A 57,671-nucleotide genomic window follows, 5' to 3' on the forward strand; every position below is an offset into this window, starting at 1 on the left:
AACGATACTCTTGGGCATAAGCTGAAATTCATCTATGATGCGGTTTAGGTGCTTCTGCATCATCGGCTCCTGTGGCTGGAAGGTTTGTTTAAAGTTCTTCCAATTTCGCCGCAGGGGCTTATTTTTTCAATGTTTCATAAAGTTGGGTCGTCCTTGACTTAACAGAAAAACAATCTCGCCGTGTACCATTATCGCGAACGGGTAGAGCATGCAGATCTGGCAAGCTTTGAAGTATTAATAGGCAGTTATGCTCAGGACAAGTCAAAAGTTTACTATGGAGGCAAGACCATTGAAGAAGCTGATCGAAACAGCTTCCAGGCAATAACCGCTGGTTGGGCGAAGGACGGAAATCACGCCTATTTCGATGGTCAGATTGTCGACGGAGCAGACCCTCAATCTCTCACATTAGACGCGAAAAATCCTAAATACGCTAAGGATTCGACTAAGGTTTTCTACCAGGGCAAGATGATTCCCGGAATGGATCCGCTGGGTTTCACGTGCCTCGACAGTAGCTTTTGCAAGAATGGCAACCAGGTTCTTTTCATGAACCAGGTGGTATCCGATGTTGATGCTGCCTCGTTTGCCGTGGATTCATGTGCGGACGAATTCCCTAAACCGCCCAAACAAATGCTTTGCTCCGAACCGAGGAAAACTCATATGCCAGGTGCATGACAAGAATCGGAGTTTCTCTCTTGAGCATTAATCAAAAAAAAAGTTTAATTTTTCTTAACCATTCTGCGAAAAAACATGGTTGTTGTAAAGCTGCCGCGACCATGTTTAAGCACCGCTCCATCCTTCATTCATCATTTACAAATTCTCCTTTAGATTTTGCACCCACCCCTATGTGTCGATAAAGATAAAACGCTAATGTGCAAATTTATACTTTTCACGAACGATTTGTCATTTGTCCCGTGGTGGGATCAATGAAAACCCACTCGATGCTGACGGACTGCGATTGACCGCAGATTCCGGTTAGGGAAAGGTTTCGGATGATTGCAGCGAAAGACTACATGGGGTCATTGAAATGGGTAGCTGGACATTTGCTGTGCGCGACCTTTTACCTATCGCCACTGATCGGAAGTGTTGCGATTCATGCTTCCCCCTACACGTCCGATTATGGCCAGAAATTCGACAAGTCTGACCTTGTGGTTATAGGGAAGACAAAGTCAATTCAGTATCGGGACTTGTCGCAAGGTTCAAACGTTAATGTGTCGACAGACATTACGGTTGAGATCAGTCGTGTCATTAAAGGCGAAATCAAATCAAAAGAAATTACGCTGACTTTCAAGGGTGGCTGGCATGATTCGAAGATGGTCATGATCGCTGGTTCAGCAGCTATGCAGTTTGAGGTTGGTGACGAGGACCTGCTTTTCATTTCAAAAAACAAGATCATGCCTGTGGAAGAGAACGGGAAGCTCCCCATCGTTGAGGGTGAAGTTTTCGACAGCCGTGGGCATCAGTTTTCAGTTGTCGAAGGGAAGCTTAGGACATTCAAGTCGGCGAAGAAGTTAAAAGACACCATTAAGACAAAAAACCCAAAAAACGGCGTGGAGCTCGTACTGGGGTACCAGACGACTCAAGTGGAGGTGCACTCACCGAAGTCTCCCCCCGGGGGAGCACAGGAGAAGCCGTCGGCTTTGGGCCTAGACTCATTCATCAAGGAAATCACCAAAGGCGGGAGCAAATGATTAAGTCAAATCTTCTGTTTATTATGGGGATACTGCTCTCTCTTTTGAACTTTGCTCAAAATGGATTCGCATACACAGTCCAAAGATGCTCAAAACCTTCTGCTGGTATATCTAATAAGATCGTCGCGCTTGAACGGAACTACCTGGAGTATCACTTCCCTGATAATCCTCATTTTCAGGACACCGCCAAGATAGTTGAAATGAAAGCTCAGTTTGCCATCGCAGTTCAGAGATGGAACGACGCGTTTCCCAATTTCCAGTTCCTTGAGACAGTCTCTGCGGGGACGCCGGTGTATCTAACGCTTAACGGCGAAGATGAAGATGATGATAATGATGGAGTACCTGATGTTGAGGATGCTGATGATGATAATGTTGGCAGAAGCAATGTCATGTCAAGTGTGAATGAGAACTGCCAACTCCAGGTTTTATCCATTAATATCGTGTATAAGAGTGCAACGTTTGACTCGACCGATGATGTGTATGGCTCTGGTATTGCTATTATTCTGCACGAGCTGGGCCATGCCTTGGGACTGATGCATACCTGGGACTCCTACAGTATCATGGGAACGCACTATACGCATTTCAATACTCATCTCACCGGCGGGGCTTCGGGCAGCCTCAAAGGGATACATTACATGCCCGGTATAGATGCCACTGCAGGGGCTGCTTCCCTGTACGGCCGAACCCCGGGAACCGAGGTCGGTGTAACTTTCATGGACTTTAGCGGATTATTCAGCAACACTGGCGGCTCGGCGGGCGGTTACGCAATCCACATGCGCGTGCCTCAGAGTGCTCCAATTTATTACATTGACCAAGCTTATGGAGTGTTCGACCAATATAATGCGGACGGCAATCACAATTTCAATGCGAATTTCCTATATGAAAACTACAGTGATTCGCCCAAAAGTGTGTGGCTGGATTTTTATTTGTCTGACAATGAAGCCATATCTGAACAAGACCGGTATTTGGCATCGGCCTCGTTTGAGATGGGTCCGGGCTGGACGAAGGTTCCTGTTGACGTTCAACTTCCGAACGATCTTAGCACTGGCCGCGGTTATTATCTCGGAGTTAAAATATCTGTGAGTGAGCCGGAGCTAACAGATAAAAACAATACCAGCTTTATACCGATCTATATCAGGAATGGAAGGCCTCTTGCGTATCCCATGTTTATGACGGGCAAGTTCGGCCAGGCAACCGCGATTCCTGTGCCTACAGCCAGCATCCCTCAGTCTTTCGCTGTCGTGAGGGCGCCTGCAGAAGGTAGCACGTATTTCAATCCCTTCTTACCCGTACCGTTCACTTATACCCCTCGAACCGGCTTCCACGGTTCCGATATGTTTGAGTATCACGTATGGAACAAGTATGGAGTCAGCTACGACCAGTTCTACTATGTTCATGTTCCAGCACCGATTGCAGAAGTCACAGCCATTTATCAGAAAGTCTATGGTAGAAATCCATCGGGCGCAGAATTGGACAGTACCCTGACCTCCATAAAAGACGAAAGACTCACTCTCACGAAAGCTGAAGAGAAGGTCATTAACACACTATATCTGGAAGTGCTCGGACGCCCGGCGACTAACGAAGAAATAGCTCAAGGCCTGGCCTATAAGGGAACCGAACCATTGATTGTTTCCGTGAGCATGAAGCCGAAGGCAAGTTGTGGCAGCATTCCGGATGGAAGCTCCGCACAACGCCTCAAATACCAGAGCGGTTCCGTACCCTATGATCAGCGTTGTGTTTCCGAAACGCAGACAGCTGTCTGTAGCAAAGGAGTACTAGGCCCATGGTCGGGAACATTCACTTACGATAATTGCACAGTTGCGGCTCCGTTAGCCTGTGGAGCCACCCCCCACAATGGGATCGAATCAAGAGTCATGTATCAAACGGCAAGCGTCGCAGCTGGTGCCACCTGCGTGACAGAGACCCAAACAAAAACTTGCTCCAATGGGCAGTTTGGCTCTTTCACAGGCACTTATACGAACGCGAGCTGCGCAGAGACCCGGTACAAGTATTCTTTTGTTTCGGTTTCAGGCACCTGCCAGATGGAAACTCAAATCCGCACTGCAACTGGCGGCGCTTATGGAGTGTGGTCAGGAACATACACCCTGGATTCATGTGTGGAATCGCGGACCCGTTACCAAGCAGCAACTGTACCCGCTGGTTCCAGCTGCGTGAGCCAGGTTCAGACAAGAACATTTTCAAGCGGGAATATCTCGGCCTGGACCGGCACATACGTGAATGCGAGCTGTACAGTGCAATCAACTCTGGATTCTGATGGCGATGGTGTTGCCGATGGCAGCGACCGCTGCCCTGGCGAAAACGATGCTTTGATTGCTTCGAAGTGGGTCGATAAGGATCTTGATGGTTTCTGGGTGAAGCTTATCAATCAGTGTCCATCAGCACCTGGGCTTGCTGCCGCCAAAAGCCTATTAAAGACGAGCGGTGATCCCTATGCAATCGATGACAATGATAGCCTGCTGGCGAAAAACTATGACAAAACAATGATCACAATCACTGACACTGCCGCCGTGGATTTTGACCTGGATGGAGTCCTTAACGAAAATCACAGCGTTTACCTAATCGCCAACCCTTATCAATGGCTGGATTTTGCTTCGAAATGCTCGAGCAATACGGGTGTCTTATCAGCGTGTTCAAAGAAGCTGAAATTGGTTCAGGATATTGATATGTCGTCTATTAGCATGGCCGAGCCCGGCCACGCTGAGATCAAGGCAGCCTGCGACATGAATTCTGATGGTGATACAATCGATGCGTCGGATAAAAAATGTCTTGAACTCTCGAGCACAAAATACTTGGCAAGCGCTCCAGAAAATAGCACATGGTTTACGGGTATGATCGATGGTTCAGGATATAGGTTCAGCAATCTGCGTGTTAACCTGCCAGCGACAGATGAAGTCGGAGCTCTGGTCCGCTCTCCATGGGGGGCTGTGATCCGCGATATCCACCTTGACAAAATCTCCGTCAACGGACGTAACAAGGTTGGAGCTGTTGCTGGGTGGTTTGACGGTGGCGTGCTCAAAGGGATCTCAACCCGTGGCCATGTGAAAGGTCGAGCCCACGTTGGCGGTGTGGCAGGCGAAGTGAACGCCAGCGACAGCTCCGGTTATCCCCTTCGGAAGGTTTCCGTTCTGTTGAATCTGGCGACCGTCCAATCCACATACAATGATCTCTGTGGGGTGGGTGGTGTATTTGGTGTGGCAGGCGGCGAATATCCAGGCATCAGCATGGATCAATTGGCAAACCACGGAGAGGTCCAGGCAGGATCTTGCGTCTGGGTTGCCGGTATGGTCGGCCTCCAGGGCAATGGGGCCAAGATCTCTGACTCGTATAACATTGGCCGCATCACAGGTCGCTTGGCGGTCGGAGGTATTTCCGGTTTGGAGACCAATACAGCCAAGGGGGTGAACAATGTCTATTCAACCGGTTCGATCGTTGGTGGCACCTCAGCTGGCTTTATCGTCGGAGAGCATCAATCGACCCTGGCATTGACCGGATTCTACCTGAGCACGGCGACGATCTCGGGTGGCAATGATGGAGTTGGGGTGGGCGCCAACTCCAATACCGTTGCGAAAACCGCAGCTCAGTTGAAGGCGCTGGCTACGTTTCCTACCGCGACCTGGTCCATATCCACCGCAGGAACGTCGACCTTATGGTATATTGAACCAGGCAGCAGCTATCCTGGTCTCAGCGCACTGAAGAGTCTCTACGAACCCTGCCCGGCGACCAGCGCACTTCCCGGCAAGTGCCCTTGATTGAACCCTGGGGCCTCGTATGAGGCCCTCGTTTTTCTGAGGTGGTCGATGAATTTTTGCAGCTTAATCCCTGCGCTTTTTTTATTTGCGGCCTGTGGCAAAGGTAGCGATGAAACATCGACGCCGGTTTTTTTTTTACAGAACATCTTCTGAAAGATTCGATCGTTCTTAGTGTCACGCGTCGGGATCCCAGATCCTGGCCGGTACCTACGGAGGTCTTTACATTTCGACTGAAAAAGGGCAAACCTGGAGCCATCGAACATCTGCAGTCGGCTTGGCCGCTACAAATGTCCTGAATGTTTTTGCCCCGCTTCCTTGCGGATTTAGTTTCGTGGAGATTCCTGGTATCCAGGATCGCAGGGCTCTCATCCGCCTTAATCTTGATGTGTCGAAAGATTGGACTCATCGAAGGCATAAACGCAGGGCACGCCTGAAAGCGGATCCCTGCGGGTTCTTCGATAAGCGATCAATTAGGCGACGTTTCCAATTCGGATATCGGGCATGCCAATCACGCCGCTTTTTTCCATGGTCTCTTTAAGTTTGGGATCGGCGACGAATTTCTGCGCCGCATCCACGGATGGAGCAAAGAAACCGACGTGAACGAGATTTGGCTTCTTTGCATCCCGAGCCAGAAAAGCCTGCTTAAAGCCAGCGGCATCGCGAGCTGTTTGATTGGCATCAAAGCCTTTTTTCCAAGTTCCAAATTCCTTGACTTCGTGTGACACGAAAACGATGACTTTCAAGATGCGACTCCTCTTTCTGGTAAAATAAAGTCCTTCGAAAAACCAGGTCTGCATAGCAGTCTCCTGGCTTCGGTGTTCAGAAGCAGACTTCGGTCTTTTAGTGGGATAAATGAAATCAGGCGGATAAATCATATAAACTAGCTAATATCATACGTTTAATTTTCCTTTTGGGAAGACGGAATGGTGCAAAATGTTTCGATGTGCTTGGCCTTCATCCTCCTCAGCCGGGAGCTTTGTATGTATGCATTGACTTTATGGAAAGGTAGTAAAATTAGAGGCGTTCAAGGAAGTAAGAATATGACCTCGGACAAGGAAAATTAACCTTAATGATCAAAATGCTTCCGCCGATTTTAGGCACTTGGGGAGTGAATGCTTTTATATCAATCGCCTTTCGCGGCCCTGTCGTCCAGTGCAGCTTTGAAAGTGCCTCGGAGCCACTTGTGCTCAGACATCAATCCCTCGAGCTGGCGAATATGACGAGATCCACAAAATACCAGAATTTTTTGCAACAGAACGTGGCCGGTCGAGAGGACAAAACGATGGGTCATGCTTTTAAAACCTCAAGACTCAGACGGGTGTGCCCATGAAAAAGGTCCAGAACCACCAAGCCGCGACAAAGAGAATGCCGCCCAAAATCAAAAGACCATAGGGTTGACGGGCATGGTGCGCAAGACCGGATCCGGAATGTTTGGGTTCACGTTTGGGTTCTGTGGTAGCTGACTTAAGTGCCTCGATGGGAAAGTGTGGGTCCGCCAACGGCATAAGGGAGGGCCGTTGGATGGCTCTGGACTTTGCATGGGTTATGCCACCACGCAATCGCACACAAAACGACGCATGACACACACTCCTGTCAGCCCTTGGCCTGCATCGCGCGCTGCAGGATTTTCAAAGCCCGATTCATTTCCCGCTCATCATGCGCGGCGAATCCCAAACGCAGATGACGCGCTTCGTGCTGCCTGCCCGGCGCCAGATAGAGGTGCTCGCTGGAGAGCAAAAGTCCTTCCCGCCGTGCCCTTTCCGCGATCACCTGTGGATTTCTTTTGAGATCCAACCACAAGTTCATGCCGCCTTTGGGCGCCACGAACGACGTCTCCTGACGAAAAAATGAGAGATTTTCCAGTTGCTCGACCAAATGATCCCGACGGCCTTGATAAGTACGCCGCAGTCGGCGCAGATGGCGCCCGAAGCCACCGTCCTGAATCCAGAGAGCCACCGCACGCGACGCCAAAGTCTCATTCACGCGTGAGGTATAGGCCTTCATTTGCAAAAACCAGGGTAGAGCCGCGGGAGGAACGGCCATGAAACCCAGCCGGGCCCCTGGAAAAATCAGCTTCGACAGCGTCGAAACATAAATAACCAATTGCTCAGGATCCTCCGCCGCCATCGGCAGCGGTGGAAAGGAATCAAAATGAACGTCGTGATCGTAGTCATCTTCCAAAAGCGGCACCCTATGCTCGCGCAGAACGGCCATGACGCGGGCTCTGCGGGCGGGAGTCAGAGTCACTGTGGTCGGATACTGATGCAGTGGCGTGAGGTACAAAAGATCAATGCGCCTCGTCTCCAGCTGCCGTTCCAAATCCTCGGGAATCACTCCTTCCCCATCCAGACGAATCGGCACCAGCTCGGCTCCAAAATGCCTAAAACATTGCCACGCGGGTTGATAACCTTTTTCCTCGACGGCCACCGCACTGCCTGGCTTTAAAAGAAGACTGGCCGTGATAAAAATGGCTTCCTGGGACCCTTGGGTCAGAATCAATTCCTGCTGCCCCAGCTGCCTTTGCTGTCGCACCACATCACTCAGCAGGGACAGCAGCAGGGGATCACCACGTGCCCCCTGATAATCCAGATGCGAGGACAGCTGCCGCAGCGCGCGTGAAAAACAGGATTTGAGTTCAGCCACCGGAAACAATCGGAGATCCGGGACGCTGCTCTGCAGATTATAGGGGAACTCGCCCACATTCTCCTGCCCCGCCCGCCCCAGCTGGTTCAGCTCCCCGTCCCGCTTATCCAGTTTTTCAAATAAAATGCCACGACGCGTCGGTGGGATAACCATCGGCGCGTTCGCCCATTCGTTTGGAAAATCTTCCGCCACAAAATAACCAATCCGCTCTTCGGCGCGAATCCAGCCTTCCGCCATCAGCTCTTCATAGGCGATGCGCACGGTATGTCGATTCACCTGCAATTGATCGGCGAGACTACGGGCTGACGGTAGAGGCTCACCCGCGCGCAAAATCCCCCGTTGAATCGCCTCCCGTAATGCGCGAGCCACCTGGCGATAGAGGGATTCCGGACCTTCATTCAGAGAAATATTTAATAAATTCATTAACTTATTCTGGTATAGAGGGAAAATGCAATCTGGTCGTTTGCACTATACCAGGACTCAGGCACAGTGAAAAGCCTAGGAGGACCGAACCATGCAGCACTATCCCATCTATCAGCCTCAGTCACCGCGGATGATTCAGCAATTTCTGGAAAAACGCCCCTATTGTGTTCTGATCACGCACGAGGAACGAGGGCCGCCGACCACGGGTTTTTTCAATCCCTTGGTCGAAGGCGAGAGCATCTACCTGCATCTGCATCGGCAGGATCCACAGTTGAAACAGCTTCAACTGCACCCGGATGCGACGCTGGTGTTCAACGACTATCATGGTTATGTTCCGTCCTATGCGAAAGACCCTGAGGATGCGAGCTTTGCCACTATGTTTTATCGCTTCGCTGAAATCAGGGCACGAGGCCTCGTGATCGACAGCATGGAAGAGAGCGCCGCCGTACTTGAACGTATGATGCAACGCTATCAACCGGAAGGCGGCTATCGATCGCTGATCGAGCATCAGGAATTTTACGCGCGATCGTTGCCCATGATCCGTGTCATTCATTTCAAGGTGGAAAGCGTGCAAGCCAAGTGGAAGCTGGGACAGAACCGCACAGCTATCGAGCAGCTTTACGCCCACAGTTTTATGCACACGTGATGACGGTCAAAACATTTAACCGCGCACATTCATGACGTCGAGTTGGTTTTTGCCTGCAGCTCTGTATGAAACACGCTTCATGGCTAGGTTCGCCTCTTGCAGATTTTCGCAATGATCTATGCTTTTTAGCTCTGGCACGCATTGTGAAGTAGTCAGGTCGAGTTCACGACGTGAATTCACACTCACCAGAACCAGGAGGCAGTTATGAATTGGGATCAGGTTGAAGGCCAATGGAAAAATATCAAAGGTACCATTCGTGAAAAATGGGCAAAATTCACCGATGATGACATTGAACTGATCGCCGGCAAGAAGGATCGCATGGTCGGCAAACTCCAGGAACGTTATGGACTGGCTAAAGAAAACGCCGAAGCCGAACTGGACCAGTACATCGCGTCCATGGACAGCGAACGTCGATCGTCCATGTCCTAAATATTTGAGTGGCTGTCAGCAAACTCACAAGAGCCATTGGCTTGGAACGGAACTGGGACTTATTTTTGACCCAGTTCCCTCGAAGCCAATGGCATTGCTGTTTTTACAGACTCACGCCGGTCCAGCCGCGCAGCCAGTTCAGGTGATAAGCAACATTGGTGTAAACGCTCGATCCGCCGCAGCCGGCCTGCCCGCGCGAGGTCGCACCGATCACCTGCAGACTCGATCCACTCGTCACATAAGCCGGTCCACCGGAATCACCGTAGCATGATCCTGTTCCACCTTTATAAACTGTGATCTCATTGCTGGTCTTGGACGTGACGCCGACACTGGTGTAATACAGTCGACCGCTGCCACCCGATTGGGTTTGGCCGAATCCTGCGAGAGCCAGGCTGCTGCCCTGGGCAACGGTTCCCTTGTAAATCGCCACCGGTTTGTAGCCAGCAGGTGCTGCTGAACTCAATTCAATGACGGAAATATCGGAGGGAACCGCCTTGTTGAAGCTGCCTGTGTAGCCTGGACTCACTTCGTAGTCGGCGGCCTTCACGTACTGGAATTCAGAACTGCTGCGACCAAACCCGATGTAAAGTGTCCCGCCGAAATTGGACAGGCAGTGTCCGGCTGAAACCACAAAATTCTTGTGGATCAGCGTTCCTGTACAAAACACCTGACCATTGCTTGAAACCAAAGCCACTGTCGATTGCTCGATGACGCCGCCGTCCGGAGCCAGCGTGCCGTTGATAATTTTCGATTCACTGGTTGCGGGTTCACCCGTACCGCAAGCCGAAAGTGCCAACATCGCCAAAGGCAGGCTCAAAATTTGAATAGAACGCATCTTCTCACTCCTGTCTGAAAACAAGAAAAAAATTAATTTGACCAAACAGCCAAGGGTTTCGCATGTGCGATGAGAAATGACAAGCATGCTGGGTTTCTGAAATATGCAATTGACAGGCACTACAGAGGATCGCTAAGTAACCTATGACAGTGCCATTCAAGTAGGTGAAATTTTAAAGGAAGGTTAATTTTGTATACAATGGCAAAACGCAGGTCTCATTTCATTTTTAGAAATGATGAGGATGGGAGCGAGAAAATAATGTGGGCTTGTTCTGCGTGCATTTTGTGCAAATTGCAATCCCGTAGGCTGACTGCGATTGGAGACGCATTGAGATTACGAAGGAAGGGCAGCGGCAACAGCCGGCGATTCGAATGACCTTTGGTCTCCACGTTTTCACGCTTGACCTTACGACACCAGAATCCTGGGCGAAGATTCGAATATCTTCGCCGGCTGTTTTCGCCATTCAACAGGAAGTCTCAAATCAATCGACTCAGTGCGTGAGCCTGCTGCGTCCAGAAAATGCTCGGTAGATGGCGAGCAAAATCATAGCGCCGATGACAGATGCAATGAACCCGGCTGCTTCGCTGTTTCCGTAAAGGCCCATGGCCCGTCCGAGGAAGTTAGCCGTGAGTGCACCACCGATACCCAGAAGGATAGTGATGATGAAGCCACCAGGATCACGACCTGGCATCAAGAATTTAGCAATCAAACCGACAAAAAAACCAATGATGATCGTCACGATGAGTCCCATGAAATAACCTCCTATGGACATGACAGTGCTACAGGACATGACTCTGCAACAGGCATTGCAAGAGCCAGACCACGTGACGACAAACCTGAAAAAAGGATCAGGAAAACGCTCGATTTCATGCTTCGAAACAGAGCGTAACGCTCGGTATCAATAGGGTTCAGCTCACTGTTGAGCCTGCTTCATTGGTGTCGCAACCCGGTTCATTGCGGAGTATCGTATGCCCGGTAACTGCCTGTTTCCAACTTCACACGTTCATGATTCAAGATAGTATTGACTCCAGGAGATGATGCACCTGAACTACGGGTCACTTCGTCCGTGATACCCTTATCTTGGTTAACAGACCCTAAGAAATCTCCCGCAACCCCTCTGATGTCATTGCCAGAATTACAGCGCAACCACATGAGTCCATAAGCTCCGCGGCTGGTCTTGTATGGTGTTGAGTTTTGGTGCTTCTTCATGCGCACCGACGCTCTGCAGTTTTTCCGCGACGATGTCCTGCGCCACCATCACAGCGACTCATCGCTCGCGGCGGGCGGCCGGTTTAAGGTAAAATCCCTATAAATGTGCCAACGCTTACCAGAGGGCAGGCCAGAACCCAGACGTATGTCTTCATAAGGAGTTAGCTGTGGATGGATGGATGCCCCTCAGCCGTGCCAATTTTGTCTTAAATTTTATTGCCTTGGCCATGGCTGCCGTGATCCCGGTGATGCTGGTCAGTTGGTATCAGGTCCGGCAACACCGGAACTATGGACTGCATCGGCGACTCCAGATCATCCTGGGTGTGGTGCTAGGCTTGGCCATTCTGGTCTTTGAACTGGATATGCGCCTGAATGGGTGGCGTCAGTACGCTGAAGCTTCCCCGTACTACACCACCTTCGTCATGCCCTCGCTTATCTTTCACCTGTGCTTTGCGATCCCTACGTTTTTCCTGTGGATTTTCACACTGTCCCTGGCCCTCAAGCAACGCATCCACATCCAGAATGGCAACCATCGATCCCGACATCGCTTTTGGGGCCGCCTCTCAGCTCTGGCCATGATCGGCACGACTTTGTCGGGCTGGTTGTTCTTTTGGCTAGCGTTTGTGGCATAATAGAAGGAAATTACAGCTGAGTCCTACCCCAACGTTGGCGTGCGCGACGGTTTGGGTTATGTTTCTTGCAAAAATGGCTCTGTCTAAATATACTTTCTGGGTCGACGAGTCGAAAAGCTCGCGTCTCGATTGAGCTTTTACCCGCGACTCATATGTCTACTATTCCAATCCGAAGAGTTTGACGTTCCTTCGGTCGAGGTCAACCGAACTTTGGAGCATTCAGTCGGTCGAAGTCTACCGAACTACGCAGCAGTCAGTCGAAGTCACCAGGAATTGGAATTTTCCAAGTCCTTTTCACCTTTTAAGGAGGCTTTGTCATGGCATCGAATAAGCCCTTGGACGGACTAGAGTCCAGGGCCATCGCAACATTGAGAATGGTGACCCCGGGTGGGATCCCCCTGCAGCTGTCGCAGGACGCCATGCTCTTTCTGATGGAAAAAGTTCAGGCCGGTGAACGCAACCTGGCGCGCAGCATCATCAGTCGCTGCTTGAATGTGAACGACGTTGTCGCGGAGTATTGTCTGCGTCATCTCGAAGAAAAATTGCGAGATGAGCCAGCGTACGTTGATCGCGTCATCACCCAGCTGAACGTGCTGCCAGCCGCGCAGCCCAGCGATCAGCTCAAGTTTCTGCACTATGCCTTCGGCGTGCACGGCATCGTCTCCAAGGCGATACTCGATCACATCCGCACCGCTGCACCAGCTCCCTGAGCGAATTCCAAGCTACCATTCGGTTTCTTTTCCCTCAGGGGCTCCCCCGGAGCCTTTATTTCCTTCCCTCGATTGATTAAGTTAGCCAGCGCAAACATTTGTACCTGAAAAATGTGCGGAAGGAGTCTGTGCTATGAAACTATGGCAAAAGCTGGCGCTCGCCTGTAGCCTGCTCACGCCCTGGGCCGGCCTGCATGCGGCTGGCCCCAATTGGAATCGCCCTATCCATGACGAAGTGTTTTATTTCGTGGTGATGGATCGCTTCAATGACGGAGATCCGGCCAACAACAAGGCCTTTGATCGACTGCCGGTCCAGGACAAAGACACGAAGGAAGATATCGTACGGCACGGCTATCAGCCGGAGCTTGAGAATTTTTATCATGGCGGTGATTTCAAAGGGATCATCCAAAAGCTCGACTATCTCCAGGGCCTCGGCGTGACAGCCATCTGGCTTTCCCCGATCCTGAAGAACCGGGCCACCCAGGTGGGTGATGGTCCGATCGGCGCCAGTTCCGGCTATCATGGCTACTGGACGCTCGATTTCACCACCGTCGATCCCCATTGGGGCACCGAAGAGGATTTCCAGAGTCTGGTCGACGAAGCCCACAAGCGCGGGATGAAACTCTTTATCGATGTCATCACCAACCACACGGCCGATGTCATCAGCTATCGGGAATGCTGGGACTGCCCCTACCGTTCGCGCGACGATTATCCTTACGTGGCCACCAAAAATGGCAAGAAGCTGAATGAAGGCTTCGTCGACGGCGATTTCAGTGCCGAGAATTTCGCTCGATTCAAGGATCCAAACTATGCCTACACCCCTTATATCTTTGATCCCAAAATTAAAAAGAAACCCGACTGGCTGAACGACGTCACACTGTATCACAACCGTGGAAACTCGACATTTTCTGGCGAAAACTCCGAGATGGGGGACTTCTACGGCCTCGATGACCTGATGACGGAAAATCCCAAGGTCGTGCAGGGCATGATTGAAATCTATGCGGACCTGATCAAAAAATACAAGTTCGACGGTTTCCGTATCGATACGGTGAAACACGTGAACATTGAATTCTGGGAACAGTTTATTCCCGCCGTTCGCAAGGCTGCCCATGATGCCGGTGTTCCGCACTTTTATATGTTCGGTGAAGTCTTTTCTTCGGAACCCGCGGTGCTGAGCCGTTATACGCGCCTGGGCAAGTTTGATTCGGTGCTGGATTTCGGCATGCAGAGCGCAGTCAAGGACGTGTTCGCCGACGAGCATGGCGTCGAACGTCTCCATGAATATCTGGCTCAGGATGATATTCATCGTTTGGCCAGCGCGCCGCAGAAGATGATGAACTTCGTCAGTAACCACGATATCGGCCGACTCGCTTACTTCATGAAAGAGCATTTCAAAAATGCTTCCGACGATGAGCTCCTGAAACGCCTGACCCTGGCTCACGCATTCATGTACTTTGCGCGGGGTGTGCCCATCATTTATTACGGGGATGAGCAAGGCTTTGTGGGCAAAGGCGGTGATAAAGGGGCGCGCGAGGATATGTTCGCCTCCAAGACGAAAGCTTATCGGGACATCAAACACGTCGGGGCGCCCTTGAACCCGGACAAGGACAGCTTTGATGTCAATCATCCCTTTTACAAAACCCTGGCTGGTTTCGCCCAGATTTATAAAGCCCATCCTTTGCTGCGCTCGGGCGAATATGTTCCGGTTCGAGATTTTGGCCCGGATGTGCTGGCCTTCCGCCGCTCGCAATTCGACAGTAATGAGGATTACCTTTTGGTGTTCAACGTTAAGAATACCGAGCGCACCATTCCCTGGACTCGAACCGGCTATAGCCTGGTGCACCCGGCCGGCACGCTTGGTGGACAACTGAGCCTGCCGCCGTTATCGTTTGCGATTCTCAAAGGTTCCAAAATCAAGGACAAGGCTCGCATAGCCCTGACCCCACAGTTTTCCAACCTGGAAGAAGGGCAAAGGGTGGCTGATCTCTTCTTTGGCGAAGTGAAGGTGCCCGAGGAAGGTGAATACAAGGTCGTGTTTTCGGCAAAATCATCCAAGGACAAGGATTTCAAACCGCTTTACACGGATTTTAATGCCCCCTATCGCGCTTACATCGAAGGCAGCCACTATCCCAATGGAACCGACCTCGTTTTGAAAGCCGATGTGACCGCCCGCAGTGGGGCCAAGGCCAGTGTGCAGCGTAAACTGATCGTCGATGCCCGCGCTCCTTTGGTGACCGTTCATTATGAAAACGGCAATAACCGCAACCGGGTTTATACGCTGAGCCATCGCGGCAACATCGCCGTGCCGCAGACCTTCGACAAGGGCCAATTCACCTTTGCCTGGCCCTTGCAGGAAGCCAAGGAAACCCTTATTTTTGAAGGTTTGAGTGATCCCAAGGATGATGAATCGGTGACCTTTGACCGTCCCGTTCTTTTAAGCTTCAAGGATCACATCAATCCCTATATTCAAGCCGGCCCGCAGGGTGCGCCGGTGGTCACAGTCTATATCAACAATAAGCATGAGATCAGCTTTGACGCCATGAAACCTGCACCCGAGCAAAAGCCGACCACGTTGCCAAGCAACCGCAAGGTCGAGGCGCCTTTAGGCAAAAAAGCCCTCTTTGTGCGTGGCAGTATGAACAGTTGGAATCCGGATAACGAACTCGAATATGAAGGCAACTATACCTACCGCACCCAAATTAAATTGGGCAGCGGCGGCGCCGAGTTCAAATTCGCTGATGAAGGCTGGAGCGCTGATAAAAACTTTGGAGCGCCGGTCGAGGAACAGGGCCTGACCAGCTCGGGTGGCAGCAGTAACCTCAGCTTTCAGGTGCCCAAAGGTCAGGACGGGAAATATGTTTTTGACCTGATTCATATCCCGGCCAAGGATCTTGCCAGTGAAAAGCCACTGACCTTTTTCCGCGTGGAAAAAGCGCGTTAAAGAGAAGGCAGGGTCACGACCTGGTCCCAGGCAGGGACCAGGAATTTTACGTTGCCAAGGCCTCGGTCAGCTCCGCGACCAGTTGTTTCAAAGAAGGCAGGGCCTGACCGCAGGCATGCGGATCACTCAGATTTTTGGGCAAGGGCCAGGTGCCCGACAAGGCCGCAACCTGTTTCATTCGCAAAAATTGCTTATAGTTCCCAACTTCCAATCCACCCGCGACGCTGAAGCGAAAATCCGCAAAGGGTGCGGCCAAGGCTTGCAGATAGGCTGGCCCCAGCGGAGCCGCTGGAAAAAACTTAACCGCCCGGTACGAGGTGCGCGCGATCTGCATCAGATCAGACGGACTCGCCACGCCGGGCAGATAGGGCATCCGGAGTTCCTGAGCCAGGTCCAGGAGCGAAGCTTCCGTGCCCGGGCTGACTGCGAAACCTGCACCGGCATCCTGGGCCTTTTTCAAATCATCGGGATGCAGAACGGTCCCGACACCTACCGTTAACTGCGGCCAGTGTTTGCGGAGGGAACGCACACCATCCCAGGCGTAGGGACTGCGCAGCAGGATTTCAACGGCCTGCAGGTGACAGTGCTCCAGGAGTTCACCCAGACCCTGCCAATCTTCAGAGGCGTTTAAGGTTACTGAAATCATCAGACGGTTTTGCGTTAAGATATTCAGCATGCGGTCCGCGGCATTCATGGTTTTATTGCCCCTCATCAAAAACGGAAGCCGCCCCGACCAAACCAGGTTGCGGGGCGATGATCACGTACGTGGGAATCGCTTCGAGATAGTTGCGAAAGCGCCCCTTGCTGACAAAACGCTCGCGGAACGAGGAATGTTCCGCCAGGAATTCCTTGAACCGGGGCACAATTCCCCCGGCAATATAAACACCACCCTGAGCCCCTATTTGCAGCGCATAATCTCCCGCCACGCTCCCCAGGACGGCACAGAAACGTTCCAGGGACAGGCGGCTCATGTCATCGGTGCCTTCCAGCGCGGCGGTGGTTATGTCCGATGGATTTTGGAACGTACCTTTGGACTTATACCAATCGCAAAGTCCTTCATAAATCGACACGAGGCCGCTGCCCGACAGCAGATCTTCGTTGGAGCAAAAGCCCAAACGCTGCTTGATACGGGACGCAATATGCACTTCCAATTCATCCTGCGGCGCAAAGCAGGCATGACCGCCTTCCGTCGCCAGCGGCAGCGGTTTCGGCGAGTTCGGCACCAGAGCCGCCATGCCGAGTCCAGTTCCTGGCCCCATGACCGCAATGGTGCGATGGGGAACAGCGGCGCCAGTGCCCACGCGAAAAACTTCACGGGGGCCCAGGTAGGGTATGCTTAGAGCCACCGCTTCAAAATCATTCATCACTTTTAAATACTCAAGGCCGAGCTGCGCCTTCAATTCCTGAATGGAAAACGACCAGGAATTATTCGTGAAATGAATGCGGTCACCGGCCACCGGGGAAGCCACGGCAAAACAGGCCTTTTTGGGCAGGACAATGCATTGAGCCCGGCTCAGATAGGCATTCACAACGTCAAGTAGGTGCGGATAGTCCTTGTTCGAGAGCTGTTCGATCCCAAACACTTCGTTGCCTTCTGTCGTCACCAGACCGAGTCTGGCATTGGTTCCACCAACATCCGCGACCAGATAATGATTCATGATTCTCCGTTCCTTATGCTCGACGTGGTCTTCTTTATAGCCTGGCAGAAAGGGTGAGAATACACCTTTCCGAGGCGCACCTCCGATCCATTCACGCAGGAAGGACTTGTGGCGAGGAAAACCGAACAGCGGCACGGAAGCCGAACAGGCCAGCCTTGGCCTGCCCGATTGGCTTAATTACCGATGAGTCTAACGTTGACCGGCTTCGGGGAAGCGTTCGACCCAGGTGGCATACGATGTCACAAAGCCCTTAAGGAATTCACGCGAGCGATCATTGTTGATGGCACCACTGGCATCGAACAGTTTGTCCGCGCCCCCGATATAAGCCTCCGGCTGCTGCAGAATAGGCATATTGAGAAAGACCAGAGACTGACGCAGATGATGGTTGGCACCAAAGCCACCGATGGCTCCAGGCGAAACGCTCATCACAGCGGCCGGTTTGCCATTCCATACACTCTTGCCATAAGGCCGGGAACCCACATCAATGGCATTCTTTAAAGCCGCAGGAACGGATCGATTGTATTCCGGCGTCACAAAGATGACTCCCTCACAGCTCAGGATTTTGTTTCTGAAATCAATCCACTCACGTGGGGGTGTTTCATCAAGATCCTGGTTATACATCTGCAGTTGGCCAATCTCGACAATCTCCAGCTGAAGCGAGGGTGGCTGCAGGGCGGCCAAAGCTTTGGCCATCTTTCGATTGAGAGAATCCTTGCGCAGACTTCCCACTATAACGGCAATGTGTTTGGTAGCCATAATTTTCCTGCTCCCATAAGTGTTGAACATCAACTTCGTGGAGTTTAACGAAGTGTTGGTTTTAATCAAGGTTATGGGCAGTATTACCAGCGAGGGACCACCCATACGCTCGCTCGGCGAGATTCATTGCAGGAAGTAAAGAATCCATTGCTTCATCATTGATGTGTCTTACGACCCTTTCGTAAAACAGCAATCCCTGATCACACAAGTGTTTCCAAGGTTTAACCGAGATTAACATGACTGTTTATGGAGCTTTTCAACTCCTTAACCAAGGTTCTCGATGGACCCTCTGATTCGAGGTTCGATGTGAATTGGATTCGCGCCATTCTCTTCGCCGTGTCCTGCTTTTACACGGCTCAGCTGTCTGCCTCGCCGCAGCCTTTGATGATGGATCGTGGATCAACTTTCACTCAATTTGATCTGCTGCCGCACGTGGTCTACGTTGCTGATCCCACCGGCTCCTTGACCGTGGATCAACTGCCCGCCATGGATGCAAAATTCGCTCCTGTGACAGGCCGAGGCGTTATTATTTTCAATAAGGATCCTTATTGGATCAAATTTCAAATCGACAATCGCAGTGACGGAGTGCGCCCTCTGACCTTGATGCCGGCGCAAACTTACCTGGATCGGGTCGAGCTCTATAAATGGGATGGGGATCACGCGGTCCACCTCATGACCAAAGGCGATCGGGTGGCTGATGCCGAGCGTGAATTTCGCAATATTCTTTTTCCATTGTCCATCGCTCCCGGCCTCCACACGTACTATGCGCGCATCGCCACCGATGGCCCGATGAACCTGCAGCTTTATGCCTGGGATGTCGACGCCTTGGCGAGGCACATGCGCAATGATTTTCTAGCCATTGGCCTCCTCTTCGGCTTCGTGGCCGTGATGGTGGCTTATAATGCCTTTCTTGCCTTAAGGCTGCGGACTCCGTATTACTTCACATACGTGGGCTACATCATTTGTTTTGGGCTCGTCCAGTTTGTGTTTACAGGCATGGCTCGTTATCTCCTTCCCGACCATCCCATGGCCACATTCACGATCCATAGTGGCATTATTTTCGCGGCGGAATGGGCTGCCATTGCCGGCTGTCTCTTTGCCATTCCCTTCCTTGATCTGAAACAATCCTCACCGTGGCTAGTCAAGGCCATCAAGGGGGTCTTTGTTTTATCCCTGTCCAATATGATCCTCTCGATCTTCGATTTTAATCTGGCTTCGTCGCTCGTGCTCTTTACCAATGCTTTGATCTCAAGCTGTCTGGTCTATGCAGGTGTCTCAGGTTGCCTGAAACGCTATCGGCCGGCCTATTTTTATACCGCGGCCTGGGGCTTTATTATTGTAGGCAGCCTCATCACCATGGCGAGAATCTATGGGCTGCTGCCGGACAATACGTTTACAGCTTGGAGCCAATTCGTAGGCGGCGCCATCGAAGTCGTCCTGCTGTCACTGGCGTTGGGAGATAAAATCAGCTTCGAGCAGGAGCAGTCGCATGCTGCCATCAACCAGCTCAACCTGGACCTCAAAGGCGCCAATGATCGTTTGCAAGAGCACATTGAAAATGTGGAAGCCATCGTCGATGAAAAGACCCGCGACATCCGTTCCATCATGGAACATATCCCGCTCGGGGTGTTCATGATTAAAACGGATCGCAAGATCCATAAGGATCATTCGCAGCATATTCAGCATATCTTTGCCAATCAGAACCTGGAAACAAGCCTGGCCACCGACCTTATCTTTGCCCGCAGTGCCTTGAGCCACGATGAAATCAGTCAGGCTGAAAGCTGCATCATGGCCGCCATGGGTGAAGACACCATGAATTTTCAAATGAATGCCCACGCGCTGCCACTGGAAATTCGCCGAAGGGAAGGAGCAGATCAGAACCATATCTTTGAGCTCACCTGGAATCCGATTGAGAACGCGAGCGGGTCGCTGGATAAAATTCTGGTCACCATGCGGGATGTCACCGAGCTTAGGGCGTTGGAGGAGCAGAGCCGGGATCAGCAGCAGGAACTGGAATTCATCGGTGAAATCCTCAGCGTCCCGACCCCGCGCTTTATCCGGTTTATGAATTCTTGTCGGGAGCTGATCGAAGAGAATGCCAAACTCCTGGGGTCCCAGGGCATTCAAAAGAGAAACCTCGAAATCCTGAAGCTCCTCTTTATCAACATGCATACCGTCAAGGGGGCGGCTCGCTCGCTCTACCTCAAAAAAATGGCTCATATCTTTCACGACATTGAACAATACTATGCGGTTTTGCAGAAAAATCCTGCTACCCCCTGGGATGTCGAGAAAATGCAGCGGGAACTGGACGATGCCCGGCGTATTGTGCAGGTCTATGAGAAACTGGCCCGGGAAAAACTGGGTCGCGGGGTGGACGTGACGCATATTATTGAATTCAAGACCGAGCAAATCGAAACGCTCTATCGCTCCTTAAGTGATGCGATCCGTGGCAAGACTCTGCCGGATGACCTGCGGTGGAGCGTCGGTGATATTCATGCCGTGTTCTTTCATAAGATATTCAAAGACGTCAGGGACGTCTTCGCCGATCTCTCGGGTTGCCTGCCGCTCCTGGCCAAGGATCTCCACAAGGAAGTTCCTGAGGTGTCTCTGGAATCAAACGGCATCCTGCTCGGCGAAAAGGGCGAGGAACTGTTCCGCAATATTTTCGTGCATATTCTGCGCAACTCCATGGATCACGGGCTTGAGACGCCCAAGGAGCGCCTGGACAAGGGCAAAAGTTCCCGCGGGCGACTCGACATTCACATGGAGCGGCACGGCGAGTACCTGATCCTTCGCTATGGTGATGACGGACGGGGCCTGGATCTGCCGCGGATCAGCAAAATAGGTCTGGCCAGAAGACTGCTGACATCGGACGCGGCACGTGATCCCCATGCCGTGGCAGCCTTGATCTTTGATTCCGGCCTCTCCACAGCCAACCAGATTACTGAAATCTCAGGCCGAGGGGTGGGCATGGACGCTGTGCGACAGTTCATTCAGGATTGCGGCGGTGAGATCACCGTTGAACTTTATCCCAGCCCTGGCGCGAGTGAAGGCTGTTGCCCTTTCCAGTTTCGCATCACCCTGCCGTTCGACTTGTTCGAAGAGTCTTTCCATCTGGAAGACAAAAAGGCCGCATGAAACAAAAGTAGTTTTTTTCCTTCATGTCGGTTCCTATGCCGACATGACTTATTAATTTATTCTCAAATCAATACAGCTGTTTATCGAATCCTGCCAACTCAACCGCATCTGCATACCGAAGCTACACAAGAGAAGAGCTGCATTTTCACGGGATCTGGCCTAAAAGATAAACGCTTGTCAGCGGGAAGTTTCCGTGGTTATTTAACGCCAACTTACACCGTATGCGAGTCATTCCTAGCAAGAGGAGTCTGCCATTAACATTCTGCAGAAAATCCAAAAGACGAGGCCATTTCTGAGCAAGTCTGAGCTCAAGGTTGCAGATGTGGTGTTAGCTGATCCGAATGCAACCATTCGATCCAGTATTGCGGCTCTGGCCCGAACGGCCGATGTCAGTGAACCGACCGTAAACCGTTTTTGTCGAAGTCTGGACTGCACGGGGTTTCCGGATTTTAAACTGCGTGTGGCCCAAAGCCTGGCCAACGGAACGCCCTACGTCAATTCCAATGTCGAAGCCAATGATTCGGTCCGCGACTTTTCCGTTAAAATTTTTGAAATGACCATGGCCGCCCTTGAGGATGCGAAGAGCAACCTTGACTACGAAGTTCTGGGTCGCGCCATTGATGCCCTGGCGGGTGCGCGTAAGATTGAATTCTATGGACTGGGTGCTTCGGCCTCGGTCGCCCTTGATGCCCAGCACAAATTTTTCCGTCTCAATACACCCGTGGTTGCCTATACCGATGTGATGGTGCAACGCATGTCAGCCGCTTCTGCAGGACGTGGTGACGTGATTGTTCTGATCTCCTATACGGGTCGCACGATCGCCACCGTGGAATCTGCCAAGCTCGCCCGCGAAGCCGGCGCCACAGTCATCAGCATCACAATGCCGAACTCTCCCTTGGCCCAACATAGCAGCATCGTGCTCGCCGTTGAAACTTCGGAGGACACCGATGTTTATACGCCAGCCATTTCCCGCCTTGTCCATCTGACAATCATCGACGTGCTGGCCACCGGCGTCACTCTGAAACGCGGTCCCGACTTCGTTGAGCATCTCAAAAAGATTAAGAACTCCTTGAAGGCCACGCGTTTCATTAAGGAAGAGTCCCGCTCGGAGTAACAATTGTGTGGTGAAAATTTGCGGAGGTGCTGGGTTTGACTGGACACCTGGCCGGTAAAATGGTGTTTGTGTGGGATCAAGGGGGAGCATTGTGCAAACGCAACTCAAAATCACCAATCTGAGCAAGCTCTACGATAACAAAGTCCGGGTTCTGAACAATATCAACCTGGAAGTGCACGAGCGGGAATTTTTGGTTTTAGTCGGTCCGTCCGGTTGTGGCAAATCCACTCTGCTGCGGGCCATCGCAGGTCTTGAAGATGTTACCGAGGGCGAGATTCAAATCGCCGGACGCGAGGTGACGAATCTGCAGCCGCGAGATCGCGACATCGCGATGGTCTTTCAGGATTACGCCCTTTATCCCCACATGACTGTGCGAGAAAATTTGGCCTTTGGTCTGAAGATGCGTAAAACACCCAAGGATCAAATCGACCAGGAAATCAATCGCGCCGCCCGCACTCTTAAAATCGAAAGTTACCTGGATCGCCGGCCCTCCCAGCTTTCCGGCGGTCAGCGCCAACGTGTGGCGATTGGTCGTGCCATCGTCAGGCGAGCCAAACTCTTTCTGTTTGACGAACCTTTATCCAACCTCGATGCAAAACTGCGTTCGGCGACGCGTATTGAGCTCGCTGATTTGCATCAAAAGATCGGGGCAACTTCTGTTTATGTGACCCATGATCAGGTCGAGGCCATGACCCTGGCGGATCGCATCGTTGTGCTCAACGGCGGCGACATTCAGCAGATGGGGGCACCGCTGGAACTCTATCATAAACCCGCGAATAAGTTTGTGGCCTCCTTCATCGGCAGTCCTACCATCAATCTTTTGGATGGCATGCTCAGTTTCGCGGGCGGCAAGCGCACCTTTACCTCTGGCGCCCTGGCCCTTGACCTGAGTGATGCGCCCTGTCCGAAGGAAGCCGGGCCTTATACTCTGGGCCTGCGTCCCGAATCGATCAAAGTCCTCGCGCGTTCCGGTCGTGAAGCCAGTGGGAACGTGGATATGACTGTGGAGATGATTCTGCGGGAACCGCACGGTCATGAAGTTCATATGGTCGGTGAAGCCTCTGGTCATCAGGTGATCATTCGCAGTGCCAATCCGCAAAGACTGGAAATCATCACCCAGGCCAGGCGTGGCGATAAGCTGCCTTGCACCTTGGATCGTGAGGCTCTGCATTGGTTTAACGCCGATGAGCAGGGGCGGCGCGTCGAGCCCTAAACGCTGACGTTTCGCTTATCACCTTTGACCATCCATGAGGATATTCATGCTTCGCTTGACGCTTGCTCGTGATCATTTGCTCTGCGGCTATGGAACCAATCTGGATCCGAGCGTCGATCTCAAATACTCAGGGGAATCCACCGCCGGCTGTCGACCGAGCATTTTCTTCGGACCGCAGCGCGACGCCTTGAATCTTCTGACCAAACGTCTGCATTCGGCCTTGATCGTGCGCCCAAAAACCTTGCTTGATATGCGGCCGCGTCTGCACGTGCTTGCCTTTCCGGGCGGCGATCCGGAAGTGAGCGCACTCTGGAAGGAGCAGGCCCTGGGTCTGGCCCATCAAATTCAGCCGAAAATTGTCCTGCATGAATGGCAACAAACATCCAGCACACTGGAACATGATGCTGATATTTATCAGCAGGAATTCCAGGCCACCGGTGAACTTCCTCTGAAGCTCCGCATTCATGCCTGCGTGGAAGGGGATGCGCTCCGCGAATACTGGCAGCTCTCTGGCCTGAACAGTGCTCAGTATGAAGCTTATCTGGTGTACTGGTTCGAACCGGAGATCGGTGCCGGGCAACAGTTTCAGTCCACTTTATTTTATGAGCCTGCCCGTGCCCTCGCCTCCTATCGTGGACCGGTATGCTTCGCACTCCAGGCCTGGCAGGCCGATCAAAGTTTGCCCATAGCCTTTGCCGAATGCGGTGACTGGCAGCATGGCGCTCGCACCGCCCATCGTTTTGCCGATATCCTTCGCAGCCTTTGGACCCGTGATGAACTGGTGGGCATGTCCCATGCCGGCTCACACAAAAGCGCTTCATCATGGCTGCCACTGGAACCCAATGCCCTGGCCTCGCTGGGTCGCACTGATGGCGTCATCGCCTGGCATGCACCCTTGGAGAATAGCTTTGAAGTGCGCTTCCGTTTAACAGAAAATTTGGATCAGCTCATGGAGCCGATGCAACCGATCGAGGAAGCGCTGCGTTCCGTCCGTGAGGTGGATCAGGGTTGGTTGCGGAATTTGAAAAAGGCACCGGCGCATGTGCCCGCTCCTCAGCAAAAGCAGTATCAACGTACCCTCTTAACGCTGAAGCAGATGCAGGATCCAGGCGGCGGAATCATCGCAGCTCCGGAATTTCATTATGAGCTGAACCACTGTGGTGGCTACGCCTTCTGCTGGGGTCGTGACGCCGGGTTTATTTCATATGCCATGGACGTCTGCGGGATGTTCGAGGAATCCGCCAGCTTCTATCGCTATATGCAGTCCTGCCAGAGCGCCGACGGCAGCTTTTTGCATCGGCATGATATGAACGGCAATCTCGGCGCCAGCTGGGGTCTTCTGCAGCCGGACGAGACCGCGAGTGTGGTGTTTGGTTTCTGGCAGCATGTGAAGCTGGCTGAAAACAAAGCTCTGGCCGAAGAGTTGCGGCCCATGGTGGACAAGGCTGCGAATTGGCTCAGCAGCAGCCGTCATCCTTTGGACCCGAACCTGCCCATTCCAGGTTTTGATCTTTGGGAGGAACGCGAGGGCGTGCACTCTTATAGTGTGGCCGCCATGGCCGCTGGCCTCAAGGCTGCGGTGGATCTTTATTCTTATATGAAATGGTCGGTTCCTCCGGCCTGGGAAACGCGAACCCGGGAATTGATCGCCCTCTGTAACTCGGAACGTTTTATCCAGAAGAACCGTTTTGCCCGCACGGTTCTGCGTCGCGTGTCCCCTTACCAGCGCAGCCTCATTGAAGACCAGGGCGAAAAACTGCATATGCATCGTTCCCCTGCGGGACGGCCTATTTATTCTTTGGAACAGGATTATGTTGTGGATATTTCGCAGGTGGCTGCGGTTTATCCTTATGAAGTTCTGGATCTGAAACAACATCGAACAGCTTATAACGAACTGCTCGATGTCGTGATGCAAAGACTCTGGCGCGCGGATGCCGGTGGCCTGGGACGCTATGAGGCGGATCATTATCGGGATGGCAATCCCTGGATTTTGACCACGATCTGGCTCGCCCTGGCTGCAGCTTACCAACACGCCGATGAAACCGGACCCAAGGAAAAACAATGGCAGATTGCGAAGACTGCCTGGCAATGGACTTTGCAGCACGTGCCTGCTGAAGGCCAATTGCCCGAGCAGGTGGATCCTAAAACGGGCCGCCCCTCGTGGGTCATGCCCTTGACCTGGTCGCATGCCATGTTTGCTCTCGCTATACAACAACTTCCCAAAGAGGTGTATTCATGAAGCGGAACAACTTGATCCCGAGCGCTCTGGCTTTCTTTGCTTTGACGGCTGGAGCTGTCCAGGCAGCTCCTGTGAAAATCAATTTCTGGGAACAAAGCCCACCCGAGACCGGCGCTGAAATCGATAAATGGATTGCCGTGTTTCAAAAGTCCAATCCGAATATTCAGGTCATCCGGCAGCATTATGAAAATGAGGAGCTGCGCACCAAGTTTCTGCGCTCATCCGTGACGGGTGATGGTGCTGATATCGTGTCCGGCCCCAACGACATTGCCGGCGTCTTTGCCACCGCCGGGGTGATTCAACCCGTTGATGGCATGTTTAAAGCCGACATGTTCAACAGCAAATCTCTCGACATGACTCGGATCGACGGCAAAACCTGGGGGCTGCCGCTGAATGAAGGCAATCACCTGATCCTTTACTACAACAAGGATTTAGTAAAAAACCCGCCAGCCACCACCAAGGATCTGATTGATCAGGCCAAAGCGTTTACCAATGAAAAGCAAAATAAATACGGCCTCGCCTTTTTCCAATCCGAGCCCTTCTGGTTTGTGAGCTTTCTGCACGGCTTTGGCGGCTCGCCCCTTCAGGTGAACGGCAAGGATGTCAAGGTCACGATCGATACCCCCGAAATGCAAAAGGCTTTGCAGTTTCTGGTGGATCTGAAGGATAAGGAAAAGATCCTGCCCAAGGAATGTAACGTCGACTGTGCCAAGTCTCTGTTTTTGAGCGGCAACGCGCTGTTTCACATCAGCGGTGACTGGGAGCTGTCGACCTATGCTGAAAAACTCGGCGACAAGCTCGGGATCGCGCCACTGCCGGTCATCACGGAAACGGGCAAGCCCATGGCTCCTATGCTTGGCGGTCTCTTTCTTTACGTGAATGCCAGCACCAAGGGCAAGGAACTTGATGCCACGCGAAAATTTCTTCAGTACCTGAGCAGCAAGCAGGTGCAGCAGCGTGTGGCCACCAAATTGAATAAAATTCCGGCCACCATTGAAGCGCGGGCTGATGCTAGCGTGAAAAACAATGCAATCCTGAACGCCTCGGCCCAGGCCGCCGCCAACGCGCGCCCTATGCCACCTCAGGTGGAAATGCGCGCGGCGTGGGATGGTATGCGCATCATGGTTCAACGGGCTCTTTCTGGCAAGGAAACGGTGGCTCAGGCTGTGAAAACCGGCCAAAGAGCAGCTGATGAAGCTTTGAAAGGCATTCAACAAACGCCAGGCAAAAAACCGGATACCAGCGCAGCAATGCCGGCCAAGGCCGGCTGACTTCTGGAATCGATCGAGTCCTGGGAGGGGAACCGGAATGAATTTGTCGACGATGCCTGCGATCCTGGAGCTGCTGAAGCTCGGCGGTATTCTGCTGCTGCTTCTGGGAGCAGCGTTTGGATACATGTTAATCAACTACAAGGTCTGGAGCTTCAAGCTCTATCTGCCAATCAAAATTTTGTTCGGCATCAGCCTTGGGGTTTTTTTCAGGGCCGCAGGAGCCTCGTGGATGACGGCGGGCTTTGCCACGACCCTGCCTATTCTGGTCGCCCTTTACTTTAGATACCGTTTGAAAGGCCGCTATGTGGCGGCCGCTTATTTCCTGGCTCCTGCCGCCCTGGGCATTGCCCTGCTTTTCCTCTATCCCCTGCTCTATGAATTCTATTTATCGTTTCATGATCTGAGTCTGAAAACTTTTTCCGGTTGGATCCAACAAGGCGAAGCACCGCTCGCCGGCCCCTTGGGTCTCGATAATTACTTTGAAGTCTTTCGTGACCGCGCCACCGGGCAATCCTTTGTCGTGGTCCTCGGTCGCACTATCTTATGGACGCTTGTGAATGTAGTCTTCCACGTGGGTCTCGGCCTTGGCCTGGCCCTGTGCTTGAATACTCCGGGCATGCGCGGTATGGGCATTTACCGCGCCATCCTGACTCTTCCCTGGGTGATCCCTCAGTTGATCGCGGTTCTGGTTTGGCGTTCAGACTTCAACGAAAGCGTCGGCTTTATCAACCAGTTCATCAACGTGACGAACCAGCTGGTGTCCTTCGAAATAGGGGGACGCTTGATCGAGCCGCTGACCTGGGTAGGCTTTCAAACGCGCAGCTGGTTTACAGATCCTTCCGCCCTTTTCACCGCCGCCTGCATTGTGAATATCTGGCTCGGCATTCCCTTTATGATGATCAACTCTTTGGGAGCCCTGCAATCGATTCCCAAAAGCGTCTACGAAGCCGCCGCCATTGACGGCGCACGTACGCTCAGCCGATTTCGTCACATCACCCTGCCCCTTCTCAAACCCGTGCTGGTCCCAGCTTCCCTGCTTGGAGCCATCTGGACCTTTAACAATTTGAATGTCATTTACCTTATGACCGATCAAGGGCGTTATGAAGGGGCGGATATTCTGGTCACCGACCTCTATAAACAAAGCTTTACCTACTATCGTTACGGCTTCGCCGCCGCTTATTCCTTCGTGATCTTTGCCATTCTGTGTTTCCTGACGTGGCTCCAGCTGCGTTTGACTGCGGATAAAAAGCCCGAGGAGATCAAGCCTCAGCCGAAATCAAGAACCAAAGAGGCGCCTTTGGCATCGAGCACCAACCTCAGTTCGTCGAGGATTTGATCATGAGCCGTATTGCCACAAGTTCCCTGCCTAAACTGGCTTTTGTGCACGCTGTTCTTCTGATTGCCTGCGCGATTTCCACGTTCCCGATTTTTCGAGTCGTCGCCATATCGTTTCGCAATACCGATACGGTCAGTTCCATGTCGGCTCAGAATTTTCCCCCGCGCGGCGAGGCCACGCCGCTCGACTATATAACCTTTATCACGGACGCGATTCTGCCCAAGGATCTGATCGACGCCGTGCGCGGTCGCAGCCCCACCGCGGAAAAACCAGCTGCGGGGACTATGGCCACGGAACCTGCAGTCACGGGAACGTCAGCTGCGGGAACGACGACCACGGGAACGACGACCACGGAAACGACGACCACGGAAGCTGCGGCAACGGGGACACTAACCGCTCCCACCGAAGCTACGGCGCCAGCCGCCGATGATCCGTTCGCAGAACTGGACGAAGCGTCGGCACAAGGCACAACGCGGTCGTGGTATTCGAATTATACCGACCTGTTCTCCCGGCATCTTTTTTTGCAGTGGATCTACAACAGCCTCATCATTTCCATCTCAGCCTCTCTTATTGGGGTTTTTTTGGCGGCGACGGCAGCCTATGCCTTTGCTCGTTTTGAGTTTCCTGGCAAACGCTTCGCCTCGGGTTTCATGTTCATGACCCAGATGATACCGGCGCCTCTTATGATTATTCCCGTCTATCTCGTGATCAAAAGTCTGAATCTGGGGAACACCTATGCCGGCCTGGTCATTGCCATGTCGGTTACAACTTTGCCTTTCTCCATCATGGTTTTGAAAGGCTATTTTGAAACGGTGCCTAAAAGTTTGGAGGAAGCCGCTCGCGTCGATGGCTGCACGGCCGCGTCCGCTTTCTTTCGCATCCTCCTGCCCTTGTCCACCCCAGCCCTGGCGATAGCTTTCCTGTTTGCTTTCACCTATGCCTGGAGCGAATTCCTGCTCGCCTCCACCCTGATCGATGACGTAGCGCTGCGCCCCTGGACCTTGGGTCTCATGGAATTTAGTGGCAGTTACGACGCCCGCTGGGGACTGTTTGCAGCGGGATCGGTGGTGATCGCTCTCCCAAGCATGGCTTTGTTCCTCTATTCCTCGAAATATGTCGTCTCGGGCCTGACCGTCGGTTCGGTCAAGGGTTAGGGCTGGTATCAGTCTTGCTGCTGATAAGATTCTCAGGGATTAGCCAAAATTATGGCTAATCCTCAATCAATTCGAGACCTTAAAAATACTCCGCGCGCCGTATTGACACCAAATAGCGTACCCCCTATAAGGCAATCAGCAAGGGCTCTCGGGAGCCCCCAAACCTCCAAGCTGAGTTACCTTATGCTGTTGCTGAGACCCTCGACCTGCTTTCTTCTTCCCCTATGGCTGACGCTCGTCCTCGTGAGTTGCGGTGAGCGTAGAGTCAACTACGACTCGACCTCGTATGCGCCTCCATCCAATCTTCATATGGATTCCGAGCTGCAGGGATACTTTGACTCTTATGTGAGCGACGCCGCAGCGGCTGGTGTCGGCATTCCTGATGAAACCCTGCAGGAGTTCAAGGGGCTGATGTGGACCGACCACATTGATATTAAGAATTCGCCTGATGCCACCATCCTGTGTCATTGCCAAAGGCGCCACGGACTTCGCTTTGTGGAGCTCTTGAAGCCGAATGCCGAAGGCAAGGTGGGGACGACGCTGGTGGATGATGTGACCTTGAAGGTGATGGTCTACCACGAACTTGGACATTGCCTGCACGATTTCTCAGGTCACACGAGCGGAAAAAGTGCGGCCGTGATGAACTCGTATCTGCAGCCGGCACGTTACTTCGATCTTGATGGCCTCTTGCGCGATCATTTTCAAATGCTGAAGAAAGTGCAGGACAATCCTTCCTTCAGGCCGTGAAGGCTCGAAAATTCCATGAATTCAGCTGGACGCCTTGAAGCCTTCCTCGCTTCAGGCGTCTTTCTTATTTTTGACTTGATAGGAAATCGATGAAAACCGCTGGCACCCTTGCGTGGAATCGAGTCAAATAGAATCCATAAATTTTCGCGTGACAAAGACGACCTGGATTGTTTTAATTGATCAAAGTTTAAATGGAATGTTCCTGTCCGATGCGAACCTCACGCGCATGCGCTGCAGGTTTTTATCCAGGATCCTGGCCAAAGGTCGGTTTCGCACCCCGTAAAAGGAGTCGTTGCGATGGCATCCAAAACGCTTTTGGCGGAGCTTCAAACAGCACTCGCCAGCTATTTGGACAATCATAAGAATCTCAGCATTCAATCGATCTCGAACAAGACCGGCGTGAGTTATTCGACGATCCGCCGCATTCTGCAAAACGAGGCGAATGATGTTCGGGATGAAACGATTCTATCGCTGATTCTGGTGGTGATGCCGCAAGCTCAACGCCTGCAGTTTTTGCAAAGTCATTACCCGGCCCTGGGCGCCCTGCTGAAAGAGGCGCAAAGTCAGCCGGCCGAGGAACCTGGGCTTGATCACTTCAAGCTGCGCATGTATCGCTTCAAGGATCCCCATAATTATATCTTGAAGATGGCGCTGACAGCCCACGGCACGACCCGCAAGGACGTGTTTCGCATCCTGGGCGAGCGTGGTGTGACCGCGCTGGATGAAATGCTGGAAGACAAGTTTCTCTTCGAAGACCGCAACAACCGCGTGAGCCATCCGTCACGCGGGTCTTTTATCATGAACGCTGATGACATCCTGCATCAAATCAAAAAGGATGCTGACTACTACGATAAGTCCCTTGTCGGTTCCCAGTTCGCACGTCTCGCCCACCTTTCCGCCTCATTGAGTCTGTCGGCGTATAAGGAGCTGATCGAACTGGTCAGTGAGTTCGCTAAAAAAAGCGACCGTTTGAAAGAAGCCTCACAGAACCAGGGTGCCATACCCGTCTTTATAGACATTATGGTCAACACTTATGACCGAGCGTCCCTTACAGGAGTCAGTTGATGCGTTCTGCCATGTTTGCCCTGATGACAACCCTATGGTTCACCACCAGTCCGGGTCTGGCCCGCAATGGCGAGACCGGCATTCTCATCATGGTCCAGACCTTTGAGTTTGTGAAAAACGATCAGGCCCAGATCACCACACTGGTGCTCTGCAGTGCGGATATGGCTCGTATCAGCAAGCTTTTGGAAGAAGGGATCGTGACCAACATTTATCTGCCGGGCTATGGCGTATTTGAAGTGGAAGCGACCGAAGCCGGTGAGATCATGCTCTACCAGAAGGACATAGAAATCCTGTTCCGCGAGTGCGAGCCGGTGACCGACGCCTCCTGCTGACCGGATAAAAATTTGGGCCTGCGTTCGGCAGGCCCACAAAACCAAGAGATCAAACCTCAACCTTGGGATGTTCGGAAGACCGTGGCCTTCCATCCTTCCGGCTATCGTCTTTCTTCAGCGATAGGACCATTAAAAGCGAGGCCCTGGCCGAAGTCAAACGGGATTTCCGTCCGGCCGTCACGACGCCTGTTTCTCGTCTTCGGCTTCGAAATCCGCATTGGGATCCGATCGGAGGCGCTTGATGGTATTGAGAACGATCAGAGTACGTGACAGCATCGTGGGTTGAAAGGTCAGAGTCACCTTCTCACCGGCTCGTTTCAACTGCAGCAGCCCCAGTTTTTCGGCTGTTTCAATGCTGGTCTGATCCAACGGAAGCTTGATCAAGGGTTCAAACTTTTCCGCCAGGTCCGCAAGGTCGATGCTAAAATTCTTGGTGATGTCGCCACCGGATTTCTGCACATAGGTGCAGAGTCCGAAGAGCACGCGCCGCTGTTTGAACGGGATGGACGACTGCACGAGGCGACGTGTTTTCCCAGACTTGGCGGTGTGAACGAATTCCGAATACCATTTGAGACGAAGCGCGCCGGTCAAGGCCAGAACTTCCTTTCCATGATCCTGCTCGATTTCCACTTTCATCAGGCCACTGTTTTTAAAGACATCCACGACCCGGGTGAGCTGCTCACGCTCGTATCCCAGACAGCTTTGAATCAGAGTCAGCATATCATCGAGCACGATCATGTCGCGGCCGTCGGGGAATTTTTTGGCCTTGAAGGGCCCGAGTTCCGCCATGCAATCCGCCATCTGGGTCGAGATCAGCAGCGGATCCAGCACATGATCCATCAGTTCATTTTTTTCCTGATAGGTCCTGGCGAACTGATCGTTCATCTGACCCAGGCGCTGGGAAAATTCCTTGAGGACGATCTGCACCCATTTCGGCAGTTTCGCCAAGGGGTCCGCCGGTCCGTCCCGGCGTTCAATCATCTGGCCTTCGACATGAGTCCGCGCACGGGCGGTCGCCAGGCGGCGGCCGTGGCTGAAGAAACTCAAAACGCCGACCACCTCGCCCGCGTTTTGCACGGTCAGGATCACTTCACCCTGCGGCGTGTCCTTGTACACTTCCACGCTGCCTTCTTTGATCATCAGCATGGATTTACTTTCATCGCCCTGTTTGAAAATTATATCACCTGGTTTATAGCTGACGAGCTCGTCCATCGTTTTTTCCTCATTGGCATGGACTCATTTTAGCAAAAAACGGCGGGCAGATCGACGCCAGCCTAACATATTGCATGAGACAGACGGACGAACCTATTCTACGGGCTGAAAAAGGAGCGAGCTTATGAAAGAATGCAGCGTACGATCCCCCTTTGATCAGAAGGTCCTGGCCATGCTTCCTTACGATCAGGAAGCGGATGTGGAAAAACGGGTCGACGCCGCGTACCGCTTAAGCCGCAAGCCCCAAAGCTGGCCCAAGGACAAACGCCTGGCGTTTCTGCAAACCGTGGCCAGCGCCCTGAGCAAAGACAGCGAAGAATACGCAAAGCTGATCGCCCTGGAAGGCGGCAAACCCTTGCAGGATGCGAGGGTCGAAGCGATGCGGGCCATCCAGTCGATCCAGGCAACCATCGCTGCGCTTTACGAATGGCATGGCACCGAAATTCCCATGGGCCTGAGTGCGGCCACGAGTGAACGCTGGGCCATGACCAAACGGGAACCGCGCGGTCTGGTGCTGGCCATCAGCGCGTTCAATCATCCTTTGAACCTGATCGTCCATCAGGTGATTCCAGCGCTGGCTGTGGGTTGCCCGGTTTTGATCAAGCCCTCGTCCAAAACGCCTTTGACCTGTCAGAGGTTTCATCAGCTGCTGGTGGACTGCGGCCTGCCTGCCTTTTGGTGCCAGAGGCTCCTCACCGAGGATGCACTCACCGAAAAACTCGCGGCCGATCCGCGGGTCGCGGTGGTGTCCTTTATTGGTTCGGCGGCTGTGGGTTGGACCTTACAGCGGCAGCTGGCAAGAGGTTCCATTGCCATCCTTGAGCACGGCGGCACTGCGCCTTTGGTCGTCACCGAGGACGCCGATCTGGAAGCCGCCATTCCATTGATCGTCAAAGGTGGCACCTATCATGCGGGTCAGGTCTGCGTTTCCGTGCAAAATGTCTTTGTTCAAAGACAGCGTCTGGATGCCTGTCGCGAGCAACTGATCGCCGCCCTCCAAAAATTGCGAACCGGTGATCCGATGGATCCCCAAACGGATGTCGGCCCCATGATTCAACCCGAGGCAGCGGACCGCGTGGCGCAATGGATCGACCAGGCGGTGACGGCCGGGGGTCGTTTACTTTGCGGTGGGGAACGCTTGAGTCCCGGCTGCCTGCGTCCGGCTCTTGTGGAAGGCGCACCCTCCAGCAGCTCATTTTATAAAGATGAACTGTTCGGTCCCGGCCTTGGACTCTATGCCTATGATCACTTGGATGAATGCGTGGATCGCATCAACCAGAGTCGCTTTGCCTTTCAAGCGGCAATTTTCACGCAGAATATGGCCAAGGCTTTGCAGTTTGTGCAGCAGGTCGACGCCAGCACGGTGTTAATCAATGACCACACGGCCTTTCGCGCCGATTGGATGCCTTTTGGCGGCCGCAAGGAATCCGGTTTGGGTGTGGGCGGTATTCTGCCCAGCATGATGGAACTCAGCCGCGAAAAACTGGTGATCATCAAATCACCGTACAATATTTGAAGCTTCACAAGGGAAACACTGTATGCAGTATCGTCGTTTGGGAAAATCCGGCCTTAAAGTCAGCGAATTATCCCTGGGTTCCTGGGTGACTTTTCATAATCAGGTGGATTATGACAAAGCGAAAAACCTGATGACCCTGGCCTATGATGCCGGAGTGAATTTTTTTGATAATGCTGAAGCCTATGCCAGTGGCCAGGCCGAGGTTATCATGGGCAAGGTCCTGCGTGATACCAATTGGGGTCGAGATTCCTATATTGTGTCCTCCAAAGTTTTTTGGGGCGGACAAAAAGCCACGCAACGCGGCCTGAGCCGTAAGCACGTCCGCGATGCCTGTGATGCCGCGCTCAAGCGTCTGGGTGTTGACTATCTCGACCTTTACTACTGCCATCGCCCGGATCCGACGACACCCGTTGAAGAAACCGTGCGTGCCATGCACGAGCTGATCATGCAGGGCAAGGTCCTTTACTGGGGAACCTCCGAATGGAGCGCCCAGCAGATTTTCGAAGCGCATGGGATCGCCCGTGAATTTCACCTGACGCCTCCGACCATGGAACAGCCGCAGTATAATATGTTTCATCGGGAACGCTTTGAGGCGGAATATGCCCGCGTATTCTCGGAGCTGGGTTACGGCGCCACGATCTGGTCACCGTTGGCTTCGGGCATTTTAAGTGGCAAGTATAACGTCGGCATTCCACCCGAGTCGCGGATGACCTTGAAAGGTTATGAATGGTTACGGGGAGAGCTCGAATCACCGGAAGGTCAGATGCGTCTGATGAAAGTGCGCGAGTTGGAAAAACTCACGCGCGAGCTGGGGATGAGCATGGCCCAGATGGCCATCGCATTCTGCTTGAAGAATCGTAACGTCAGCTCGGTGATTCTGGGAGCCTCACGTCCGGAGCAGTTGATGGAAACCCTGAAGGCTACGGAGCTAGTGACCCGGATGGACGACAAGGTCTTGGATGTGATCGAAGGCATTCTGCAGAATAAACCTATCGACCCCAATGCTCCGATGTAATCACAGTTTACGGCACTGCGGACGACCCCGGTCGTCCTGCAGAACCTTGGCTGGAATCAACAGGCGTACGCGATCCGCTTCCGCTGCCAGTACATTTTTGATGGCATCACGCTGCGGATTTTTTTCAGGAAATATGGTCCCGCCCTGCAGAATCATTTCCGGCCGGCACAGTTCCGACTTCGGATCACAAGACGCTGCATCACTGCGGCCTTTCATATACTGCACAACTTCAGCCGACGGCGCCTCGGCCCCCATCCAAACCTTATGACTGATCGTCAGGAAAGGATGATGCCACAGCCGATCGAAGAGTCGCGCGGATTCTGAAGCCAAAGCCGGATCATCAACCCAAACGGAATATTCACGAAAGCCGCCGGCCCAGCTCAAAGAATCAAGATTGGCACTTCCAAAAAGAGCGAGGCGGCCATCGATGATGATCGTCTTCGCATGAAGCTCCTGAGCCAGGTCACTGCGATCCTTGCTGCCAAACACCTTGACCGGACGGAAAGGCAGAAACCATTTAATCGGCAGATCGGCTTCCTGGATCACTTGGCCCGACTCGCCCAGCAGCTGTTTGGTTTCCCGTCCATCGACGAGACGCCGAGGCGCTTCCACCATCATATAAGGCAGCGTCGCATTACCGAGAGCGCTGGTGCTGTTTTGCTGATCCAGAATCACCCGCACCTTCACACCACGGGCCATGGCTTCCTTTAGCGCCATCGCCAAGGGCCAGTTGAAGGCCACACGATCATAAATATCAATACTGCTTTCCGCTGCCATGATGCGTGGCATGATGCTGGTATCGAGATTGCGAATTTCATCATTGGCACTCACCTGGACCGGTTGCACGCTGACCCAGCCCTGCCCCTTCACCAGAGTTGGCGTGCGACGCAGATTTTCGAGGCGACCGTGGATGCTTTGCAAAAGAGTTTCATCATCGGCATTCAGACGTTTGGCTTTTTTCGCCTGATCCCAGGCCCAGAAAATATCGGACTGATAATGCAGAAGCATGACCACAGCGGCCGGCCCGCGAATGATCACACCTTCGTCATGATTCAAGGAGGCGGCGGTATCCACAAAATTCCTCGAGGTCACCAGAGCGCGTGGTTTTAAATTTAAATAATCATCCGGTGATTTGGGATAAAGCCCATCCACAATCAGGATCTTGCTATGGTCCCCCCGACCGTCCGGAGCCGCGGTCATATCCATAAGGCTGGATAGGACACCACCCAGCTTATCCACGCCCTGCGGCAGGGACGAAGCCCTTTGGGGTGTTTTGATGTGAGCATCCATCACCACGAATTTAGGATGTTTGAGTGAATACTGCTGCGCGGCTTGCCACAGAGGATCCATCTCGTGACCGAGCGAAAACTTGGAGATGTTGTCATGCAGGATCACCACTTCCACACCCCGATCCGCCGCGGCGCCGAGGTCATGCAGAATATCGGCGCCCCAGCTGCCACCCAGCAGAAAGATGTCCATCACGATGTTATGCTGGGCGTCGCGAATGAGGTCCTTGACGGCACGGGCCATGGCGCTTTCCAGAATCGGATTATCCTGGTTAAAGGGCAGTGGCTGGGCGAAATTCTGAAAGACCTTGCTGGCTTTATCGGCTGTGAAACGATCGGCAGTCCCCAACCAGTCGCGAAAGATGCGGCGATAGGTGGATAATTCCAGAGTATCGGGATCATTGCCCGCACCGGGGCCAAAGAGGTCCTGGGTGTCATCCACCCATTCCACATCATTGCAAGGGATCCAGGGCGAGAGGTCGCGTTTGCGGGCATCCTCAGGACTCACATAAAAGCCATCCGCCGTGCAGCTGCTGTCGGGCTTCAGATACGCTTGCAGGGCAATCGGTTCCTGGCAATTGGTCTGCAAGGAACTCAGCTCGGCCGGTATGGGCCGAACGGTTTTGCAGCTCAAGGGTCCCAGCAAACTGATGAAGAGTCCGAGGTAAAGACTTCGCACGTCTGGCTCCGCATGCTCAATTTGGATTGATTCATGATAGAGCGGATCCCACGAGCGAACAAGGTTTTTGCAAAATAACCAAAAACGGCTTAAAAGGACAGACTCATGCCGAAGGCAAGGTCATCCAAGGTTTCAGTGGCTTTATCCGTCTGGTCTTCCACCACCACGGCCTGGACACCCTTGATAAAAAAGACGTTCATATCCACGCCGCTATCAAAGGGAATACCCAAACCGATTTTAAAGCGCAGACCGACCACGCTCAGGTCAGCGGTCATGCCGGCATCTGTTTCCGCAGTTCCCTTCGAGACCAAGGAGTACGAGGCCCCAGCCAGAAAATTCAGGGTTTCCATCGGCGCAAAGAAGCGAATCTCAGGACCAAATTCGCGGTGATCCCCTGTTGCGTTTGTATGCATGGCGTCGTTGGTAATATCCCAACTCGTGCTGGTCAGATAGGGGCCAACCGAAAGCGCATCATTGATATCAAAGAGATAAGAAAAACCATATTCCACGCCCTTCCAGTCAACATCATTGACGGAAGACCGACGCACATTCACACCCAAATCCAAGGTATGGGCAAGAGCCTGGGAGGTCATGAACAAGGCCAGGCAGGACAACAGCAACTTCGGCAACATCAGGAACTCCGATTGAAAGATCAGAAAAAACAAGACCGAGGCGGCTTTTGCAAGCTTAGTGCCTCGGTCTCTTTTCCATGAATTCAACGGATTGGGTCCTGGTTTGGTGTCGTCAAACAAGCCACCTTCAGGGCATGGCCATCACTTTGGTCATATAATCAGTGAGAGTTTTGATCTGAGCCGCGGTCAGGGCCAGATTCGAGGGCATCGAACCATCGGCGATCAACCGCCTATAGGCAGCGGCCTTGGGCTTGAGGGTCGCGAACTCTTCGTAACCGGCATGACAAGGGCTGCAGTAATTTTTTAAGAGCGGCTGTACGCCCTGGATAAAGAGGGGATCCATCGCTGGATCGGCTTTAATATCCACACTGAGTTTAATGGGATTTTGCTCAAAAAGTTTACCGCCGACCATTTCAAAGGTGCGGCCAACATACGAAAAGCTCCGGTCATTCGATGCGGATAGGACCATAGCCACGTGCGATGCGTCCAGGGCCGGCACAGCCCCGCCATCCACCTTGAATTTACTGATCACCCAACGCCAGCGACCTTCTTCATTTTTCTTAAGGAGCAGCAAACGCTCCGCGGACAAAAACCAAAAGGCTTCCGTACCTTCCATCAAACCAGCCGCCGCGATGGGCAGCGGCGTATTGCCCATTTTGGGAAAATCGAGAGCAATCAAACGGGCCTTGTCACCTTCCAGAACGACGATATTGGCTCTTTTTTCATTGGCCAGGATCAATCGCTGCGGTCCGGCATAGAGAACCCGCGGAGCCTCGGCAGAATCTTTTAAAAGATCAGGCGCCAGATTAATCAGAGTCAATTGCCCTGGATCCTTGGATGGTACGGTCGAAGGGAAGGCAACGCTGTTTTTGCCGATGATCCAGAAGTTCCGGTTCTCCAGCACATAAAGGCTCGTTCCCGTAGGAGGTGTGATGTCGAGTGTCAGTCGCGTAAGAAGGCCTTGCTTGCTTTCATCGAGGAGCCACGACTGCTTGTTTTTTCCGAAGAGAATGGTTCGATTCCCGTCCACCTTGTGCACGGCGAAAATCTCGTCGAAAAAGCCGGCCGGTAGCCCGCTCTGGTCTGCTTCAGCCGCAAGAGTCAGGGGCTCCACCGATGAGTTGTCAAAGACAATGGGCGCCTGATTGGGATCAGCGGGTTGGATCTCGGCATCTTCGGTGTTCTTGATGGGCTCGTCCGGCTTCACCGGAACGGCATTGATATGAGCCTTGCCTCGCATGCTTTCGGTCCCCGAACGGCACGCGCCTATGAGCAAGAGCACGCCGCAGAGCGTGCGTCTCGTTAAAAAGTCCATTGGTCCCCCCAATTTAGCTTGCATAAAAGCTACGATTCTATCGGACCTGAGTTTGCGAAAGGTGAATTTTTTTCCTGGTGGGACGGACTTTTAAAAATATAGCCCTGTGGTTTCAGAAGGTTGAGATCCTTACAAAACGCACCAGGGGTCAGGATCGGCATCATCAAGCTTGGCGGACAACCGTCTTTTTCATGGACAGGGAGCGCGCAAGATCCTTACGTCTGTGGCATCAGACGCTGAATATTCCAGGCGATTTTCCTGGAACATGTTTTGCACAATGCCAGCCAAGCACCTGCTGTAGCAGATACCCTTTGAGAAGAGAGATGCACATGAACGCGATAGGCCCAATTTCCACGCTGCTCTTGAGTTTGTTTATGGTTCACTGCGGAGGTAGTAAATTCAAAGGCGGCTCCGCAACCGTTACCAACACGCCCCCTTCTTTGGCCTTTGATGAAACGCCCTTGGATGTTTCCAAACTACCGGAAAACGTCGATACCAAAGATAGCGGTGGGCCCACAACCGGGGTGTCGACGTTGGTCGAAACTCCCTCGGACCTGAGCTGCGAAGCCACCTCGGATAAAACCATGCGCGTCTCGCCGGACGAGAAGGCTGATGTTAAGGTTCAGAATGATGCGCGTGTTGTGATGAATGTCAAAGGTCGGTTTTGTCCAAGTGTTTCAGATAATCTGACCGTTCTTTTTATCATCGACTTTTCCGGATCGATGGGACCGAATACGCCCGACCAGAATAATATGACCTTTCAACCGGCGACCGGCAACGACCCACGGGCCATGGTGGGGGCCGTCAAGAGCTGTGGACGCCTGCAAGCTGTGGAAGCGATCCTGGCCAAGTTCAAAGCCGGTGACAAGGTGAATGTCGGAACAGTGACCTTTGCCAGTGATATCGTGGATTCCCATACGACCGCCCCTGCCGATGCCGAAACATTTCGGACGACAAGGCTCGCGGAAGCCAGCAAGCTGAATAATTTCTGTAGCTATATACCGCCCGATCAGTCGTTTGCCGCCCAGGAGATGGCCGTCCCCGCCCCCAAGGTCGGCGGTGCGACCAACTATGCTGCGGCCTTCAATAAGGCTTATGAATTCCTGCGGGATGTGAAGGGTCGCAAAGCTGTGTACTTCATCACGGATGGTCGCCCAACCGCGGGCGGGGGTGATCCGGTCACCGCAGGCAAGAACGCTGCGACGAAACTTAAGACGATCGAAAACCTTTATTTTAACGCCTTTTTCCTGCAGTACAAACAGTCCGGTTTGCAGGAAGACAAGCAAGGTTTTGATAACCTCGTCCAAACGATCGGCGCCCCTGAACGTGTGGTCCGCGTGGATTCTGCGGCTCAGCTGGCTGTTGAAGTCGGCAAGGAGCAGGCGGCGAGTTTTGATCCGGCGCAGATCAAAGCGTCACTCACCATCGAGCCTTATGAACCGGAAGCCGAGCTTAAGGTTCTGAGCTTTACTCAGGATCCGGCCAATGCCAAAGCCTGGGTGTTTGAGACTCAGCCTTTTGTCCTGCTCGGTAAAGGCAATGAGGTCTATCCCCATCTGGTCAAAGTCACGGCGAAAGCCAAGGATGGGACACTGCATACCAGTCAGGTCAAGATCCTTTATCAAAGATCCCTGCAGTGATGGTACCAGGCCAGCGATCAACCCTTGAATCCTCCGCCTTCTACAGCTAAACTGGGCGCTTTCGTCACGCTTAGCTGTAGCAAGGATGCACTTCATGAAAAAAATTATTCTTCCATTCAGTCTCGTTCTGTCTTTTTCCATGGCCCATGCCGCGGAAAATTTCGGCAAACTGACTCTCGCCGAAAGCTCGGCCCGTCCTCTCAAATCCGTTGTGGCTGAGTATAAGGAAGGATCGGCCACACCTGTTCTGGTCAAAGGGACCGTAAAAAAAGTTTGTGAAAAAGAAGGCTGCTGGATGACGCTGGAAGACGGCGGCGAACAGGTGCGCGTTTTTTTCAAGAATCATAGCTTCGTCGTCACCAACAAACTCAAAGACAAGACTGCGTTGGCCGAAGGCCTGCTGACCAAAAAGGTGCGCAGCGTGTCGGACCAGAAGCATTTGCTGAAAGATGCCGGAGAATCAGCCCAGGCGATCGATGCCGTCAAAGCAGACAAGATCTTCTATGAATTCGAAGCCACCGGCATCAAGGCCCTGTAAAATGGCTGTGGTTCCCTTGACAAACTCCAGAGAGGACTCAAGTTTCTCTCTGAACAGAGGCAGGAAGGAGCCACATTATGGACTTCAATCGTTTCACCGAGCGGACTCAGCAAGCCATTAAAGAGGCTCAGAATTTTGCTATAGCGCAAGGGCACAGCGCCGTTGATGCAGAGCACCTTCTGAAAGCCCTTTTGGCTCAAGATAATGGAATTATTCCCAAAATAATCAATAAGTTGGACATTCCACTGGATCGCCTGGCTCACATGGTCGATCAGGAAATCCAAAAAAAGCCCCGTGTGTCGGGATCCGGCTTTGATCCGGAAAAAATATTCATCGCGCAAGCCTTATCCGCCCTGCTTGCCAGGTCCGAGCAGACGGCTAAAAAACTGAAAGATGATTACGTTTCGGTGGAGCACGTCTTTCTGGAAATCGTGCGAACCGGGGATCAAACTCCCGCTGGCCGTATTTTGCGGGAATTCAACCTGACCGAGCAACGTTTTCTTCAAGCCCTGACGGATCTGCGAGGCAATCAACGGGTGACCAGCTCCAATCCGGAAGCCACGTATGATGCTTTGAATCAGTATGGGATTGACCTCGTGGCGTCGGCACGAATTGGCAAACTGGATCCGGTCATCGGCCGCGATCAGGAGATTGCGCGCGTCATTCGTATTCTGAGCCGTAAAACCAAGAACAACCCCGTGCTCATCGGTGAGCCTGGTGTGGGTAAAACAGCGATTGCGGAAGGTCTGGCGCAAAGGATAGTGCGAGGTGATGTTCCGGAAGGCCTCAAGGACCGCAGCATTTTCTCCTTGGATATGGGCTCATTGATCGCCGGTGCCAAGTACCGGGGTGAATTTGAAGAGCGATTGAAAGCGGTTTTGAACGAAGTCAAAGCCAGCGAAGGCCGTATCATCCTCTTTATTGACGAGATTCATACCATCGTCGGTGCTGGCAAAGCCGAAGGTTCGATGGATGCAGGCAACATGTTAAAACCGATGCTGGCTCGCGGTGAGCTGCACTGTATCGGTGCCACCACGCTGGACGAGTATCGCAAGTATATTGAATCCGACGCCGCTTTGGAACGTCGCTTCCAGCCCGTTATGGTCGATCAGCCCTCAGTTGAGGATACGATTTCGATTCTGCGCGGTCTCAAGGAGCGCTTCGAAGTTTACCATGGTATCCGCATTCAGGATAACGCCCTGGTGGCTGCTGCCATGCTGTCCGATCGTTATATCACCGATCGGTTCCTGCCGGACAAGGCGATCGATTTGATCGACGAATGCGGCGCGATGATTCGCACGGAAATCGACAGTGTACCCGAGGAACTCGACAAAAAGCGTCGTAACCTCATGCGCCTCGAGATCGAGGAAGCGGCGTTGAAAAAAGAAAAGGATGCCGGCAGTAAGAAACGTCTGGAAGCTTTGCAGATGGAACTGCAGGACCTGCGCAAGGAAACCAAATTCCTTGAAGATCAGTACGAGCATGAAAAGAGTCAGATCAGGCGGGTGCAGGATATCCGTCGTGAACTGGAAACTTTGGGTATCCAGCTGCAGCAGGCCGAACGCAACTACGATCTCGATAAGGCCGCACAGTTGCGTCACGGTATGATTCCTGAAACGGAACGGCGTCTGAAAGGGGCCGAAGAGGAAGCCCGCGGCAAACGCAGCACGACTCTTCTGCGTGAAGAAGTTTCGGAAGCTGAGGTGGCCCAGGTCATCAGCCGCTGGACGGGCATTCCCTTGGAAAAATTGGTCGAAGGCGAACGCGAAAAGCTTCTGCATCTGGATGATGCCCTGCATAAGCGCGTTGTCGGTCAGGAAGAAGCGGTGCAGGCTGTTACGGATGCCATCATCCGGGCCCGGGCTCATATCAAGGATCCTAAACGTCCTATTGGTTCGTTTATTTTCCTGGGTCCGACCGGTGTGGGTAAAACCGAGCTGGCCAAGACTTTGACCCAGCAGATGTTCGATACGGCTGAAAACCTGATCCGCATCGATATGTCTGAGTACATGGAAAAGCATGCGGTGTCCCGACTGATCGGAGCCCCTCCCGGTTACGTGGGTTATGATCAGGGCGGTCAGCTCACGGAAGCCGTGCGTCGGAAGCCTTACTCGGTGGTGCTGTTTGATGAGATTGAAAAAGCGCACCCGGAAGTGTTTAACATTCTGCTGCAGCTGCTTGATGACGGTCATTTGACTGACAATCAGGGGCGTAAGGTGAACTTTAAAAATACGATCATCATCATGACGAGCAATATCGGATCCCAGGCTCTGATTGAAGGCATCCAGTCCGATGGCCACCTGAAGGAATCGGCAGTGCAAAGGGTTCATGCGGATCTGAAGGCGGCGTTCCGTCCTGAGTTCTTGAACCGGGTCGATGATATTGTTCTGTTCAAACCTCTGCAGATGCAGCAGGTCATCAAAATCGTCGAGATCATGGTGGGCGAGCTGAAAAAACGTTTGGAAGAGCAGAGCATTCGTCTCGATATCTCGCCCGAGGCCAGCGAGTTTATCGCCAAAGCCGCCTATGATCCCATCTATGGGGCACGGCCTTTGAAGCGTTATATTCAAAAGGAAGTGGAAAATAAGGTCGCTCGTCAAATCATCGCCGGGACCATTAAACCTGGGGATGCTCTGAAGATCAGGCTCAAGGATGGCCAGCTTGCCTTTGAAGCAGCAGGCTGAACGATTGAAGTGAATACGCATCTGCGCCCCCGGACTTTGGTTCGGGGGCTTTTTTTTGCCCGTGCTGCAGGCTATGATAGCCTTTTGTTTTCACCAGGAGCCCAGCATGAATGGCAAAGTGTTTCACCTTGGTCTCGACAGGGATCAGCTGCAGAATATCGACATCGCCTTCCTTCCCGGCGATCCCGGTCGCGTCCCGAAAATTGCCGGATATCTCGAAAATGCCAAGGATTTAGCCAACCATCGTGAATATCGTTCCATGCGCGGTGAGTTGAAAGGCCAACAGGTCCTGGTCTGCTCTACCGGGATTGGCGGGCCGTCCACGGCCATTTGCGTCGAGGAACTGGCCATGTTGGGTATCAAACGATTTGTGCGGATTGGAACGACGGGGGCCCTGCAGGATGCCATCAATCCCGCTGACGTGATCGTTCCCACGGCGGCTGTCAGACTTGATGGCGCATCGAGGCATCTGGCGCCTCTGGCCTATCCTGCGGTGGCCGATTTTCGCCTGGTGCAGAAACTGGTGCAAGGCATTGAACGCCATCAATACCCTTACCATCTTGGCATTTGCGCCTCGAGTGACACCTTCTATCAGGGTCAGAACCGAAATGACTCCTACAAAAAAGGCTGGGTCCATCGCGAAATCGCCGCTCAATTGCAAGAAATGAAAGAATTGTGCGTTCTGTCCTTTGAGATGGAAGTCGCGACTCTTTTTACACAGTGTGCAACCTTTGGCCTAAGTGCCGCCGCCGTGCTAGGTGTACTGGTCAACCGCAACCGCGCGGAGTTTCCCGACGCGGCCCAGCATGCCTTGATTGAAGATCGCGTAATCCGGGCAGCCTTAAGCTGCCTTGGGTAAAACAGATAGGAAGTCACCATGAGCCTCACGATTCAGAATCTATCCAAGACTTATCCGAACGGCGTGCATGCCCTGCAGGGAATTCATCTGAACATACCCACGGGCATGTTTGGCCTGCTGGGGCCCAATGGGGCCGGCAAATCCTCGCTCATGCGAACGATTGCCACGCTGCAGGATCCGGATACAGGTTCGATTTCGTTTCATGGTCTGGATGTTTTGCAGGACAAAACCGGGCTCAGGCGTCAGCTCGGCTATTTGCCGCAGGAATTCGATGTTTATCCTAAAACCTCGGCCCTGGATCTTTTGGATTATATAGCTCAGTTGAAAGGCATAGCCGACCGCAAGCAACGCAAGGACCTGGTGGAGCGGCTGCTGACCGTCACCAACCTTTATGCGGTTCGGAAAAAAGCTGTGGCCACGTATTCCGGTGGGATGAAACAGCGCTTTGGCATTGCCCAGGCTTTGATTGGTGATCCCCGACTGATCATCGTCGATGAACCCACCGCGGGCCTGGATCCCGAGGAACGCGTGCGTTTCCATAACCTTCTGGCGGAAATCAGCAGTGACGTGACCGTGATTCTGTCCACCCACATCGTGAGTGATGTGAGCGATCTTTGTCAGAACTTCGCTATAATTAATAAAGGCCTTGTGCTGGCGCAGATGACGCCCAAGGAAGCCCTGGCCGCACTACGTGGTAAAATCTGGGAAAAGCGTGTGCCTCGTGATCAGAAGCAGGACGAGTTGCCATCCCACGCGGTCTCGATGCACCTGTCCATGGGTGATCAGGTCATGCGCCTCTACGGCCACGACTGGTCGGCGGCCGGCGCCTCCCCTATTGAACCCACGCTGGAGGATTTTTACTTCGTGACGATCAAGGGGTTAACCCTATGATCCGAAGCTTCATAACCAATCTTAAAATCGAATTGACCCTTCGTAAAAAACTGATATCCACCTATGTCTATTTCCTGGTGATGTTCACCATTGCGGCTATGCTGGTGTTTTTTACCGGCGGCGGATTTAAAGGCATTAGCTTTTCACTCGGCAATTCAGCCAAAACGCTGCTGAATGGTCCCTATGTTTTGCATAACGCCTTCCTGCTGATCAGCCTCTTCGGACTGCTTTTCATCAGTCCCATTTTTGGGCAGGCCGTCTGCAAGGACTACGAAGCCAAAATCGATCAAATCGTTCTGGCCACGCCTACCCATCGCATTGGTTTTTATCTGGGGCGATTCATGGGCGCGACCCTGGTCAGTCTCTTTATCTTTTCCGGAATTGGGTTGGGTTACTTGTTCGCCACTTTTATGCCGAACCTGCAGCAATCGCTGATCGGCCCTACGCACCTGACTGATTATGTCTTACCCTATCTGACCGCACTGATTCCCAACATTGTCATCTTCGGCAGTATCTTCTTTGCCGTCGCGGCGTTGACCAAACGCATGGGCGCTGTCTATGTCATCAGTATTATTCTTTATCTCGGTTACCTCTTCTCCACGAGCTTTACCGACCGAATTGATAACAAAATGCTGCGTGGCCTGGTCGATCCCTTTGGGGCTATTGCCAGCAGTATCTTGACGGAATACTGGTCGCCGCTGGAACAGGATACCCGGCCTGTGACCTTGACCGGCGTTTACCTCTACAATCGTTTGGTCTGGCTTGGCTTCGGTCTTGTCATGCTGTGTCTGGGTCTTTTTTTTACGCAAAAAACTCTGCGCCGCAGCACAAAAATGAAAGCGGAAATATCACCCGAGATCGCTCCTGGTCTCTTGCGTTCCGCGGCCGCGCCCCTGGAATTCAGTGGATCCGCTCGCCTGCGCCTTCTGGCCCGTCAGCTCCTGTTTGAAAGTCAAGCTTCGTTTAAAAATATTTTCTTTATAAGTATTGCCTTGGCTGGCGCCATCTTTGTGCTGATGTCCGCTCAGAATGCTGGCAAAGCCTATGGAACATCCACCTATCCAGTCACCTATAATGTTCTGGAAAACTCGGTCTTTACCTTCACCATGTTCCTGACCGCTATCCTGATTTTTTATACGGGAGAACTCCTGTGGCGCGAACGCCAGCATCGCATGAATCAGATTCTGGATGCTCTGCCGCAACCCGGCTGGCTGCCACTGGTCAGTAAGTTCCTGGCTCTGCAGCTCATTATTCTAGTACTTCTGGGCCTTTCATGCTTTTTGGGTATAGCCACGCAGTTGGCCCAGGGCTATACGAAGCTGGAACTGGATCAGGTCTTTCAGGCTGTTGTGACGATCGCCTACCCGCGCTATCTGGTCCTAAGTTGCTTCTTCTTCTTTATCCATGTCGTGGTCGATAACAAGTATCTGGGTCATACGCTCTGCGTCGCGTTTCTCATCTCGCAGGGGGTCCTGCCTCTCCTCGACTTCAGCCAGGCTATTTATTTGCCCGGTCTTATCTCGATGTCGGTGGACTACTCGGATATGAACGGATTTGGACCCTTCCTGGAACGCGTGCGTGTGTATCAACTGTATTGGGGGCTCGGCGGCTTGATACTGCTGATCGGCGCCTACCTGCTTTGGCCTTATGGAACGGATTCGGCATTAGCCCTGCGCAAAAAGCTGGCCATGCATCGGCTGAGCCGACCTCTGGCTTTGGCGTCGTTGGTTATCCTGATGGCCTTCGCCGCGCAAGGTGGTTACATCTACTACAACACCCATATCCTCACGCACTATCATAGCAGCAAGGAACGGCTTCAGCTCCGCGTGGATTATGAAAAAACTTATAAGGCTGAATGGGAAAAGCGCGATCAGCTGCAATATATCGCGTCCAACGTGAGAGCGGATATTTATCCGGATGAGCCTCGCCTCAAGAGCGAAGCGTTATTCACCTTGCAAAACAAATCGTCGGTACCCATCAACCAGATTTTCCTGCATGTGCCCTTGGATGCAGATCAGTTTTCATTGAGTTTCGATCGCAAGGCTGAACTCATCAAATCGGATAAGGAACTGCGTCTTTACATTTACACGTTCCCGGAAGCCGTGGCGCCTCAAGACAAGGTGGCGATGACCTTCCAGATGAACTACGTGCCCAAGGGTTTCTCGGAACGAAACAACGAAACGCGGATCGTGGCCAACGGCACCTTTTTCAACAATGGCGACTTTTTCCCAGCGATTGGCTATGACCCGGATCGCGAAATCAGCCTCGATAAAGAGCGGGAGAAATATGGCTTGCAGCCGAAGCTTCGCGCCAACCCTATCAGTGACAAGGAAGCCCTGAATTTCACTTATATTGGCAAAAGCGGCAACTGGATCGATTTTTCGGCCACGGTTAGCACCAACGCCGATCAGATCGCCATTGCGCCCGGCTACCTCCAGAAAGAATGGACCGAAGGCAAACGCCGGTATTTTGAATACAAGATGGATAGCAAAATCCTGAACTTCTATGCCTTTCTATCGGCTCGTTATGAAGTGAAAAAGGATCGCTGGAATGATGTCGCGATCGAAGTTTATTATCAAAAAGGCCATGAATATAACCTCGACACCATGATAGCGGCCACCAAGCAAGGTCTGGACTATTTTTCAAAAGCCTTTGGGCCCTATCAGCATCGGCAGTTTCGCATCCTGGAATTCCCACGTTACGCACAGTTTGCTCAGGCGTTCCCCAATACTGTGCCCTTTTCCGAGTCGATCGGTTTTATTGCCAAAGTCGATCCTAAGGATCCCGACGATTTCAATTATCCTTTCTTTATCACTGCGCATGAACTGGCTCATCAATGGTGGGCCCATCAGGTTATTGGAGGCAACGTTCAAGGATCCCCGCTCCTCACCGAGACCCTGGCGCAGTACAGTGCCGTGATGGTTGTTGAAAAAGCCTTTGGCCGAGAAGGCGTGGAAAAGATCATGCGCTACGAAGGTCCTTCCTACCTATCGGGCCGTTCTTCCGAACCCAAGCGTGAGTGGCCCTTGGCTTTAAATGAAAATCAGCCCTACATCTATTACAACAAAGGCATTCAAGCCATGTATGCCCTCAAGGAAGTGGTGGGCGAAGAGGCTCTGAATGCCGCCATACGCAAGTTTGCTGATAAGGTGCGCTTTCAGGAGCCGCCGTTCACCACCGGCCCTGACTTTGTCGCGAGTTTGAAAGCGACTCTGGATCCGCAACACACGCCGTTGATCGATGAACTGTTCAACCAGGTCATGCTTTTCGATAATCGCATTCAAAAGCACCAAATGACAGAAAACGCGGATGGTTCGGTAACCCTCAATTTGGAAATCCTGGGCCGGAAAATCGACGTCGATGATAAGGGCGTGCAGAAGGACATCGACTTCAGTTTGGATATGGAACTCGCCGGCCGCAGCGCAGACGACAAGGTGCTGCCTGGCGAACGCCACGTGATTAAAACCGGAGTGAACAATATCCAGATTAAATTCGCTCAAAAACCAAAGTCCGTGACTCTCGACCCCGTGCATATGTGGATTGATTTGAACCGTGAGGATAACAAACTGACCCTCTGATCAGGACGTGGCATGCCTTTTGCTCTTCCATCCGCAGGAGCAAAAGGAGCTGCGACATGAAACTTCTCAATTTCAAAACCTGGAAAGACCTACTCAAAGAAACCTTTAACCTATGGCTGGACGTCAAGGCCACGCGCCTGGGCGCTGCCCTGTCTTATTATTCGGTTTTTTCTCTGGGTCCGATGCTGATCATTACTATCGCCGTGGCAGCTTTCTTCTTTGGCGATGAAGCCGCCCGTGGGGAAATATTCGCACAGTTACGCGGTATTATCGGGGACGCTGGAGCCGCCTCCGTGCAGATGCTGGTGAAAGCCTCCAGCAAGCCTGTAGCGGGCGGAATTGCCGCAGCCTCCAGTATCGTCACGCTTTTGATTGGTGCCACCGGGGTGGTGGTTCAGCTCAAGGATGCCCTGAACAGTATCTGGGGTGTTGAAGCCAAACCCGGTCACACCATCAAGGTCTTCTTTCGCAGTTATGTGATGTCCATAGCCTCCCTGCTGGGCCTGGGCTTTATTCTGGTCGTCTCGCTCATGGCATCGGCCATGCTGCAGTTTGTTGGCAACTATATGGGGGGACTGCTGCCCTTCTCTGAGGCTGTCCTGGGTTTCATCAACGCCGTGCTTTCCTTTACCATGATCAGTCTTCTGTTTGGCCTTATCTTCAAAGTTTTGCCGGACGTTGACATTCGCTGGAAAGACGTCGTCCCCGCAGCCGTGTTCACAGGGGTCATGTTCACCATAGGCAAAAGCCTCGTGGGCCTCTATCTCGGCACGCAATCCCTGGACTCGACCTATGGCGCCGCCGCCTCAGTTGTTGTGATATTGCTTTGGGTTTTTTACCTAGCCCAGGTTTTGTTTTTCGGAGCCTGCTTCAGCAAAGTTTACGCCTTGCATCAGGGTCAGCCCATCCATACGAGCAAGGACGTTCAGTTCGAAAAACCAAAAACACCGCCGCCGATGGTCACACCCGGCCTGCAGTCGTAATCCTACAGCCCGGCACCCGCCGGGCTTTTGCTTTTGGACCCCATATTTCCGCGGAAAGTTCGCCACCCTGCCACAAAATTTGCTAGCATAAGGACAGTACCAAAAGAGGAATTATCATGGGCAATCCTGGCAAAGTTCTGGTGGTCTGTCTGGTTCTTGGCTCTGGCTGTAAACTCATTTCCAGCTCCTTCCGCGGCAAGCACTCCAAAAATTCAGAAAGCGCTCCCGCTCCGGCCAGCAGCGGCGATGGCGTTGCCGAGCAGCCCAATATTCCCAAAACAGGCCCCACCGGTCCTACCGTTCCGGAAGAAGTCTTCCAGATCCCCGAACCTGCCGCCGACGTTCCTCTGGAAGGCACCGTCGTGCGCCGACCCCAGGGCGGCATCGATATCTCAGGCAATATCGCTGGCATTTGGGATAAGAAGATGAACCCCGTGTATGTGCTGGGTGACATCACGCTCAAGACAGGCAAGACCCTGGTCGTCAAGGAAGGTGTTCAGGTTTATATCGATCCGAACGCACGCTTTTATGTGGAAGGCGCCCAGCTGAAAATCGTCGGCACCGCGGCCGAGCCTGTGCTGTTCACCAGCCTTACGCCCGAACAAACGTGGCAAGGCATCCGCGTCTGCTCCGCGGCCACCTGTGACTCGGAAGTCGTGAAGGGCAAGCTTGAAATTCGCCATGCGATTTTCGAACGAGCCCGGAAAGCGGATAATAATCCCAATGACGTCACCTGGCGCCGCGGGGGTGTCTTCAATATCCGCATGTCGGAAACCGTGATCATCGAGGACACCATCTTTCAAAATAACTTTGGCCTCGAGCGCGGCGGCGCGATCGAAATCATCGCCGAAAACCCTAACATCATCTTCCGCCGCAATATGCTGCGGGATAATTCCAATGAAGGCGGTGGAGGCGCTCTGCAGATCACGCATGGACGCAATTTGAAACTGGAACAGAACACCTTCGTCAACAACACGACCAAAGCCGAAGGTGCTGGCATTGCCTTTATAGATTCCGCTGGCATTCTTCTATCCCGCAATGTTTTTGAAAATAATCGCGCCGAACAGCCTGGCGGCGCGATCTCCTGCGACGGTCACGGGGAAACGATTGCTATTGACGCCAGCAATATCTTCAAAGGCAATCTGCCGAACGACAAGCTTTGCAAGGAACAGTGAGGTCCACCGTGTCCCAGACCAAAAAAGAAATCGATGTCGCGTGGATTCCGACAGCCGAAGCCCAGATGGGCACAGCCCAAGAACCGGTCTTGATTCAATCGTTTCTGCAGCATCGGCAGTGGCTGCGCGAGCAGAAGGAAACCGCAGTCCAGACCCGATCCCTGGAAAAAATCGATCAGGTTTATCAGAATAATCCGCAAACCATCAGCTGCGCCGCCGGTTGCGCCGCATGCTGTCATGCACGCGTGGATATTTCCAAGCATGAAAAGCGTTTGATCCTGGCTCATCTCAAAACTCATAAGACACCGATTGATGCCGATCGACTGTCGATTCAGGCCAAGGCTCTCAACGAAGGAACCTGGGATCAGCTGCCCTTTGCCGTTCGCCAATGTGTCTTCCTGGATGCGAACAGTCGCTGTTCGATCTATGAAAGTCGACCCTTGCTCTGCCGTCGGTATTGCGTGACTTCCGATAAAAAGCACTGTTATGACGAGAACTGGAGTCATATCGAGCGCGTGACCAATCCCGACTCGGACGCCTTTCTTTCCGCTGTATTTACCAAATTCAAATTTGAAGCCATGCCTGTTTTTCTGAGTGAAAACCTCAGCAAAATTTAACCACCCTTCCTGCTTTCTCTCTTGCACCCTAGGTCTTCTGCCGTTAAACACATGGCAGCACCTCACCGGTCAGGAGAGAATTTCATGCGAATCAACCCCATCGTGGCGCTGCTCAGTCTTTTGTCCACCGGTTCCTTGGGGGCGCGGACCTTCATTCACGCAAAACATCTCATTGATGGTCGCTCCACGCGCATGCAGGAAAACATGACGCTGATTGTGGACGGCACGCGCATTGAAGCGGTTGAGAAGGGCTTCGTTGCCCCAGGTACGGGTGATACACTGATTGACCTCAAAAACAGTACAATCATGCCGGGATTTATGGACATGCATGTCCACCTGAGTAGCGAGTTCAGCCAGAAATCCTATTTGGAACGCTACACCTTAAATACAGCTGACTACGCTCTACAAGCTGCCGTCCATGCGGAACGCACACTGAAAGCAGGCTTCACGACGGTGCGCGATTTGGGTGATACCGACAATGTCACCCTTGCTTTACGTCGCTTCATCGATGCTGGTCAATGGCCGGGACCTCGCATCTGGGCCGCGACCAAATCGATTGCCACCACTGGCGGTCATGCCGATCCCACCAACGGTGCGCGGCGTGGGATGCTGCCGGAACCGACACCGGAAATGGGCGTCATCAATGGTCCGGATGAAGCCCGCAAGGCCGTTCGCCAACGTTACAAGGATGGGGCGGATCTGATCAAGATTACCGCAACCGGCGGTGTCTTGAGCGCAGCCAAAAGTGGGCAGAACGCACAGTTTACGCCGGACGAATTAAACGCCATCATCAGCACAGCCAAAGACTATGGCATGACCGTAGCAGCCCATGCCCATGGCGCCGACGGCATGAAACGCGCCGTCCTAGCTGGAGTGGATTCCATCGAGCATGGCACTTATATGAACGATGAGATCATGCAGCTCATGAAAAGCCGTGGCACCTTTTTCGTGCCTACCCTTGAAGCTGGCCAATGGGTCACGGAAAAGGCCAAAATCCAGGACTTTTTCCCTGAAATCGTTCGCGTCAAAGCCATCGCCATTGGCCCCAAAATTATGGATACATTCGCCCGGGCTCTCAAAGCCGGCGTTAGGATCGCGTTTGGAACGGACACGGGCGTGTCGGAACACGGACGCAATGCGGAAGAGTTTGGGTTGATGGTAAAAGCCGGTTATGCACCGATGGAAGCGATTCGATCAGCGACATGGTATGCGGCTCAACTGCTGAAGGCGGAGGATCGCCTGGGTTCCCTCGAAAAGGGCAAACTTGCCGATATCGTGGCCGTGGACGGCGATCCTCTGCAAAACATAGCTCTGCTGACCCAGGTCTCGTTCGTGATGAAAGATGGCAAGGTGATGAAGCATGAGCCCGCTGCCGCAGGTTTGAGTGTGCGCTAGGCGGGATTGGTTCCATCCTGACGAATGGCCGAGATATGCCCGGTTTCTTCGAGTACGGCCAATCGAACCTGACTTGGAGAATCGACTCCCATCCGGCGCAGAGCGGCCAGCAGTTCATCTTCCGTGAGACCTTCATCTTCCAAGGCCTCAGGCAAAATGCGACCGTGTCGAATCAAAGGTCGTGGCTGCTCGCGCACGAACCGCCGCAATTCTGGGAAACGCTGACAGAGTCGAGCCAGGAATACATGCAGGGTGAAAACAGTGATAATAAAAACGGCAGAATTCAACTTGCCATCGATCAGGACCAGGTTTTGAAGCGTGACGCCCAAGGAAATTAGGATAATCAGATCGATCGTTGTGGTCTGACCGGCAAGCCTTTTACCAGCCATGCGGACGATGAGAGTCAGGCCTATATAATAAAGACTTGATAAGCCGATTTGTTGAATGATGTCTGTGATATTCAAAGCACACTCCCCAAAAGTTCTCCGTCCTCTTGCAACGAGTTTGCCACCGCAATAAATTCCGGCTTTCGAATGTCCCTACCATGGATTACGGTTTGTCCCAGGCTCATGCCCAAGGAGTGTTTCATGTCCGCCGAATTTCCCTGCCTTATTGAACTGCCCATGCCTCTTCTGACCCCTCGCCTCACGATCCGACCGCCGCAGGCCGGTGACGGCTTGGCTTTCAACACGGCCATCAACGCCTCGCGAGAGCATCTGCGGCGCTTTTTACCTTGGGTGGACACCTCGCATCACTCGATCGAGGAAAGTGAAAACTACGCTCGTCTGCAGCACTCAAAATTCCTCAGCCGGACGGACATCATTCTGGCCATTTTCGATCGTCAAACCCACGAACTCCTTGGTGGATCAGGGTTACATCGAGTTGATTGGAGCCTGCCAAAATTTGAAATTGGCTACTGGCTCCATAAGGACGCCGTGGGCCAGGGCCTCATGAGCGAGGCGGTCAACGCCATCACCCGCTATGCTTTTCAGCAACTGCAGGCCAGGCGGGTGGAAATACGCTGTGAAACGGACAACGTGCGCAGCCGAGCGGTGGCCCAACGTCTGGGTTATGACCTGGACGGGTGTCTGCGCCAGGATCACTTTAAAACCGATAGCCAGGACTTAACCGATACATGGATCTTCTCCCGGCTCGACGTGGCCGGGTTGCCTGAGCTGCAGGTGTCCTGGTAAAAGGCCCCAGGAGCCAAGGCCTGGCCGTGTTCTTGCAAAAGCAGAGCGGCTCGGCTTTTACGACTGCGCAAGGAGGTTTTGCTATGCGTTTGAAACCAACCCGACAAGACGGCGAACGATGGGTCATCATTATTGGAGGTGGATTTGGCGGCATGAAGGCGGCCATGGAGCTTGCCAATAAGCCGAAAATTCGCGTGCTCCTGCTCGACAAGAACAACCATCATCTGTTTCAGCCTCTGCTATATCAGGTTGCCACAGCCGGTCTCAATCCTGCTGATATCGCTGTTCCCATCCGTGCGCAGTTCTCCGATGCGGCCAATGTCGAAGTGCATCTCGGCAAAGTCAAAGCCATCAATCTTGCTGAAAAATTTATTATCACCGAAAATCATGAAATCGAATACGACGATCTGATTATAGCCACTGGCACCCAGCATAATTATTTTGGGCATCCGGAATGGGAAACCTTTGCACCAGGCTTGAAAACTTTGGAGCAGGCGACGGAAATTCGACGCCGCGTTCTGTCAGCTTTTGAATTGGCGGAAAATACCTTTGATCCCGCCGTGCAAAAAGAGCTTCTGACCTTCGTTGTGGTCGGCGGCGGGCCGACCGGCGTGGAGATGGCCGGCGCCATTGCGGATATTGCGCGCACTGTTCTGGTCAAGGACTTCAAGCATATCAATCCAGCTCAGGCCCATGTGGTGTTGGTGGAAGCCAGCCCCAAAATCATGACCGCCTTTGATGAAAAACTAGCCGAGCGAGCCAAGCACGATCTCGAAGAAATGGGCGTTGAAGTTCGAACATCATCCATGGTGCAGAATATCAATGCCGAGGGTGTGCAGATCGCTGATCAATTTTTACGCGCGCGCACGGTGATCTGGGGCGCTGGTGTGAAAGCGGCTCCTTTGCAATTCATCCCGGAAATTCCAATCGATAAAGCCGGTCGGGTCAAGGTGCAAAAGGATCTCAGCATCCCCTCGTATCCTGGTGTCTATGTCGTCGGTGATATGGCTTCCCTGGAACTATCGCCCGGACAATTTCTGCCAGGCCTGGCACCGGCCGCCATGCAAGCTGGTCGTCACGCGGCTCGAAATATTCTTCGGGCTCAGGCCGGCAAGCCGCTCCAGGACTTTGTCTACAAGGACAAAGGCCAGATGGCCACCATCGGCAAACATCGCGCGATCGCACAAGCCGGCAAGCTGCGCATGACCGGTTTTATTGCCTGGATGGCCTGGCTCTTTGTTCATGTTTTTTATCTGGTCACCTTCCGCAATCGCCTTTCCGTCATGACGCAATGGGCGTGGAGTTACACCTTTTCCAAGCGGGGCGCACGCCTGATTACGCAGCAGGAATGGAAGCTCAGTACCTGAAGCACAATCAGGAGGGGGAGGATTCGCAAAGCGACAACTCTGTCCTCCAACCCATTCATCGCCTAACTGACATACCTTGAATTACTGATGTTCGAGCGCGGTCTGCTTTTTGCAACAATCTTGTTAAAGTCCGCTATCGGGCTTGTGTCTACCGGAGTCAAAGCGATGCAAAGGCCTTCCTTCTGGGTCCTGATTGGTCTCTTGTTACTGCAAACTGGTTGTCTCTCAACGATCATGGGGACCAAGGATTCGCGCAGTGAAACCTATGACATTCCTGAACCGGGTGCCGGCTGGGATCCGATTGATCCGGGTGAAGCCGATCGCTCCTATCGCAATACGCGCGATCAGGCGATTTTGAACGTCAGCTCTCTTTGCGGTGAGGCCCGGTATAAAACTCTCGAAGAGTTATCGACCGACATCCTGAAACAGCTGCCGGAGCATGAGGTGGTCGAACCGCAGAAGTCGACTCAGGTGAACGGTCATCCCGCTTTGATCACGGAAGCGCGTGGCCAGGTCGATGGCAAACCCATGAATGTTCGCATTGCCGTGATCCGTACACCGGACTGTCTGTTTGATTTTATTCTGGCTGGCGCGCAATTGGATGCGAGTAGCCGAACGGCGTTCGACGCATCACTCAAAGGTTTCAAAGAAAGAGCGGCTCGATGAAAAAATCGCATGCCATGCAGCTCTTCCTCTATAACGTCGGCACTCCCTTGGCTCAGGCGGGTGAAGTGGTTGCTGATTTTCTTTACATGACGCGGGACGTCCTGGTCTGCGTTCCCAAAGCCCTAAAATCACCTGGCGTGATTGTCGAACGGTTTCAATCCCTCGTCATCAGTTCGTGGTTTCTGGTCGTGATCACATCATTCGCCACCGGTGCTGCCATGGCCCTGCAATTCGGTCAAGGCATGTCACGTTTCGGCGGCAAGCTCTACGTGCCCGACATCATCGCCTTTGCCATCATACGAGCCCTCGGTCCCGTGTTTGCCTGCCTGATGGTAGCGGCCCGATCCGGGGGCGGAGTTGCCGCGGAATTGGGCTCCATGAAAATCACGCAACAGATTGATGCCCTCCGCGCCCTTGGAACCAAGCCCGAGGAAAAACTGGTGGCTCCCATCGTGATTGCCCTGATTCTCGGCATGCCCTT

General features: G+C 52.9%; 46 protein-coding genes (1 of these 46 running past the window's edge). 34 read left to right on the top strand and 12 right to left on the bottom strand.

The window, feature by feature from the left end:
* Positions 1 to 180 precede the first annotated feature (180 nt).
* The 3 genes from VE954_RS11500 to VE954_RS11510 all read left to right on the top strand — a co-directional run bounded on the left by VE954_RS11500 (position 181) and on the right by VE954_RS11510 (position 5,458).
* The gene (locus VE954_RS11500) at positions 181 to 672 is read left to right on the top strand and encodes a DKNYY domain-containing protein (protein ID WP_324952792.1); all 492 of its coding nucleotides are present in this window, start codon (positions 181 to 183) and stop codon (positions 670 to 672) included.
* Between the two features lie 317 nt (positions 673 to 989).
* Positions 990 to 1,688, top strand: a complete 699-nt coding sequence (locus VE954_RS11505) for a hypothetical protein (protein ID WP_324952793.1) — start codon at positions 990 to 992, stop codon at positions 1,686 to 1,688.
* 200 nt (positions 1,689 to 1,888) lie between these two features.
* Positions 1,889 to 5,458, top strand: a complete 3,570-nt coding sequence (locus VE954_RS11510; RefSeq protein ID WP_324952794.1) for a hypothetical protein — start codon at positions 1,889 to 1,891, stop codon at positions 5,456 to 5,458.
* A gap of 470 nt (positions 5,459 to 5,928) precedes the next feature.
* Here the strand turns inward: VE954_RS11510 and VE954_RS11515 are convergent, their stop codons facing one another.
* Together VE954_RS11515 and VE954_RS11520 are read right to left on the bottom strand one after the other, a co-directional pair.
* The gene (locus VE954_RS11515) at positions 5,929 to 6,255 is read right to left on the bottom strand and encodes a hypothetical protein (RefSeq protein WP_324952796.1); all 327 of its coding nucleotides are present in this window, start codon (positions 6,253 to 6,255) and stop codon (positions 5,929 to 5,931) included.
* A gap of 796 nt (positions 6,256 to 7,051) precedes the next feature.
* Complete coding sequence (locus VE954_RS11520; protein WP_324952798.1) at positions 7,052 to 8,524, bottom strand: PLP-dependent aminotransferase family protein; 1,473 nt, start codon at positions 8,522 to 8,524, stop codon at positions 7,052 to 7,054.
* A 91-nt stretch (positions 8,525 to 8,615) separates the two neighbouring features.
* Here VE954_RS11520 and VE954_RS11525 point away from each other — a divergent pair, with 91 nt between their 5' ends.
* A complete protein-coding gene (locus VE954_RS11525; RefSeq protein ID WP_324952800.1) occupies positions 8,616 to 9,170 on the top strand; it encodes an FMN-binding negative transcriptional regulator in 555 nt (184 codons plus the stop codon).
* Positions 9,171 to 9,374: 204 nt separating this feature from the next.
* Positions 9,375 to 9,599: a CsbD family protein gene (locus VE954_RS11530; protein ID WP_324952801.1), complete on the top strand. Its 225-nt coding sequence runs from the start codon at positions 9,375 to 9,377 to the stop codon at positions 9,597 to 9,599.
* A gap of 103 nt (positions 9,600 to 9,702) precedes the next feature.
* Here VE954_RS11530 and VE954_RS11535 read toward each other — a convergent pair whose 3' ends face one another.
* Positions 9,703 to 10,434, bottom strand: a complete 732-nt coding sequence (locus tag VE954_RS11535; protein ID WP_324952803.1) for a S1 family peptidase — start codon at positions 10,432 to 10,434, stop codon at positions 9,703 to 9,705.
* Positions 10,435 to 10,924: 490 nt separating this feature from the next.
* The gene (locus VE954_RS11540; protein WP_324952805.1) at positions 10,925 to 11,185 is read right to left on the bottom strand and encodes a GlsB/YeaQ/YmgE family stress response membrane protein; all 261 of its coding nucleotides are present in this window, start codon (positions 11,183 to 11,185) and stop codon (positions 10,925 to 10,927) included.
* Between the two features lie 625 nt (positions 11,186 to 11,810).
* On the opposite strand from VE954_RS11540, the gene VE954_RS11545 reads away from it, so the two are divergent.
* The 3 genes from VE954_RS11545 (at position 11,811) to VE954_RS11555 (ending at position 15,926) form a co-directional block, all read left to right on the top strand.
* The gene (locus VE954_RS11545) at positions 11,811 to 12,275 is read left to right on the top strand and encodes a DUF420 domain-containing protein (RefSeq protein ID WP_324952806.1); all 465 of its coding nucleotides are present in this window, start codon (positions 11,811 to 11,813) and stop codon (positions 12,273 to 12,275) included.
* 317 nt (positions 12,276 to 12,592) lie between these two features.
* Positions 12,593 to 12,985 carry a hypothetical protein gene (locus VE954_RS11550; RefSeq protein WP_324952808.1) on the top strand — a complete coding sequence of 131 codons (393 nt, stop codon included), beginning with the start codon at positions 12,593 to 12,595 and terminating at the stop codon, positions 12,983 to 12,985.
* A 133-nt stretch (positions 12,986 to 13,118) separates the two neighbouring features.
* Positions 13,119 to 15,926, top strand: a complete 2,808-nt coding sequence (locus VE954_RS11555; RefSeq protein ID WP_324952810.1) for an alpha-amylase family glycosyl hydrolase — start codon at positions 13,119 to 13,121, stop codon at positions 15,924 to 15,926.
* A gap of 46 nt (positions 15,927 to 15,972) precedes the next feature.
* Here the strand turns inward: VE954_RS11555 and VE954_RS11560 are convergent, their stop codons facing one another.
* From VE954_RS11560 to VE954_RS11570, 3 genes are all read right to left on the bottom strand, one after another.
* A complete protein-coding gene (locus VE954_RS11560; protein WP_324952812.1) occupies positions 15,973 to 16,620 on the bottom strand; it encodes a hypothetical protein in 648 nt (215 codons plus the stop codon).
* Between the two features lie 4 nt (positions 16,621 to 16,624).
* Entirely contained in the window at positions 16,625 to 17,584 is a 960-nt protein-coding gene (gene glk / locus VE954_RS11565) for a glucokinase (RefSeq protein WP_324952814.1), read from the bottom strand.
* Between the two features lie 189 nt (positions 17,585 to 17,773).
* Positions 17,774 to 18,343: an NAD(P)H-dependent oxidoreductase gene (locus VE954_RS11570; protein ID WP_349263815.1), complete on the bottom strand. Its 570-nt coding sequence runs from the start codon at positions 18,341 to 18,343 to the stop codon at positions 17,774 to 17,776.
* A gap of 303 nt (positions 18,344 to 18,646) precedes the next feature.
* Here VE954_RS11570 and VE954_RS11575 point away from each other — a divergent pair, with 303 nt between their 5' ends.
* From VE954_RS11575 to VE954_RS11620, 10 genes are all read left to right on the top strand, one after another.
* Complete coding sequence (locus VE954_RS11575) at positions 18,647 to 21,478, top strand: 7TM diverse intracellular signaling domain-containing protein (protein WP_324952817.1); 2,832 nt, start codon at positions 18,647 to 18,649, stop codon at positions 21,476 to 21,478.
* A gap of 253 nt (positions 21,479 to 21,731) precedes the next feature.
* A complete protein-coding gene (gene hexR / locus VE954_RS11580; protein WP_349263816.1) occupies positions 21,732 to 22,592 on the top strand; it encodes a transcriptional regulator HexR in 861 nt (286 codons plus the stop codon).
* A gap of 91 nt (positions 22,593 to 22,683) precedes the next feature.
* Complete coding sequence (locus VE954_RS11585; RefSeq protein WP_324952818.1) at positions 22,684 to 23,805, top strand: sn-glycerol-3-phosphate ABC transporter ATP-binding protein UgpC; 1,122 nt, start codon at positions 22,684 to 22,686, stop codon at positions 23,803 to 23,805.
* A gap of 46 nt (positions 23,806 to 23,851) precedes the next feature.
* On the top strand, positions 23,852 to 26,044 hold the full coding sequence (locus tag VE954_RS11590; protein WP_324952820.1) for a glycoside hydrolase family 15 protein: 2,193 nt from the start codon (positions 23,852 to 23,854) through the stop codon (positions 26,042 to 26,044).
* Positions 26,041 to 27,315, top strand: a complete 1,275-nt coding sequence (locus tag VE954_RS11595; RefSeq protein ID WP_324952822.1) for a sugar ABC transporter substrate-binding protein — start codon at positions 26,041 to 26,043, stop codon at positions 27,313 to 27,315. The genes VE954_RS11590 and VE954_RS11595 overlap by 4 nt, the downstream gene beginning before the upstream one ends.
* A 37-nt stretch (positions 27,316 to 27,352) precedes the next feature.
* Positions 27,353 to 28,651: a sugar ABC transporter permease gene (locus VE954_RS11600; RefSeq protein WP_324952824.1), complete on the top strand. Its 1,299-nt coding sequence runs from the start codon at positions 27,353 to 27,355 to the stop codon at positions 28,649 to 28,651.
* Between the two features lie 2 nt (positions 28,652 to 28,653).
* On the top strand, positions 28,654 to 29,805 hold the full coding sequence (locus VE954_RS11605; RefSeq protein ID WP_324952826.1) for a carbohydrate ABC transporter permease: 1,152 nt from the start codon (positions 28,654 to 28,656) through the stop codon (positions 29,803 to 29,805).
* 183 nt (positions 29,806 to 29,988) lie between these two features.
* Positions 29,989 to 30,552, top strand: coding sequence for a hypothetical protein (locus tag VE954_RS11610; RefSeq protein ID WP_324952828.1), 564 nt, complete (start codon positions 29,989 to 29,991; stop codon positions 30,550 to 30,552).
* A gap of 297 nt (positions 30,553 to 30,849) precedes the next feature.
* Entirely contained in the window at positions 30,850 to 31,617 is a 768-nt protein-coding gene (locus VE954_RS11615; protein WP_324952830.1) for a hypothetical protein, read from the top strand.
* Positions 31,617 to 31,949, top strand: a complete 333-nt coding sequence (locus VE954_RS11620) for a hypothetical protein (protein ID WP_324952831.1) — start codon at positions 31,617 to 31,619, stop codon at positions 31,947 to 31,949. The genes VE954_RS11615 and VE954_RS11620 overlap by 1 nt, the downstream gene beginning before the upstream one ends.
* A 177-nt stretch (positions 31,950 to 32,126) precedes the next feature.
* On the opposite strand, the gene VE954_RS11625 is transcribed toward VE954_RS11620, so the two are convergent.
* The gene (locus VE954_RS11625) at positions 32,127 to 33,161 is read right to left on the bottom strand and encodes a cyclic nucleotide-binding domain-containing protein (protein ID WP_324952832.1); all 1,035 of its coding nucleotides are present in this window, start codon (positions 33,159 to 33,161) and stop codon (positions 32,127 to 32,129) included.
* 124 nt (positions 33,162 to 33,285) lie between these two features.
* Here VE954_RS11625 and VE954_RS11630 point away from each other — a divergent pair, with 124 nt between their 5' ends.
* Both VE954_RS11630 and VE954_RS11635 read left to right on the top strand, forming a co-directional pair.
* Positions 33,286 to 34,677 carry an aldehyde dehydrogenase family protein gene (locus VE954_RS11630; protein ID WP_324952834.1) on the top strand — a complete coding sequence of 464 codons (1,392 nt, stop codon included), beginning with the start codon at positions 33,286 to 33,288 and terminating at the stop codon, positions 34,675 to 34,677.
* Between the two features lie 22 nt (positions 34,678 to 34,699).
* The gene (locus VE954_RS11635) at positions 34,700 to 35,692 is read left to right on the top strand and encodes an aldo/keto reductase (RefSeq protein ID WP_324952836.1); all 993 of its coding nucleotides are present in this window, start codon (positions 34,700 to 34,702) and stop codon (positions 35,690 to 35,692) included.
* Here VE954_RS11635 and VE954_RS11640 read toward each other — a convergent pair whose 3' ends face one another.
* The 3 genes from VE954_RS11640 to VE954_RS11650 all read right to left on the bottom strand — a co-directional run bounded on the left by VE954_RS11640 (position 35,693) and on the right by VE954_RS11650 (position 39,604).
* Entirely contained in the window at positions 35,693 to 37,657 is a 1,965-nt protein-coding gene (locus VE954_RS11640) for a phosphatidylserine/phosphatidylglycerophosphate/cardiolipin synthase family protein (protein ID WP_324952838.1), read from the bottom strand.
* 89 nt (positions 37,658 to 37,746) lie between these two features.
* Complete coding sequence (locus tag VE954_RS11645) at positions 37,747 to 38,289, bottom strand: hypothetical protein (protein ID WP_324952840.1); 543 nt, start codon at positions 38,287 to 38,289, stop codon at positions 37,747 to 37,749.
* A 127-nt stretch (positions 38,290 to 38,416) separates the two neighbouring features.
* Complete coding sequence (locus VE954_RS11650) at positions 38,417 to 39,604, bottom strand: hypothetical protein (protein ID WP_324952842.1); 1,188 nt, start codon at positions 39,602 to 39,604, stop codon at positions 38,417 to 38,419.
* Positions 39,605 to 39,933: 329 nt separating this feature from the next.
* Between VE954_RS11650 and VE954_RS11655 the strand changes: the two genes are divergently transcribed.
* The 10 genes from VE954_RS11655 to VE954_RS11700 all read left to right on the top strand — a co-directional run bounded on the left by VE954_RS11655 (position 39,934) and on the right by VE954_RS11700 (position 53,964).
* Positions 39,934 to 41,244 (top strand): vWA domain-containing protein, encoded by a 1,311-nt coding sequence (locus VE954_RS11655; RefSeq protein ID WP_324952844.1) that lies wholly within the window; start codon positions 39,934 to 39,936, stop codon positions 41,242 to 41,244.
* 94 nt (positions 41,245 to 41,338) lie between these two features.
* On the top strand, positions 41,339 to 41,782 hold the full coding sequence (locus VE954_RS11660; RefSeq protein WP_324952846.1) for a DUF4920 domain-containing protein: 444 nt from the start codon (positions 41,339 to 41,341) through the stop codon (positions 41,780 to 41,782).
* A 77-nt stretch (positions 41,783 to 41,859) separates the two neighbouring features.
* Positions 41,860 to 44,466: an ATP-dependent chaperone ClpB gene (gene clpB, locus VE954_RS11665; RefSeq protein WP_324952847.1), complete on the top strand. Its 2,607-nt coding sequence runs from the start codon at positions 41,860 to 41,862 to the stop codon at positions 44,464 to 44,466.
* A gap of 106 nt (positions 44,467 to 44,572) precedes the next feature.
* Positions 44,573 to 45,325: a uridine phosphorylase gene (gene udp, locus VE954_RS11670; RefSeq protein ID WP_324952850.1), complete on the top strand. Its 753-nt coding sequence runs from the start codon at positions 44,573 to 44,575 to the stop codon at positions 45,323 to 45,325.
* An 18-nt stretch (positions 45,326 to 45,343) separates the two neighbouring features.
* Complete coding sequence (locus VE954_RS11675; protein ID WP_324952852.1) at positions 45,344 to 46,216, top strand: ABC transporter ATP-binding protein; 873 nt, start codon at positions 45,344 to 45,346, stop codon at positions 46,214 to 46,216.
* On the top strand, positions 46,213 to 49,794 hold the full coding sequence (locus tag VE954_RS11680; protein WP_324952854.1) for a M1 family aminopeptidase: 3,582 nt from the start codon (positions 46,213 to 46,215) through the stop codon (positions 49,792 to 49,794). The genes VE954_RS11675 and VE954_RS11680 overlap by 4 nt, the downstream gene beginning before the upstream one ends.
* A gap of 56 nt (positions 49,795 to 49,850) precedes the next feature.
* Positions 49,851 to 50,777 (top strand): YihY/virulence factor BrkB family protein, encoded by a 927-nt coding sequence (locus tag VE954_RS11685; protein WP_324952856.1) that lies wholly within the window; start codon positions 49,851 to 49,853, stop codon positions 50,775 to 50,777.
* A 116-nt stretch (positions 50,778 to 50,893) separates the two neighbouring features.
* Positions 50,894 to 51,952 (top strand): right-handed parallel beta-helix repeat-containing protein, encoded by a 1,059-nt coding sequence (locus VE954_RS11690; protein ID WP_324952858.1) that lies wholly within the window; start codon positions 50,894 to 50,896, stop codon positions 51,950 to 51,952.
* An 8-nt stretch (positions 51,953 to 51,960) separates the two neighbouring features.
* Positions 51,961 to 52,569: a YkgJ family cysteine cluster protein gene (locus VE954_RS11695; RefSeq protein WP_324952860.1), complete on the top strand. Its 609-nt coding sequence runs from the start codon at positions 51,961 to 51,963 to the stop codon at positions 52,567 to 52,569.
* 84 nt (positions 52,570 to 52,653) lie between these two features.
* Positions 52,654 to 53,964 carry an amidohydrolase family protein gene (locus VE954_RS11700; RefSeq protein ID WP_324952862.1) on the top strand — a complete coding sequence of 437 codons (1,311 nt, stop codon included), beginning with the start codon at positions 52,654 to 52,656 and terminating at the stop codon, positions 53,962 to 53,964.
* On the opposite strand, the gene VE954_RS11705 is transcribed toward VE954_RS11700, so the two are convergent.
* Entirely contained in the window at positions 53,961 to 54,428 is a 468-nt protein-coding gene (locus VE954_RS11705; RefSeq protein WP_324952863.1) for a DUF421 domain-containing protein, read from the bottom strand. The genes VE954_RS11700 and VE954_RS11705 overlap by 4 nt on opposite strands.
* Before the next feature lie 123 nt (positions 54,429 to 54,551).
* Between VE954_RS11705 and VE954_RS11710 the strand changes: the two genes are divergently transcribed.
* The 4 genes from VE954_RS11710 to VE954_RS11725 all read left to right on the top strand — a co-directional run.
* Complete coding sequence (locus tag VE954_RS11710) at positions 54,552 to 55,157, top strand: GNAT family N-acetyltransferase (RefSeq protein ID WP_324952865.1); 606 nt, start codon at positions 54,552 to 54,554, stop codon at positions 55,155 to 55,157.
* 83 nt (positions 55,158 to 55,240) lie between these two features.
* Positions 55,241 to 56,524, top strand: coding sequence for an NAD(P)/FAD-dependent oxidoreductase (locus tag VE954_RS11715; protein ID WP_324952868.1), 1,284 nt, complete (start codon positions 55,241 to 55,243; stop codon positions 56,522 to 56,524).
* Positions 56,525 to 56,689: 165 nt separating this feature from the next.
* Positions 56,690 to 57,190, top strand: coding sequence for a hypothetical protein (locus tag VE954_RS11720; protein WP_324952869.1), 501 nt, complete (start codon positions 56,690 to 56,692; stop codon positions 57,188 to 57,190).
* On the top strand, positions 57,187 to 57,671 hold the 5' portion of the coding sequence (locus tag VE954_RS11725; protein WP_324952871.1) for an ABC transporter permease. It continues 316 nt past the right edge of the window; 485 of the gene's 801 nt are visible here — the first part of the coding sequence; its start codon is at positions 57,187 to 57,189; its stop codon lies off the right edge, out of view. Before VE954_RS11720 ends, VE954_RS11725 begins: the two co-directional genes overlap by 4 nt.

The sequence above is a fragment of the Oligoflexus sp. genome (genome assembly GCF_035638955.1).
Lineage (GTDB): Bacteria > Bdellovibrionota_B > Oligoflexia > Oligoflexales > Oligoflexaceae > Oligoflexus.

Coding starts and splice junctions, on each gene's coding strand:
- VE954_RS11645 (WP_324952840.1), bottom strand. CDS start 38,289: ATGTTGCCGAAGTTGCTGTTGTCCTGCCTGGCCTTGTTCATGACCTCC.
- VE954_RS11675 (WP_324952852.1), top strand. CDS start 45,344: ATGAGCCTCACGATTCAGAATCTATCCAAGACTTATCCGAACGGCGTG.
- VE954_RS11590 (WP_324952820.1), top strand. CDS start 23,852: ATGCTTCGCTTGACGCTTGCTCGTGATCATTTGCTCTGCGGCTATGGA.
- VE954_RS11600 (WP_324952824.1), top strand. CDS start 27,353: ATGAATTTGTCGACGATGCCTGCGATCCTGGAGCTGCTGAAGCTCGGC.
- VE954_RS11535 (WP_324952803.1), bottom strand. CDS start 10,434: ATGCGTTCTATTCAAATTTTGAGCCTGCCTTTGGCGATGTTGGCACTT.
- VE954_RS11505 (WP_324952793.1), top strand. CDS start 990: ATGATTGCAGCGAAAGACTACATGGGGTCATTGAAATGGGTAGCTGGA.
- glk (WP_324952814.1), bottom strand. CDS start 17,584: ATGAATCATTATCTGGTCGCGGATGTTGGTGGAACCAATGCCAGACTC.
- VE954_RS11700 (WP_324952862.1), top strand. CDS start 52,654: ATGCGAATCAACCCCATCGTGGCGCTGCTCAGTCTTTTGTCCACCGGT.
- VE954_RS11720 (WP_324952869.1), top strand. CDS start 56,690: ATGCAAAGGCCTTCCTTCTGGGTCCTGATTGGTCTCTTGTTACTGCAA.
- VE954_RS11555 (WP_324952810.1), top strand. CDS start 13,119: ATGAAACTATGGCAAAAGCTGGCGCTCGCCTGTAGCCTGCTCACGCCC.
- VE954_RS11515 (WP_324952796.1), bottom strand. CDS start 6,255: ATGCAGACCTGGTTTTTCGAAGGACTTTATTTTACCAGAAAGAGGAGT.
- VE954_RS11715 (WP_324952868.1), top strand. CDS start 55,241: ATGCGTTTGAAACCAACCCGACAAGACGGCGAACGATGGGTCATCATT.
- VE954_RS11540 (WP_324952805.1), bottom strand. CDS start 11,185: ATGGGACTCATCGTGACGATCATCATTGGTTTTTTTGTCGGTTTGATT.
- VE954_RS11685 (WP_324952856.1), top strand. CDS start 49,851: ATGAAACTTCTCAATTTCAAAACCTGGAAAGACCTACTCAAAGAAACC.
- VE954_RS11520 (WP_324952798.1), bottom strand. CDS start 8,524: ATGAATTTATTAAATATTTCTCTGAATGAAGGTCCGGAATCCCTCTAT.
- VE954_RS11680 (WP_324952854.1), top strand. CDS start 46,213: ATGATCCGAAGCTTCATAACCAATCTTAAAATCGAATTGACCCTTCGT.
- VE954_RS11595 (WP_324952822.1), top strand. CDS start 26,041: ATGAAGCGGAACAACTTGATCCCGAGCGCTCTGGCTTTCTTTGCTTTG.
- VE954_RS11635 (WP_324952836.1), top strand. CDS start 34,700: ATGCAGTATCGTCGTTTGGGAAAATCCGGCCTTAAAGTCAGCGAATTA.
- VE954_RS11525 (WP_324952800.1), top strand. CDS start 8,616: ATGCAGCACTATCCCATCTATCAGCCTCAGTCACCGCGGATGATTCAG.
- udp (WP_324952850.1), top strand. CDS start 44,573: ATGAATGGCAAAGTGTTTCACCTTGGTCTCGACAGGGATCAGCTGCAG.
- VE954_RS11630 (WP_324952834.1), top strand. CDS start 33,286: ATGAAAGAATGCAGCGTACGATCCCCCTTTGATCAGAAGGTCCTGGCC.
- VE954_RS11550 (WP_324952808.1), top strand. CDS start 12,593: ATGGCATCGAATAAGCCCTTGGACGGACTAGAGTCCAGGGCCATCGCA.
- VE954_RS11560 (WP_324952812.1), bottom strand. CDS start 16,620: ATGAATGCCGCGGACCGCATGCTGAATATCTTAACGCAAAACCGTCTG.
- clpB (WP_324952847.1), top strand. CDS start 41,860: ATGGACTTCAATCGTTTCACCGAGCGGACTCAGCAAGCCATTAAAGAG.
- VE954_RS11605 (WP_324952826.1), top strand. CDS start 28,654: ATGAGCCGTATTGCCACAAGTTCCCTGCCTAAACTGGCTTTTGTGCAC.
- VE954_RS11620 (WP_324952831.1), top strand. CDS start 31,617: ATGCGTTCTGCCATGTTTGCCCTGATGACAACCCTATGGTTCACCACC.
- VE954_RS11655 (WP_324952844.1), top strand. CDS start 39,934: ATGAACGCGATAGGCCCAATTTCCACGCTGCTCTTGAGTTTGTTTATG.
- VE954_RS11710 (WP_324952865.1), top strand. CDS start 54,552: ATGTCCGCCGAATTTCCCTGCCTTATTGAACTGCCCATGCCTCTTCTG.
- VE954_RS11615 (WP_324952830.1), top strand. CDS start 30,850: ATGGCATCCAAAACGCTTTTGGCGGAGCTTCAAACAGCACTCGCCAGC.
- VE954_RS11510 (WP_324952794.1), top strand. CDS start 1,889: ATGAAAGCTCAGTTTGCCATCGCAGTTCAGAGATGGAACGACGCGTTT.
- VE954_RS11690 (WP_324952858.1), top strand. CDS start 50,894: ATGGGCAATCCTGGCAAAGTTCTGGTGGTCTGTCTGGTTCTTGGCTCT.
- VE954_RS11660 (WP_324952846.1), top strand. CDS start 41,339: ATGAAAAAAATTATTCTTCCATTCAGTCTCGTTCTGTCTTTTTCCATG.
- VE954_RS11625 (WP_324952832.1), bottom strand. CDS start 33,161: ATGGACGAGCTCGTCAGCTATAAACCAGGTGATATAATTTTCAAACAG.
- VE954_RS11530 (WP_324952801.1), top strand. CDS start 9,375: ATGAATTGGGATCAGGTTGAAGGCCAATGGAAAAATATCAAAGGTACC.
- VE954_RS11610 (WP_324952828.1), top strand. CDS start 29,989: ATGCTGTTGCTGAGACCCTCGACCTGCTTTCTTCTTCCCCTATGGCTG.
- VE954_RS11650 (WP_324952842.1), bottom strand. CDS start 39,604: ATGGACTTTTTAACGAGACGCACGCTCTGCGGCGTGCTCTTGCTCATA.